Origin of the sequence: Methyloceanibacter stevinii (assembly GCF_001723355.1) — a bacterium.
Classification (GTDB): domain Bacteria; phylum Pseudomonadota; class Alphaproteobacteria; order Rhizobiales; family Methyloligellaceae; genus Methyloceanibacter; species Methyloceanibacter stevinii.
This window is the reverse complement of record NZ_LPWE01000010.1, coordinates 506,784-564,454: the sequence shown is the minus strand read 5'-3', so window position 1 is coordinate 564,454 and position 57,671 is coordinate 506,784. Positions and strand designations below refer to the sequence as shown.

Below are 57,671 nucleotides of genomic sequence, written 5' to 3'. Positions count from 1 at the left end.
GGTGTCCAACCAGGATGTGCCTTAGCTCGAGTGCATCGAGGATAGCGATGATCCCCGGCCCGATCCCGTCGCCGCAGATTTTGTCTCGCGGAAATCGCGCCCGGTCGATGAGGGCGACGCTCGACGCGCCTTCGAGCAAAAGCGCATTGGCGCACGCCGACCCCGCGGGTCCTGCTCCAATAATCGCAAAATCGTGCTGCACGGCTGACACTTGGGCGGAACCCAAACTGATACTCATGCTCCATGATTCTATCAGACCATAATTGGCTTTGCGGCAGGGCCCGGTCAAGTTTGGCCGCCTGTTACACGAGCGCTGTACTTGGGTGATGGCTCCCAACAGCCCTGGACTCAAAGAGGACTGTCCCTTCCGTGACGACCGCATAGGCGTCCACGACGGCCTTGGGAGCACGGGACGCCCCACGAAGCGACAGCTAAGGTCAATGTCGACCGGTGAACATCCGCGCTGTCTTTTCACCGTCTTGGCCCACACCGGTGGCATCACTCTGTGATTGAGCGGGACTCTCAGATGAATGCACAGCGGATTTCGTCTCTGGTTGACCCGCCCGATAAACGTTGACGGCGAGCGCCACATAGAGCGCGGCCAGCCCCGTCAGTGCCATCAACCATGCCTGCCACATGCCCCACGCAAAGGCGATGATCGCAAAGAATGCAGCCATGTGCGCCAGGGCGAAGCGCTGGGTCCCGCGCGACGCCGCCAAGGCTAATACAGCTATCGGCTGGGAGGAGATACTTTTCGGATCAGAACATCTCGTTATCGACGACATTCTTAAAGCCCATGCAAATCCATCAACGGAGCGCGAACTGCGGAGCGTCCAACAAGAACTTCAACGCACGTTGTCCAAACTCGCCGCGATCGAGCAAAGCACGGCCTTGGCGTTTCGGCCAAGCATGCAGTCAGATGGCATCGAGGATGCCCTTTGCGCGGGCCTTGGCCAAGGGATTTCGCCCTTGATTTAGAGTCGACAGAGACCTCACCCTCCTAAATGCCGAATTGGACCACCTCCCGCCCTGAACACATAATCTAGACCAGAACTCAGGTGGCTAGAGAGGGCCAAGCGGACTGCGCGACGTTGGGACGGTGCGGCGCCACTCGCACATGTTCCCCCATACGAGAGAATGGATGGCAGAGCTCTTTGAGCATCCCACGACACGAACCCGTAGCTGCCCAAGCTGCGGCCGTCCCATGCCGCCGAACTTCCTCCGCCACATGTCGGCGGCCAGATCCATCGTGCCGACCGTACGGCGCACTCCTCTATCCCGTCCGCAAGAAACACCTCAACCTCCTGCAACGGCCCCGAGCAATCCTCATCCGAATAGCCCTTGCGTGCCAACAAAACCTCCCTCACAGCTAACCCCATACTGGTCCACTTTTCGGGGGCCAAGACAGGAGCAAGTCAGTTATGCGACACCGTCAATGCGAAGCGCTGACGCCGTGCATTGACCTGTGAGGGCACGCGCCATGGTCATCTCCTACACCGGCTCTGGGGAAGTACTCGATATTGTCAGACGTCTCGGTCGGACTGAAGACGTTAAATTCTCGCCAAGTTATAGGCAGTTTGCAGTCGCGGGATTTTCTGAGAACAAGGTTGTATTGTTTGATATCTCGATCACATCCACATCGTCCGGCAAGAAGCTAGAGCTGCTGAGAGCAAACGAGATCTTCTCACCGAGCTTCAACCTTCCCCATGGGCTGGATTTTATCGATGACAGATCGCTCATTGTAGCCAATCGAAACGGTATGGCCTGCATATTGCGCCTGCCAGATCTTGCCGATGGTGTCAGCTACCACGAAATAGTGCCGAGCGCGACAATCGCCGACCAAGATCTCATCCACTCGCCAGGCTCGGTATCAGTCACAAGGTCTGCCGAGGACCTCTACGAGATCCTGATGTGCGACAATTTTGGACACACAATAACAAGACACATATTGAATGCAGACAGAGGCTTCTCCGTGGAAGAGAGTGGCCTGCTCCTACACAAGCATCTCGATATTCCGGACGGCATATGTGTCAGCAGCGACCGGAAGTGGGTTGGCGTTAGTAATCACAACCGGCACTGCGTTGCCATGTATTTCAATGACGGCTCATTGGATGTGTCTGCAGATCCTCGGGGCCTTTTAAGGGGTGTGTACTACCCTCATGGTGTCCGCTTTACCGCCGATGGCAAATTCGTTCTCGTGGCCGATGCGGGCGCTCCCTTTGTTCGTATCTACAAGAGCCACGACGGAAGCTGGCGGGGCATTCACTATCCCGTCTCGTCATATCGTGTGATGAGTGATGAGACCTTTCTGCAAGGGCGTCGCAATCCACAAGAAGGGGGTCCAAAAGGTATCGATATTCACGAGAGCGCACATGTCGCCGTGACAACGAGCGAATTACAGCCATTGGCATTTTTTGACCTGCCAGAGATGCTTAGCCCTACGGCGGGTAGGGGCCACTGTTACGAACAGCAAAGTGAGTTGGCGTTGACGTGCGAGCTAGATCTCGCTGACCAGGCCGCGACGCATATGCGGCAAGCGGAGGCGGGGGCCAAGCAAGCGGAGGCTCGCGCAAAGCAAGCGGAGACGCGGGCCAAGCAAGCGGAGTTGCGGGCAGGAAAGGCGGAGACGCGAGTCGCGGTTCACACCAAAAAAGCAGAGGGTCAGATGGCTGCAATGAAACGTAGTCGATCTTGGCGGATCACTGCGCCGCTTCGCTGGGCGTCGTCTTGCATCATCCGATCAAGTCGCAGCTAGGTGGTCCCAATTGCTCACTTCATCATGGGAAGCATCAAGTGGGTCGACTCGTCGCGCAGATGGGAGACAGTCGATCGTTGGGGCCTTCACTAGGTACGGTCGCTAGATGTTGCGTCGTTTGAGAAGATCGCGTCCCAAGATTCTGTTTGTTGTTCACGCTTGGGGCGGCGGCACGATCCGCTTTGCACGCGAGTTGGCGGACTTGGTGGGCGACAGCGTCGACGTAACCTGGGCATGGGGGGTCGAAAACAAGTCGCTTCATCTATCGGACCGTGGGCCCTACTTCGCCGAGCGAAGCTATGACTTGGCCGCCGGCCTCGCCGCCCCGTTACACGACCTTGAGGCAAGCGGATTTGACCGCCTAAACGTCATTCAAACGATCGGCTTGCAGCAGCACATCTCGGCGCTCGTGGACGGTCTCAATGTCCCCTACGACGTTACCTTTACCGACTACCACCATTTCTCTCCAACCCCGCATTTCGAGGACGCGCAAGGCTACTTTGTGGGGGACGAGGCCCTCGCCAAAATGCACGACGCCGGCCGTCTGAGTACGCCGCCTCTTGTCGCGAAGGCCGACAGGCGCATCGCAATATCTCGTGATCTCGCGTATCGGACGCAGCGATTAATGCCGACGTTACCGGTGATCGCGGCGCATGTTCAGGAGCCTCAGAGGCGTCAGGCTCCAATACGAGTTGCGCCGCTATACAAGGGTCAGCCCATGCGCGTTCTCGTCTTAGGCCGACCGCATTACTCCAAAGGACTCAGCATCATTCTAGATGTGGCAAATCGGGCTCATTGCGAGGCTCTTCCTATCGAGATCCTTTGCCTTGGCGAGACCAATGGAAAGGTGGAAGCCGCGCTGAATGCCACGCAAAACATCACGTATCTCGGTGCATACAAAGATTCGGATCTCTCTGACATTGTTGGCAGGATTGATCCCCACATGGCGTGGTTCCCATTCACGGTACCGGAAACACACAGCTACGCCCTTTCGGACGTGCTTTCCCTAGGCTTACCCGTTCTGGCGACAGCGATAGGCGCCGTCTCCGAGCGCGTTGCCGGGAGGCCATCAACTTGGCTCGTACCGTACGGCCCCGTCTGTGCTGACGACCACTTTGACTGGATCAAGAGGCTTTACGCTGGTGGCTTGGCCTACCCGGCATCGTGGCAAGCGGTTAGTCATCTTCCAGAGCCTGATGTTCACTTCTATCCAGATATTTACCTTGAACCGGTCCTTCCCCGACGAAAGTCCTCTATAGACTGGATGCGTCGGCAATTCGCGCGGTAGTTAAAAAGCAACCTGACCAGACTCGATGGACCTCTCAGAAAACAGACCGAGACAGACAACGACATGAAGATACTTGTAACCGGCGCCGCCGGATTCATCGGGTTCCATACAGCGCGCGCGCTGCTCGACCGCGGCGAAGAGGTCGTCGGTCTCGACAACATGAACCCTTATTACGACGTGAAGCTAAAAGAGGCCCGGCTTGCTGGGCTCACCGGCTATCCCGGCTTTTCATTTGTGCGGGGCGATCTCATCGAGAAGCCAACGGTTGATGAATTGTTCGCCGCTCACGAGCCTGAGCGGGTGATCCATCTGGCCGCGCAAGCGGGTGTGCGCTATTCGCTCAGCCACCCTGAGGATTACGTCCAATCTAACATTGTTGGCTTTCTAAACGTCCTTGAGGCCTGCCGCTACCATGCGACGAAGCACCTAGTATTTGCCTCGTCGAGCTCTGTTTACGGTGCCAACACGCGCGTGCCGTTCAGCATCCACGACAATGTTGACCATCCAGTCAGCCTTTATGCTGCGAGCAAGAAGTCGAACGAGCTCATGGCGCATGTCTATGCCCACCTCTATCGAGTGCCCACGACGGGACTGCGCTTTTTTACTGTCTACGGCCCCTGGGGTAGACCGGATATGGCTCTTTTCAAGTTTGTAAAGCGGATTCTCGCGGACGAGCCGATTGACGTCTACAATCAAGGCAACCACGCTCGCGACTTCACTTACATTGACGACATCGTCAAGTCAGTCGTGCGTATTACCGACCTTGTGCCACGACCAAACGTGGACTGGTCTGGTTATGCTCCAGACCCGGGAACGTCGGCAGCGCCTTACAGGCTGTACAACATCGGCAATCATAGCCCTGTGGAACTGATGGACTTTATCGCGGCGATTGAAAAAGCTTTAGGGCGCGAGGCTAAGAAAAACTTTCTTCCGCTTCAACCAGGCGACATCCCAAGGACCTATGCCGACGTAGATGAGCTAGTGCGCGACATTGGCTTTGAGCCCAGCACCCCTCTTGAAGCGGGTATAAAGAGCTTTATTGACTGGTACCGTGGGTATTACCGCGAGTAAAGTCTACGCTGTACGTTCTAGTTGCGCTATTTTCCGGCGTGTGGTTGAAATAATCGATGGCATCCACCGATATCGCTCGCGCGGCGACTCATTGGAATCGGATCACATCCGCAAGCCGTCCTCCCCGTACTCGTTGGTGGGAATCCGATGCGATTGTAAGCCACATCAACCGTCGCGTCTGCGGCGAAGCTATACCCGGGCTATCAGCAGGATTTCATAAACTCATTGCAGCTTATGCAACGTGCCATGGAGCAATACGAAGCGCCATTTCAGTCGGGTGCGGCGCCGGGCAAAAAGAGCTCTCTCTCTACTACAAGCCGGACTAGTCGAGCATTTCACCCTCATTGAGATCGCCGACGAACGCATAAATGCTGGTCGGGCTCGGGCCCAGCAGCTTGGCGTGAGTGAGCGCGCGACCTTCATTCCAACCTCAAAATACCTCTCGATTTCGGATCAGTATGGCCTCGTCTATTGGAATAACTCCCTTCACCATATGCCTGACTGTACAGCCGCCGTCGAATGGTCGGCGGAGCGCCTAGCTTGCAACGGCCTGTTCGCGATGGACGATTTCATCGGCCCCTCGCGTTTTCAGTGGACTGAGAGAATGCTCGACTACTGCAACACGTTTCGGCGCAACCTCCCATCAGAGGTACTCGCCGGCGCCAAACCCGTGACGCGACCGACGATTGAGCGCATGCTTGATGTTGACCCGTCCGAGGCGGCCGACAGCAGTTCGATCGTGCCCGCTTTGAAGTCTGTTTTCCCACGCGTAGATATTGCGTTCACGGGAGGGACGATCTACCACCTAGCTCTGAACGATATCCTCGCCAAAATTCAAGACGAGAGCCAGGAATTGAAGGCTGCGTTGATGATTGATGATGCACTGTCTTTGATGGGCGAAAACCACTATGCGGTCGCTTTATCCGTTCAGTAGGCCTCGACGGGAGTGGCCCACCTCTGTCCTCAGTGAGCCAACTGGACACAGTGGATCAACTTGGCTTTCAATAATTGCAGCATCTGCATCACGGCCGCCGCCATGTCACGGCAACGCTGCAGCTCTCGCGCACGACCAAACCTCAGTTGCAGAGCCTCAATTCGCTCTTACCGAACACAAAAACAGTAGAGCTATTGAGAGTGGTCCACTGATCGCTCGGTACGTTGGCTCTCCTCAGCGTCTCAGCATCAAAGCAACGATCGATCCGATGGCGCTCAAGATCACCCGGAAAGATCATTCCTAATGTTGCTTCAAGGTTGGACCGTCCAATTCTGCGTACATGATCGGACTGCCCAAACCGCGCGATAGCTTCGCGTTCGGACAGGTTGCCAAGGTCCTCCTCATAGAACCCCGATAGAATTGGCAGGCTAAAAATATGATGGCCTCCCGGCCTTAGGGCCCTGTGCAAAAAAAACAAGACGGCCGTATAGTTACAAGGGAGATGCTCAAGTACGTGACTATGCAGTATCAGGTCGTAGTGGCTGTGCGGTAGCGACTCGGCATCGCAACAAAGGTTTAGTGCCCTTACCTCGCAGAAAGGAAACAACTCGGGGTGGAGATCGGCGGCTTCGTAGCCTGCTCCAACCTTATCGTGGAGCAATTTTGCCAACGACCGCTCCGGTGCAATATGGAGGATCGAGTCCCCATTGTGGGGCAACCCCAGCTGATCTAGGTGAAGCTTCAGGATACGAGTCCGCTCGAGGGAACCGCAGCCGAGACATCGAACATTCTCTCGTGATCCTTGATTCCCCCAGCGCTTCTCGCCGCATATGTTGCAAGGTCCTATACTGGACTTAGTCATGAGTTCCTCAACGATATAGCACATAGGGATGTGCGCTACTGAACTTACCGCAAAAGGCTAGTACGGTTGCGTTGATCCTAGGTCGGTCACAAAGTCCGCTATTCCTTGTCTGAGCAACCTTGGCTTCCAGTTTGGCAACGCATCCCTGAGGTGCGCAGTGCACAGAACGTTTCGATGGAGCAACGGTGCAGGCGCCTCACGATGTGAGACTTTCAACACTCCGAAGTGATCCTGCAAGAGTTTGGCTACTTCATTCACCGTTGAGCCAATCCCGCTCCCAATGTTGTAAGTCTCTGGCTCTGTTGCGGGCCTTTCCGCGAGATCGACAACAGCCTTAACTACATCGTCGATGTAAATAAAATCCCGAATACATTCGCCATCGCCCCAGATTTCAAGCGGCTTGCCGCATAGTATCCGATGTACGAAATGATCGACGACTCCCTGTGCGTGGGCCGGAGGATTTTTGTTGCCATATGGATTGGAGATGCGGACAATAAGAGAGCCAATTCGCCTTTCCAGGCAGTAAAATTTGAGTGTTGTTTCTCCTAATACTTTTCCCAGTGCGTAGACGGAGCGAGGCTCCAAGGGATCCGTCTCCCTATGTAGAGTTTCGTCGGTATCCGAATCGCCATAGACTGTCCCTCCGGACGACGGAAAAACTATCTTGCGCACACCATGATCTGCAGCGCTATCCACTAACTTGACGATGTAGTGGGTGTTAGCCTTCAATTCATCTTGAAGGCTCTTCAGCCCACTGCTCGGTACGCTGGTGCCGATGAAGTTGTAGACGACGTCAACATCGTTCAGCGCATGGTGTAAGCAATCTGAGGACAGCGCGTCAGAATGAACATGGTCTGCAGATCCTGTTGGCACGACAGGACTAGTATCCATGGTTCTGACGTGCTGGTGGCGCCGCGACAGCTCCCTGGTCAGGGACCGTCCTAGAAATCCACACGCGCCGATGACAAGAGACCGCATCGTCATTATGCCTGTAAGGTGTAGGCGTAGCCACGATGTTTCGCTGTCCCCAGCCGAATCCGATCGTTCAAAAGACGCTCCATCCGAGGTTCAGTAGCCAACACTGTGAGCCCTAGGTTTCTCAAGTCCTGCGCCCACCTTGGGCCTTCATATATTGCCGCGCCCGTGGCGGAGCTAGCCGACGTCACAAAGAGCATACGGATTTTGCTAAGATAATTTCCGACAAGACTCCAATTGACCTTGCCAGTCCCGACCTCCATCAAAATACAGTCAAATTGATCAGTCCAAGGATCAATATCCTCGAGCCGATCGAAAGTCGCCATTCCGGGTCTAACAAAGCCTCTGTCTAATCCGGCTTCCGATATGAGGGCGCGCCGTTCACCCAGTCGGGTATCGGACGCAAGCAGCCAAAGTCGCCTCAGCGCGCTTGAACTCCCGCATCCACGGCACCTTTGGATCGCATCGTCGGAAAAGGAGTTTGTCTGACTACATATTGAACATTCCGTCACTACTTCGGACTCACGGGCGCGTTCGTATTCTTGTAGCTGCTCAAGCGACAAGGGGTGATAAATGGAAACGGAGGGATCAAACCCCTCCAAGGGCGGCCGGGTTGTCGAATGCAAGCTTCTCACGAACGGCATATCTCCTAGGTCCCAACCTTCGGCTTCAAGGAAATAGGATAGCTCGACGTCCATGTAATTGTGCGGAACTGCCGGATTGAACGCTTCCTCCAGATCTATGGCCTCAGCACGTAGGACATAGAATCCACCTTGGATGTGGTAGAAATTCTCGTTCAGGCGAGAGCGGACATAGTCCTGCCTACGAAATTTCGGGAACTTTTCCAGAGATCGGTAGCCATGGCCATCTAGGTAATGATTGCTCCGTATAACATGTCCTGCAATACCGACCTGCGGATGGGACTCCATGTAGTCAATGCATAACCGATCCCATCCCTTCGCCAATGGGTAGCACTCTCGAGCACAAACGTAGACAATGAATTCCTCATTGACCAACCGCATCCCCAAATTTGAACCGCCCCCACAGAACCTATTTTCGTTCAATTGGATATATGTTGTGTCTTGGAACTCAGCCAACTTGCTTCGGATTTTGGAGCGGGCATCCGCCGATGAGTTGTTATCAACAACGGTGAGCGCATGGGGAAGTTCACTCAATTGCTGCACCCGATCGATTACCGCGCAGGCTTCGTTGGGTTGTTCGTGCGTTACCAGCAGCACATGATATTTGTTGTGGTCACTCATTGGCCGCGCACCAGGTCTGAAGAAGCTTGTCGGCCACTATGTTAGGCATGAACTCTCGTTCCACCTTCTCGCGCGCTTGAAGCCGAATCGTACGCACATCTCCTTTTGGAAGAGCAACAAGCGCCGGAGTGCCATTGCAAAGGACTGGGGGTTTCCTGGCTCGCACAAGAAGCCCGTACGCCCGTCCTCAACCAAGTCAGGAATAGACGATATGTTCGAGCTGACCAAAACACATCCCCGCGCTGCCGCATCTATCAGCACCGACGGCAGCCCATCCATATCGCCATTCTCAGCTTGAACACATGGAAGGAGCAAGATTCCTGCCCTGTCATATAGGGGCAGAAGAGCGTCTGATTTTACCGGGCCAACGCGAAGCTGAAGGTTGGGTAGCGGCTCCGACAATCGCGTCACTTCCTCCTCGAGCGGGCCAAACCCATAAAGAGAAAACCGCAACGGCATCCCCGAACACTGGCGAGCAATCTCGACAAAGTCCCTTAGGCCCTTCTTCTCGACGAAGCGGGTGATTAACAAAATTTCTTCTACCGGTCGGTCTAAATCTGGCGTGCCCACATTGAGCCAGCCTGGGTCGATCGCCGTCCTATTTATGATAATGCGGTCGGCGGGGATCCCCTTTTTTAAGAAGTAGCCCTTGTGGAAACTCCCCGGAGCGAACACTGCCAGGCATTGTGGCGAACGCCCCATGGCACCCAGCTGCGATCGTTCTCGGTTGGCGACATGAAATATATCAACGCCGTGGGCGGAGAACGAGAACGGAATCCCCAAATACTCCGCAGCCGGCCACGTTAGTAATGTAGTATTAGGGTAGGCAAAGTGCCCATGAAGAATATTTCGTGAGTGCGCTGCCGATAAACCTGCGAGCTCCTCCCATGAATCTATTTTGAAACTGGGAACATCCGGAAAAGGCATAATAGCGGGCTCTGCCTGCGTCTTGTAGTAGACGCAAACATCTATCCCCTTCTCTCGGAGGTATGCGATCTCTCGATGTACAAACGCCTGGGACGGCGCAGGATAATCCCATTGAACATAACCAATTCTCAACTCTGAACGCTCGCGGGGATAATGATGTGGGCGCTCATCATCAATATCTCCGAGTTTACGCAAACCTCTTTCGATCAGGGCCTCGTCAAGCTGCACTAAGCTTCCGCGCTTCTTGAGACTCGACAATACATTCCTACCGATGCCTTGGCCTTCTAAACTGGGGGGCAACGCACTCTTGCGCAACAATACTCCCGTCATACTGTGAGGCTGGTCGTCTTTACTTAGGAATTTAGGCGCTACAGAACTCGGTTTCGGCGTCAGGGCTGCCCCGGTATCGCAACACCTCGCTGCGCAAAGTACTCCCGCGACAGATCGAGGCGATCGGCCTATTAGCTCCTTACAAGCCTCCAGGAATCGGGGACGGAGGTCCGTCATTTCATCAATGAAGATGGCCCACTCCCCGCGCACCATCCGAAGGCCCAAGCTAAACAGGTCGTTATCGCTTCTGGCGCTAAACACGGATACCGTCTGAATTCGGGAGTCGTTCTGGGCATCTGCAGTATGAGCGAGGGGGCACTCGCCCCCTTCCACCACTATGAGTTCCCAATCTTGATAAGTCTGACTCAATACGGAATTGACGGCCCGGATCCCGCGGCCTTTGTTCGTTGCACATAGTATTATCGAAAAATACGGCTGAGCTGCGACGTAACTGATCGCTCGCTTTTTGCTTGCGATTGCGCGCCACTCACGCAAAGTCTTTAGTAATCGCACAGCGCGCATAACTTTTATTCTGCGGCCTCTAAACTAATCCGTGCCTGGCTCGGCTATTCACAAGACGCTAGATAATCATCTAGCAGCGCCTGCCAGTTACACCCGTCGGATGGCTCACTTCTTCCAGTGGGATTCAATCGGCGATGGCGCGCGCGAATTATTTCCTGGACGTTTTCTAATTCCGCTCCTTGGTATTGAGTCAGCGTAATTCGTTCTCCCCCGTCGCCACAGTAGTAAATTACACCCATGAATGGGGCATAGGCCGTTCTATTCTTGGCCGTAAGCGACAATATGAAGTCCCAATCCACGAGCCTCTTAAGATCCTCATCAAAATAATCGTGCGCCCCGACGGCATCGGTGCGATGCCCGAAAGCGTTTAGGTCAATGTAGTTGCCCTCGAGGCACAGCAACCAGTCAAACTCCCTGCCTCTAATGAACCTTCGTTCGTCAGAATCGTCGCGAGCATCGAGCGCAGAGTAGGCACAAGACAGGTTACAAGCATTCATATATGTAATCATGGCATGAAGAAAATTCTCGTGCCACCTGTTGTCGCTATCGAGGTAAAATACATAGTCTCCGGTAGACATACTTAATCCACGATTGCGAGCCATGGAGACGCCGCCGTTATCTTGTCTCAAGTAGCGCACACGATCGTCGCATAAATATTTTGAAACAACGTTGGACGTATCATCTGTACTTCCATCATCAATTATCAGAAGTTCCCAATTTGAATGAGTCTGCTTGAGGACTGAATCAATTGCGCTTGTGCAACAAAACCCTCGATTGTACGTGGGCATGACAATGGAGGCTTTGAGCGCTTCAAAGTGGTCTGAAAGGGGTGCGTATATTTTCTCTAGCCTCCCGAGGAAGGCAGATTCGTCATTCGCGTTCCACCCTTGTCTTTTCGCGCGGCGCACTGCCTCTTGCTGCTTCTTGTTGCTTTTTAGCACTCCCTCCAATGGCGAGCGACTTAGTGCCTTGAAGAACTCACCGAGCCGGCGCACAGGCGATGTGACCTTCCACGATGTCGACGCGTAAAGTGACGTCAATTCGGCTTCGAGGCTATAAATCCGTGCTCGCTGGTTCTCTGGTCTCCCGAGGACGGCAAACTCGCCATTCACCTTCGAACTTGGTCCCATCGCAGGGCGCATTGCCGATTGGTGCTTCGTGTGATCTTTTACCACTTCATCCAATGCCGAGCGCTCGGCGCTTCGAAGAACACACCGAGCCGGCGCAAAGGCGATGTGACCTTCCATGATGTCGACGCGTAAACTGACCTTAATTCGGCTTCGAGGCTATAAATCCGTGCTCGTTGGGACTCGAGCGCTACGTGGTCTCTGATATCGGATCCCTCTTCATGCATGGAACAAGTGCCTCTCGTCTTTTCGGACCCAATACTATGGCTGCCGTTTGGTCTGCCAAAAGTGACCGCTGCATGCAAGACAATCGCTGACGCTTCGAACCCTCCGGGATTCAAATCGCCATTCCAACACGTCGTAAAGCACTTCTACGGGAAATTGCAACGTTGAGCTTATACTCCTGGCTAAAGCGCCGCACGCCGTCTGCGCTTAAGGCATTCATCCGTCAGATTATCCCCCTGCGCCCTAACCCAAAGATCCTGCCCAAGGGGGCGACCATCCAATCGCTAACTTTGGCCAAGACAATAGGTGAGTTGGAAAGCGTTGAGCAAGGACGCTGCAAGGGCTGGGCCGTCCATCCCTCTGACCCGAACAGGCCAGTCACCGTTGATATCGTCGTTTGCGGGATCATCGTGGCGACCCAGGCTGCCGAGAAAAAAAGGCCTGACATAGCGAAGATCTTAGGCAGCGACGGCCGGCATGGTTTCGCCGTCAAGCTTCCGCCGGGATTAGATAGCTCACCGACAAGCGATATCGTTGCCCGGTGCCACGAGACGGGCTTTCCCCTCGCCCTGACACACCATAATCCGCGCGAACTTACCTATAAGCTGACGGACGCATTTGATGATCGGATACCAGCAGGCTCGTCGCTCCATCTATATTCGCGGCGAAAGGCGCCGACCCCAACTGTCTGTATCATCATCATCAACCGAAATGGCGCCGACGACCTCGAACGGCTATTTGCTTCATTTTCATTGTACAACTCCTACCGGGCTTATGAGTTCGTGGTAGTGGACCACAACTCTCACGATTCCAGTATTGCCGTCTGCAGAAAGTGGAAACGCACACTCAATATACGTGTAGAAAAAAGAGACAAGAATTATTCATTTTCTGAAAGCAATAACTTTGCTGCGCGTGACTCCGCTGCTGACTTAATTCTATTTCTCAATAATGATATTGTTTTTTGCCAAGACATCCTGCCAAGCATGGCCTCTTACCTCGACGATCAACGAATTGGGGCTCTTGGCGTTCGACTTCTATCCCCTCCAGAGGAGTTGGGCGAATTCTATACAAAGCTAAACTGGGCGCAGTATACGCAGCATCTGGGAATCAAATTTTCATTTAACCGAGAAAATCGCCCGTTTTTCTATTACGAAGTGCCTCTCAATGAAATCAGCGCGCCGACGGCGCATAGCGCCTGCTGGGTGCCCGCTGTGACCGCAGCCTGCATGATGATGCGGCGCGATGATTTTGAACGCGCAGGTGGCTATCATGAGGGATACTTTTACGGTTGTGAGGACATCGATCTTTGCCTGTCAGTATTTGGGAAGACCGGGAAGAAGGCGGTCTGCGCCAATGACATCGTAGCTGTTCACCATAAGTCCACTACGCGCGGCAAAGCTTCAGCGAGCGAGCGAGCGCGAATAGCAGAGAATAAGGGCGAGCTAGAACGGCGATTCGGCAAGATCTTGCTGGGGGTACGGCACCACGAGTGGCTCGCCGACAACATCTTCTTTCAGAATGATCGGCCCAAAGTTGCATTTCTCGTGGCGCGGAGTTCCTCGACTCAGCAAGAGCGTATGCAATCCGCTACCCTGGAGCTTGGCCAAGCCCTCCTGTCAGCGGGTTGCAGGGAAGTGGCCTATCTCGAACCTTCCAACTGGGAGCGACACCGTGATGCCGACGTGGTGATCAGTCTTACGCCCGAATTCGATCCCCGACAGCGCTTTTCCGCCTCTCCTTATCAAATCATGATTGCCTGGCCAAATAGCGCCCCAGACAAGTGGTTGCAAATCCCGCGGAACGCCTTCGATGATGTCTGGTGCACCAACAACAGCATGGCCGATGCACTTTCGCACGAGTTATGGTGTAGGCCTCCCGTCTATCAAACTCTGGACATGGCTGGCCGCCTCAAGTCTCTCGGTCGCTGTCTTCGAATTGCAGTTAGCACGCCTTTGGTGCATGTGAAACCAGGTGCACCGGAAGCCTTGGCAGCCCTGCTAGGTCTGGAGATCGTTGATTTTGGCCACCGCGTTCGGCAACCGGCGGATGACGCCATAGAGGGATGCCTAAAGTACGGCGATGACGCGCTTATCGATATCGGCGCGCCGCAACTTTCAAACGAGCAGGCAAAACTATCAGCCGTCTTGCTTCATCTCTACGGCCCCCATGTCTGAAACGGAGATCAGTAACACCCTTCTTCGTTATGAGGCTTTGGTACTCATGCACCCACTAAATCAGTGCACCGCGGCGCTCACTGACCAGAATCTCAAATACCTATTTGACTCCGCCAAAGAGTTTGAGGCCGCTGTTGAGCGCAACTCGCCCCACGACTGGGCGCCTCGCGATCACATCAGATTTCGCGAGAAGCTCTCATTAGTTCTCCGTCCACTTATTGATAGTTGGCATACGGAACAATCAAAATGGGGGGCACAACTGCCTCCAAATCTGCGGACTGATACTTAGAGATAGAGCGTCGAGCGGGACCGATCGGTCAACAAAAAGGAGTCTGCTTGCGGGTTAGGGTGACAGAGTGCACTCCCTAGCAGACTTAATCGAACTGGCTTCCCAGTATGACCGCTAAGGCCGTCGTCGTATTGCTGCTCAGGTGCTGAACCCAGGCTGGCAGTTCAACGACAAGCGTATCGAGCGACTATGGCGGCAAGAAGAGGGGAAGAAGGGCCAGCCAGGATTGAATTATGGTCCCTGTGTGCGGCGCCTGGAGTACCGCAACCATGTCTGGACCGATGACTTAGTCCATTGCCGAGCCAATGGCGGTAAAGCGTTACAGAGTTTGAACATCGTCGACGAGTTCAGCCGGTATGGCATGGCTCTGGTGGCCTCTTAGTGCCAACGATAGTGGGTATGTCGACATCGAAGTGAATACTACCAGTGGAAAGTTTGCGGCTGATTATGCAACAGAGGCCGCTCTCGTATCAGTGCCTTTTGACAAATACAAAGGCGTAGTCTCGGGGACACTCAGCTGAATCCTGAAGATAGCGATGTTCATTGATGTAGCGAACCAGCTTTTGGCACTTGTCCAACATTGCGGGGTCGCAGGTAGCGCCTGAAAAGTGCTCCATGGCCAATACGGCTATCGAGAGAAATACATTGCCACTCGGATAGGTATGTAACTCCAGATCGTGAGCCGCGGCCAATTCTTCAAACAGGGGCATCGTGGGTGTGCCGCATTCGAGATGCTCCAAAATCCAGTTCCACGGGCCAAAGACTTCCAGCAAGAACTTTTGTCGCTGGACGGCTGTTCCGGTATCTGTTGGATTGCAAAGGACAATCCCGCGACGAGCGAGCTTTACCAGCGTGGCAAAAAAGGCATGCTTATCTTCATCCGGAATATGTTCGAACACGTGGATCGAGACGCAAACATCAAAAATGCGGCCTGAGGCGACGAGTTCGTGGGGCAGCATGTTGTTCACTGATGGCTCGCAGAGAAAATACTGCTTTTCTGGAATCATATGGGAGAAAATGCCGTCATTCCCGCCGACATCGACCACGCTAATTGGGTTGGCGCCAAAATGCGCTTCAATAAGGTCGACGACGCGCATATTACGTTGATAGGTCTGCGCCTGCCCCAGTAGCTGATCGGCTGTCAGCAAAGTTTCTGCAAGCTCCCCTCGAGATACGTCCGCTCCGAGTGTGCAGGCACAACGCAGCATCGTGTGGGCGAGAATCAATTGGCCCTGCTCACGCGCCTGCCTGGCTGCGGCGACATAAGACTCTGGGCTAAGGTTCTTGTCCTTCAGGATAGGCTGCTGTTCTGCGTTCATTGTGTTGGCTTGCGTCACGTCACTCACTTAGAGACCTTCGCGGTCGCGCCAGGCGCCAACTCTTTAGGAGCGTTCGAATCTATTAGAGATTCAAACTAGACGCACGCTCGGTATCGTAGAGCAAAACGCATTTCGGTTGGGGCCAGCCATATTATCGACGACCCAGATGGCACTGATCACCCTTCAACACCACAGCGCTAGTTTGCTTTCAAGAAGCGCTCAGTCACTGCGATAATCGCAAATCTCTTCGTCTCGGCACCATCTCCCAACTTGGGTTGGCCCTAGCCACATCAGTGAATCAATTATTGAAAGATCTGCAGTGAAGTCAAAGCCAGGAGTTGCGTACACGAGGGGCCGCGGCTCGTAGAACTCGAGTTCGATGCCTCGTGCACGATATTGGTTTGGATCGAATAGGTCTTTGCCCCCAGGTGCATTGCTGTACGCTGTTGCACCCAACGCTTCGCTGATGGCGAGGGCCCATTCACCAGGCCCGAGCTCGTCTGGCATGTTCAGCTTCAACTCTGAAAGACGCTCGATGGGCGTTTCTATTCCTATTGAGCTGCAGACCACGTTCAGCACTCGCGTGTTCAGATCTGCAATCGTATCTGACTCAGGCACGACACAAGAGCGGATGATTTCCATAGTTTCATCAAAGAACGCTGCGCTTCCCCTATATGGTTGGAGTTGGTCAAAGAGCTTATCTTGCCAACCGATCTGAGCAATCGAAGCCTCTCTGATCGCCCCAAGGCTGCTACCCTGCGCGACCGGCACGGAGATATATGCCCAATCCTTGTCCCTATTGGCTATGCGGTTTCTGTTTATCCATGATTTTCTGGTGTACTTGGCGGTGTCGAAAACAATCCATCGCTCGCATTGGTGAATGTGGCGAAACTGCTGGGCGTAAGGGAAGAAGTACGGTTGCATAATGCCTAGCTTCAAATCAGATACTCCCCTAGGCCAGCGGCAAGCGTTTCAGCCTCTATCGTGCGCAAGACATCGGCGGGAAAGTCATTTTGCCAGTCAAAGCGCAACTGCTCGCCCTTGAATATAGAATAGGGGCGTGGATCAAATTTTGACTGGCTGGTTCTAATGAAAGCTTCGGTCTCCACGCTCAGTGCAAGATTGCAGAAGGCAAATGTTTTCCTGGCGGTATCGATCGGGTCGCGTACAAGGTCTTCGTACCTAACAACCGTGTACCGGCCGGGGTTTGCGACCGCTTCGGCCCGATACTCCAGCCCGAGTGAGAGCCAGTCGTCGAACCCCAATAGTCCCCTGACCCCTCCTTCTTCCTGCATGCTCCTCCGCGCCACTCTGTCAGAAATTCCGCATCCGACGGGAACTCCTTGCAATTCTTCCAACTCCAAAGCGAGGCAGCAGGGTGACGGACAATATAGATAGTCCTGGCATTCGGCAGTACTGACATGCCGCGCCGATACAGCCGATGGAAACGGGTGTCCTTTATGGCCACTCGCGAGACGGCATCCAAAGCTTTGGAGAATACAGTTAATTCGCCCGTATCACGGCGCCAGTTTTGGGTGAGGAAAGGGTCGTCACTCGCAACTGCCCCGCGTAGCACGCGTCGCCAGTCCTGTGATGTCGAACGATCCGACAATTGTCCTCGGAACTCGTAGGAGTAGGGCGGAGAAAGGCGAACCATACATTCAGGCGAACTCTCGAATATCTGCGATAGCCAGGTCGTACCAGAGCGCGGCATGCCGAGCAGGAAGATCGGGCTGTCGATGTCGACTTTAGTCACTGACAATATTACTTCCGCTCAAAAAGGGCATCGATACGGTAGTGGGACGTATAGAAGCTGGACGGAAGGCACACAATGCGCGCCTTAAGCCCCGCGCGCTCAGCGCATTCGTGCAGTTCCTCGACGCTCCACCATCGCCCCATTTGCTCTCGGCCCTCGCGAGAATTTCTGAGATGGAGAGCCCATCGCTCATCTGTATCGTAAAATGTCCGTATACGTTCGATGTCTGGGATTCCGCTGGCAAGAAAGCGAAACGATAGAGTCGTCGTGTCCCGAAGCCAACTTAGAAGCGCCGTCAGCGCACGTGGATCGAGATTCTGGACGACCTCGATACTCCAAGCAACTTCGAACTTAACTTCGGGCAGGTCTAACGCTTCCATTTCCCTCAGGTCAGCTTGCAGATAATCGATGTTGTTGCCACCGAATGCGGAGCGAGCTGTCTGAATAAGGCATAGCGAATAGTCCAGCGCCGTTACGTGTCCAACGTGTTCGGACAGCGCTTTGGTGAGTAGCCCGTTCCCACAACCGAGATCCAGTGCGTTCGTATTGTGGTCGGGGGCAAGCGTTCTCACCACATGCTCGACGAGTATTGCAGCTGCGCTTTTGGGATAGGCTTTCCGAGACGGGTCTTGCCGACTTGGATAAGGGCCTCGTCCATTGCGCTTCCGTCAATCGGCGGCCGCGTTGCCCAATAGGTCTCCCAATCGAAGTTTATCAGTGTGCCTCCAGGACTTCGGTCAAAGTTCTTTCCAAGTCCTCCCGCGAGAGCTGAGAAACGCCTGGGTGGCTTGGAATGTTGATGATGCGGCTGTAGATATGTGCGCACGTTTCAGCCGCCGCCAAAGGCTTGTAGTATTTGCCAAGCACTAGCTTATTGTTGCGTAGAGCATCTGCGTCGATGGCATGAGGCGCGAGGAACGGCAGGCTCATCGCAGGCCCGCTTCCCGACAGTAGCGGAACAAGGCCCAGACCTTCCGCAATCACTTTTATGCGCGCGGCTTGTATTTCGTAGAGCGGTAGCCATTCCGGCGCACATTCAAGACGAGAGAGGTGGGCGGCGCAAGCCAACTCAGAAAGCTTTCCGTTATTGACCCAGTATGGTGTTTCGACCTGGTCGAGCGGTGTATATTCTAGTAGTCGTAGGAATGTCTCGAATTCATCTTCAGCTACCACAGCTAGCCCACCTTCGCCAAAACCGAAGGGTTTAGTGTGATGCAGGCTGAACGCCTGGTAGCTCAAATTCGGGATATTGTGGGAGATGCCTGCAGCATTATCGATCAATAGATGCTTTCCGTTCTCTTTTTGCCAGGAAACGAGCGGATCAAAGTCTTTCAAGATTCCGAAGGGATTGGTGACAATGATGCCGTCGAATGTGTCGGGGTCGGCCCGCTCCAATTCGGACCGCGAAAGAACGCCCTGCTCGTCACAATCCAATTTTAGGCTGTTTGCGAAATAGCCTCTGCCTGCATTGGCAAAGCTGAATGCGCTGACACACCAGCGCAGAGGCCGATTCTCACGCAGCTCGTGCAACTTTGCGAGAGCCTCCAAGGCTATGCCGCCGTTGGCGCACGGCACTACCTTTTTGCCGGAGAGGTTAGAAAAGTAGCGCTCGTAGGCACGCGATAAGGCGTACCAGACAGGCCCGCGATTGGACCAGCGATTGACGCTTTCGCTACTCCTGAGAAATTGCGTCCAACGTTCCGCGTAGGTTGGCTTCGCTTCAACAAACGAAACCATACCCGGCTTTTCAGTTGCTTGAAGCAAATCATATCCGGCTACAATATCAGCCAGGATATCGTCGACGTAGTCTAGCCTTGCGGGACTCGGCAAGGCTCCATCGGAAGGGCGTTCATTAGAAGTTGACAAGATTTCTGGGCTTTGCCCCACTTACTGCTGACGTATCCATTGAGCGTGCTTGGCGCACATCCCCCGCTCGGTACGTCTGTGGCGGTCACGTAGCTTCTCAGTATGGCGCGAGAGTTCCGGTCTGCAAAGGCAAAATGGATGCCGGACCGGCATTGCCTTGGACTGGCCTCGGCATCCGCATTCGTCTTCAGGGATCGGGCTAGCCCCAAAAGCAAGGACCATCCTGGGAACAAGTAGTTGTCCTCCATCGGCCCGCAATGGTGCAAGTGCCAAATCGCCTAGAGACGGTCCGCCGTGAACAGCCGAACTATGCGACGGAGAGAAGTCATAAGATAGCGCATCGGCGCCGTTAATCGCCAACTGGCACTGCTTCGCAGCGCCGAATTCGTTTGACGTAGGACCGCAGCTTGGCGAACTCGCTGACGCAGAGCGCTGTCAAGCCCTGCGATTTGTTTATCCTTTTGCACCAAATTCTTTTCTAATTTGGTTACAGTAGCTCGACAATGCCGAAGTGCTCAGACGAGAAAACATCGTTTCTTCCGCTAAGCGCAACAAAATCTCGGTAGTCGAACCCAACCCTTTCCGAGAGTTGCTTTGCACTCACCTCATTAGTCAAAATCTGAAATAAAATATCTTGCGCAAATAGCGAGCGAAATGAGGCCGGTTGCAGTTGCAGACACACCATTGCGAGTGCGTATGGCAAATCAAAGTTCTGGTCGTCGCAATAGGCAGACGATTCGGGGAAGATCTGGATAAAGTCCCGATATTCTTTGATATCTAGGTAATTCCATAGGATCCTATAATACTCATAGTTACAGCGAATTCTCGTATCCGGTCTGCTGGCACTTGCATTTGCCGCGGCGTCACGAATTCGAAATTTGACTAATTTTTCCGACAAGATATGGATTTCATATTTCAGACACAGGCGAACCCACATATCGAAGTCGCCTAATTGTGCAAAGCCGTACCGATAAGGCCCACAGTCACCGTAACAGACTTTACGGATTAGTACGGATGGGTGGCACAAACAATTTCCACTTAGAAAGAAAAACCGTAACCACTCGAACCTAGTTCTATTCGGCTGTTCAAATATAGTGAGATAGGCGTGATCACCACTGAATGGCATCCCGTCCTCGCCAATTGCAAGTGCGGTAGTAAAAACTGCTCCAACTCGCTTGTGCTCTCTGAGAAAAGCGACCTGCTTTTCCAGCTTCTGTGGTTCCCACACATCGTCGGAATGGTGGATGGCGATGAACTCCCCTAGCGCAATTTCAGAAATGGCCCTGTTGAGTCCGTAAATTCCACGGCGGCGCTCGTTATTGCGAAACGCCCGAATCCGAGGATCTCGGTAATTACAAATAAGCTTCCACGATTCATCTTGAGATGCGTCATCCCAGATTATGAGTTCGAAATCAGAGAAGGTTTGATTCAATACACTGTCGATAGACTCCTGAATGTATGCACCGTGATTAAACGATATCATGATAATGGATACTTGGGGCATATTGTCTATTTAAATCGCAGCCAACCAATATTTGATTGAGCGGGGTATAACTCTCAGTTCAGTCGCTTTGGCTATAGTGAGGTCGTCGAATGTCACGTGTAATAGTTCATGTACATATGGGCCAGAATGGGCATCTCGATCATAGCGGCCACCACCACTAACAAGAGTGCCAATCTAGCATCGCAGCAAACTCGGTCGCCTTGGGAGGCAGTGAAGCCTCCTGAAGTGGTTGCGTCTCAGTAGAGCACTATACTGACACTGACCAAGGGTGTCCTCGGTATGGGCACCCGATCCCCAAAACAATACTAGTGGAGCCACTCAAATGCGGTACAGCTTAAGCTGGTGAGGCAACCTCTCTGCAAAGTCCACTCAAATAATCGCCATAGCCGCTATTTTTATAGCCTGCCGCAAGTGCAGCAAGCTCGCTGAGACTAATCCACTTTCTCTGAAAAGCTATTTCTTCTGGCATCGCAATCTGCTGGCCTTGGCGCTTTTGGATTGCCTGTATGAACGAGGCGGCCTCGATTAGACTATCGTGGGTGCCTGTATCGAACCACGCGAACCCACGTCCGAGCTGCTCAACATGAAGATCGCCGCGCTCGAGGTAACGCCGATTGACGTCGGTGATCTCCAGCTCTCCGCGCGCGCTCGGCTTAACCTCTGAAGCGATGCTCACGACATCATTGTCGTAGAAATATAGACCAGTCACTGCCCATTGCGACTTTGGCATCGCTGGCTTTTCCTCAATGGAAGTGGCGCGGCATTGGTCATCGAAAGCAACGACGCCGTAGCGCTCCGGGTCTGGTACATGATAGGCGAAAACCGTGGCGCCGCTGTCGCGGGAAGCAGCGCGCAGCACCGTGTCGGCCAGGCCGTGTCCAAAGAAAATATTGTCGCCAAGAGCGAGCGCGCACGGATTCTGACCGATAAAATCCTTGCCAAGGATGAACGCTTGAGCCAAGCCGTCCGGGCTCGGTTGAACCGTATAGCTCAGCGAAATTCCCCACTGGCTACCGTCGCCGAGAAGCCGCTGGAAGCTGCTGGCGTCCTCAGGCGTCGTGATGAGGAGAATATCCCGAATGTTGGCCAACATCAGCGTGGTCAAGGGATAGTAGATCATCGGCTTGTCGAAGATGGGCAGGAGCTGCTTGGAGATTGCCCTCGTGACGGGATAGAGACGCGTCCCGGAACCGCCAGCCAGTATGATGCCCTTCATGACTTTCCCTCTCAACTCTACGTGGGCTTCCTTACCGCCTCGCAGGCAGTAGGCCAAGGGTTGTCTCCAGCATTTCTGCGAGCCCTTGTTCCCAAGGCCGCAAGGCCAGACCGTGGGTTTCGGCCAACCGGCCGCAGTCCAGAACCGAATAGGGCGGCCTCTTTGCAGGCGTGGGATACTCGGCCGTCGTAATCGCCCTAATCTCCGGCACGCGTTCCAGCTTCGGTCTGGCCTCCTCGAAAATGGCGCGCGCAAAGCCACACCACGTCGTCACCCCCTCGCCGGCAAGATGGAACGTGCCAAACCCCTGCGCCGGCCACGCGCCGGACTGCCACTGCCGAACCAGGGCCAGGATGGCCCTCGCAAGGTCTCCTGCAAAGGTCGGGTTGCCGAACTGATCATCGACGACTTTGATTTGTTCGCGTTCGCGCGCGATCCGCAACATGGTCTTGACAAAATTCTGGCCATGGATGCCGTACACCCATGCTGTCCGCAGGATCACATGTGTTGGACAGCGCTCGCGCACGGCCTGTTCGCCGGCCAATTTGCTGGCCCCATAGATGCCGAGCGGCGACACGGGATCGTCCTCGGTATAGGGTGTCCTCTGGGTTCCATCGAACACATAGTCTGTCGAGAGATGGACCAGCGGTATGTCGGCGGCGGCACAGGCTTCAGCCAAATGAGCTGCCCCGTCGCGATTGACCGAGAACGCGGTCTCCGCATCGCTTTCAGCCTTATCGACATTTGTGTAGGCAGCGGCGTTGATCGCGATGGACGGTTTCAAACGTGCGATCGCACTGGACACGGCGTCGGCCGCTGTAATGTTGAGCTGGGTTCGATCCATAGCATGGCAAGGCAACCCTGCGATGCGGGCCTGCCGCACGATTTCCCAGCCGACCTGACCGTTGGCACCGATAATGAGCATGCCGGACATCAGAGTGCGGCCGAGGCGCCCCTCAAGCCGAGCCGCTCGCCCGCATAGCGCCCACTCCGAATGTCCTCCCACCACTTAGTATTCTCAAGATACCAGCTCACCGTTTTTCGCAGGGCCGTGTCGAAGGTCTCCTGTGGCGTCCAGCCCAGCTCCCGTCTGATCTTGTTGATATCCATAGCATAACGCGCGTCGTGCCCTGGACGGTCGGTAACGAAGGTGACCAACTCGTGCCTCGATGCGGGCCCGGGAGCCAGCTCGTCCAGCAGATCACAGATCTGTCGCACCACATCGATATTCCGCAACTCTGCCTCGCCGCCGATGTTGTACGTCTCGCCCACTTTGCCTTTGGTCGCTGCAATCCAGAGGGCCTGCGCGTGATCGTCTACATAGAGCCAGTCGCGCACGTTCTCGCCGGCGCCATACACCGGTAGAGGCTTACCCTCTCGACCGTTGAGAATCATGAGTGGAATGAGTTTTTCGGGAAATTGATAAGGGCCGTAATTGTTGGAGCAATTGGTGATGATGACAGGCAGTCCAAAAGTGTGGTGCCAGGCGCGGACGAGATGGTCCGACGACGCCTTGCTTGCAGAGTACGGGCTATTGGGCGCATACGGCGACGCTTCGCTAAAGAGCCCATCCCGGCCGAGCGACCCAAATACCTCATCCGTCGAGATGTGATGGAAGCGGAACCCCTCCTTACGGCCGAACGGAAGTTCTGACCAATAGGATCGCGCCACGTCGAGCAAAGCGTAGGTGCCGACGATGTTCGTCTCGATGAAGGCGGCGGGTCCATCAATCGACCGGTCGACGTGACTCTCGGCAGCAAGGTGCATGACGATGTCAGGCTTCGCTGCGCCGAACAAATCGGCCATGGCCACACCATCACAAATGTCCGCTCTAATGAAGTGATATCTCGGATGATCAGAAACTGGGCTCAGAGAGGCCAAGTTTCCGGCGTAGGTTAACTTGTCAACGTTGAGACCTCACACTCAGTTTCTTTAATCAGATAGCGAACCAATGCCGATCCAATAAAGCCGGCGCCGCCTGTCACCAATACTCTCAAGACTTACTCCGTGAGCGTTCGTAATGAAAATAGTCTGGTAACTGTGAGAGCATCGGCAGCCCTTTGTCCTTGTCCGATAAGACTGCCTCCGCCTCACTCACAGGCCAATCAATACCTATATCGGGGTCGTTCCACAACAAGCCTTTATCGTGCTCTGGCGAGTAGCGGCTGCTAACCTTGTAGATGACCTCTGTTTGCGGCTCCAGCGTTACAAATCCATGAGCAAAGCCGGTTGGAACAAAGATTTGGTTCCATGCATCGGCGCTGATAAGCTTGGATACATAGCGACCGAATGTCGGTGAACCTACCCGAATATCGACCGCAACATCAAAGATGGCGCCTCTCACAACGCGGACCAGCTTGGCTTGAGCAAACGGTGATGACTGGAAATGGAGCCCTCTCAGAGTCCCCTTGCTGATCGAGAACGAATGGTTGTCCTGAACGAAGTCGATGCCAACGCCTAATTCAGCCATGTGGGGCTTGCTGTAGGTTTCTGAGAGGAAACCACGTTGATCGTCGTGTTTGTCCGGAGACACGATCAGAACTTCTGGTATCGCCAGAGGCTGAACGCCAACAGTCACTTTTTCCCCCTCGTATGCAAAGTCCGTTACGGATGTCGCGTAGCGGTGCGGAACTTACTCACCTTGTATTCTTCAGCGAGCTCTATGAGCGGCTTCAGCGATACCTTTCCGTCGAATCCTGTCGCGAAGCGACGCTTAAATAGATCTCTGTCTTCCAAGTCGGCACGTTTTGCTTCCTTGTCAGGATCGTACTCCACAAGCACGCAGTCCGCGTCGTATAGGTATGCGTCCAACGCTCGGGCGATCACTGTCAGTTCTGTGTCGGCAAAATGCGACTTGTATGCCGGGCAGAAAACAGGTCCACCATAAATGTGTCTGGCCCAATCGACTCTAACCATACCAAATGCGGCGATTCGGCCCTTCCACTTGCCGTCATTGAATCCGAGCAACCCCTTGTTCGTCTTCTCAAGGGCGTCATAGGCATCACGCAACCAACGCCGGCCGGGGTAGGCATCCTGGGCCACATATACAAGGTAACGTGATGAAATGCGCTCTGCTGTCTGATTTAGCGTTTTTACAAATCCCTGGCGATCTCCATCCATAACAACAATGATTCTACACGCTACACCCGCGCGGCTTGCCAGCAGTTTTGCGGTATCGCCGCCGGCCTTGGCATCGATGCAAGGCATAATTACCGTTATGTCGCTGGCATCTTCGCTTCCAATCCGGCCAACCTCCGAAGCATCGACCAGTTCGATGCTCGTCTCCTCCTCTCTCGCCTCCGGTTGCTCTGTTTTGACTCCCGCCAGGGGCGGGCTCGACCGCCAGCCTGCCCGGAACAGCCGTTGTAGGTAAGGCTTAGTCGCGGAGAATGCCCGGTGGAACTGGCCTGTGATCAGCCAGGACAGCAATTTTGGAACGCGTTGCAGGTTGCGCAGAAGCCATTCTGCGGTAATCGCACTTAACTCAGTGCGTTTCCCAGGAGCCATGACGCGCTTTCAACATAGTTGCCGAAATACTCAGTGTTTTGATCGTGAAAGGCTGCGCGTCCAGGTGCGCAGCGGCGTCACGACCACCATTTTGGAGCTTGTCGTTGCTCGTATCTTGTTTGGCACCGCCAGGCTTTTTAGTCCTTGCCTGATTGTTCTGCATAAGCCTATCCGCTTCTTCCTGAACCCTATCGGCAGACGCCTTCGCAGCAAACTCGGGATTACCATGAATCGGTCGAATGATCCTTCAACAACACGGGGTACCACAAATAGAATTCAATAAGGCTATCAGAAGCCCCTCGGGCGGGAGACGAAGAAGAATATGATTGCCTATGCAATCAGGAGATGCAATTCAACCTCCGTGGATTATGACATACCTCGCTAAGGATATCGGGTTTACGCCGCGAGCACCGATTGACGATGGCATTCGACATTTCGTGGCGAAATACCGCGACCTCGACCACATTTGGCGGCGAGCAAGCCCAACATATCGCCCTTCACAAAACCGAATATACCGAACAATGGCGCGTAGCGCCTCGGCACCAGTTAGGGTTCTCCATCGGACGCCAAACCTGCCAATGCTGGACACCGCACAGCTGAGGCGCTATCGAGCACCGGCCACTCCCAATAGGATACAAAAGCGGCGCACGTGGGGATTGCATAGACCTTGCCTAGGAAGCTTGTCATACAAATTCCATGTCTCAATGAGGCGGAGACGCTCCCGGTCACCCTCAAGGATCTACCGCGGGAAGTCGACGGGTTCGATGTCGTGGAGTGGCTTGTGATCGACGATGGCAGCAGCGACGATACCGCCAAGGTTGCACGGGAACACGGCGCAAATCACGTCTTGCAGCTTGAGCACAATCAGGGCCTCGCGCGCGCGTTCATGGCTGGGCTGGAATGCGCGCTTAAGCTTGGTGCGGATGTGATCGTCAATACGGACGCCGACAACCAATATTCCGCTAAGTACATTCCGGACCTAGTTCGCCCAATCGTAGCCAAGGAAGCACTAATCGTCGTTGGCACGCGGCCGGTCAGCGAGATAGAGCATTTTTCTCCCGCCAAGAAAGTCCTGCAGAAGCTGGGCAGTTGGGTGGTCAAGATCGTCAGCGGTACAAAGGTTGAAGATGCGCCGAGCGGATTTCGAGCAATCCACCGCGACGCCGCGATCCGCCTCAACGTCTTTAACGGATACACCTACACCTTAGAGACGATCATCCAGGCCGGACGCAAGGGCATTCCAATTGTGTCGGTACCGGTCGACGTCAATCCGTATTTGCGGCCTTCACGGCTGATCTCGAGCATCCCTGTTTATATTCAGCGGTCCGTCCTTACGATGCTCCGCATCTTCGTCATCTACAAGCCGCTGCGCTTCTTCATGATGTTGGCGCTCGTTCTTGCCGTTCCTGCCATATTCTTCATTGGCCGCTTCCTCATTTTCTACGCCATGGGAAACGGTCAAGGTCACATTCAGTCGCTCGTGATCGCCGTCGGCCTCCTGGCCATCTCATTTATCTTGGCCGTTGGCGGGATTTTGGCTGATCTTGTAGCCACGAATCGGCTTCTACTTGAAGATATCCGTATGCGGACCCTACGAGCCGAGATTGATGCGGCATCACGTTCGGACCCCAATTGGCAGGCGGAGCGACCGAATGGATAGACGTTCACCGGTGGCCCAGATTGATTACGACAATGTCGCCGGCAACTACTACGACAAGTACGAGTCCCAGAATCCAATTGCCAGGGCGCTGATGGATGGATTTCTGCGCGCCTTCGACGAACTGTCTGCCCAAAGCGGCGCAAAGACAGCTTATGAAGTGGGATGCGGTGAAGGCAACCTATCAATGCGCCTGCGCGCTCGCGGTTTGGAGGTTGGGGGCTCTGACTTAGAGCCGTCAATCGTGGACGAGGCAAACAAGCGCGCTGAAGCATTGAACTCTGGCGCGCTATTTGCCGTTCGTAATCTCTACGAACTCGATAGGTCGGAAGTGGATGCGGATCTCATTGTGTGCTGCGAAGTTCTTGAGCATATCCCGCAGCCGAGTGACGCTATCGACCAGCTCGCTACGATAACGCGCTCGCATCTCTTGGTCAGCGTCCCGCGTGAGCCCCTATGGCGCATACTCAATATGGCTCGCGGCAAATATTTGTCCGCTCTTGGTAACACACCGGGACACCTCAATCACTGGTCTCCCCTCGGATTTCTAGCCGATATTAGTCGTCGCTTTGAGATTGTGGACGTGCGGAAACCACTCCCATGGACGATGGCCTTGTGCCGTCCACGAGTGACCTAAAGTCTGATCGATTTCTCCCGTTCAAGCGGTTGTGCGGGGCGCAGAGTGGGGCGAGCCCGTGACTTCGGTGGCGCATAAAAGCATTGGCAGATTCATGCGCGCCATTGGCATTCTACTTATGGCAACCGCGGTCGTGTTTGTGGGTCTCAAAATTCGTGATTCCTATAGCCTGCTCGCATCCGATTTTGGCAACTCACGCTTCCTCGGCACGATCGCCATAGGTATGTGCGTGTACGCGGCACTAGCAGGGCTCATTGGCACAGCTTGGGTTGTGCTGGTTTCAGGTGCCGGACACACGCTCGGTTTGCGCGACGGTCTCATCATCTTCGGCCGATCGCAAATCCTGAAGTACCTGCCATCGAATGTCCTTCACCTCGCCGGGCGCTATACCATGGCGCGGGCAGCTGGCGCTTCCCATGCGTCCCTCATTTTCTCGACCGGCGCTGAGGCAGCTATATTGATCATGGCTGCATCGACGGTGGCTGTCGTTTTCGCTTTGCCACTTTTTCTCAGCTACGTCGTCGGTGCCTTCGGAACGTCCTATGGGCCAATTGCGATCCTTGTCGCACTGGGCGTCCTGCTGCTTGGTTCGCTGTGGTGGCTGCGGCGAGAAGGCATGCTGACGCATCGTCTCGGTGCGATGACCTTTGCCGCCTATTGTCTCTATCTTTGCTTTTTTGTGGTGAATGGCCTTCTGCTGTGGTTGCTGCTGGCTGCCGTCGATAGCGGGGCACGGCACGATCCATTCTCCGTTTTAGGGGTCGCGGCCGCCGCCTGGATTGGTGGATTTGTCGTGCCTGGGGCACCAGCGGGACTCGGTATACGCGAAGTGATCCTCACAAGCGGCCTAGACATGGCCGGATACGGTACGTCGGCTCTCGCTGCCGCACTAGGCTACCGCATCGCTACCTTTGGCGGTGACATCATCCTGGCCTCTGTCAGCCTCGTCCTGCGGCGTCGGTGAGACCCCGTTTGTGTGGCGCCTAGCCGCCGCGCTACGGGTCAACGACGGTCCTAATGGTGCCTCCGCCTTTGCTCGGTAGCCACAGGCCCAGCGCCACAAGATGACCACCACGTAGCTGAGAGCAACCAGAAAGATCGGCACCAACATCGCGTTGTAGCGCGGGATGTAATGGGTAAACGCAACATACATGCCGTAATGATAGAGGGACGGCAGGAAGGCGACGAAGACTGGCCAGTCGCACCTCCATGCCGCCAAAGCAGCCCCTGCCAAAAAGACTGGAACGAAGGCCCACCGCAAGATGTGGAAGATGTCCCTGGAGAACCGTGCCCAGAATTCCAACAACGCGTTTCGGGATTTCCATTCGCGGACAGCGATATTGCTCGCCCTGATCGATAGAGGCAGCACCATGGCGACCTGCACCGGCAGGCTTTTCAGGTAGATTATGGCGGCGGCAGTAGTGCGCGAATAACCCGCCTGTCGAAGCACGTCCATCTCGGCCTCGATGGTCCCTAGATTCCGGAAAGTTGGATATTCGACCTTTCTTCCGTCAGAATATTTGTTGATCAACCGGCGCATGTCGTCCCGCTTTGCGAATGGATGATCCACCGGCGTGGCACCGATGCCCGAAAAACGCGAATAAAATTCGATTGAGGCCAGATATTCAGGAAAAGTGATGGTTGAGTAAGTAGCTCGGTGTTCGAGGATCGACCCGCCCCTTGTTGAGATCGTGAATTTGCCGAACTCGACGTGGTTCCGCGCAGCCCACGGAAGAATGAACGCATAGGCCACGAGGGCGATCACGAGCGCATCGAGATACTTCACCTCCAACCGGCGCCTCCAGAGGAGCGTCCAGGCCAGCAGAGCCAAGCAACCCACAACGAAAAGCAGGGGAAGATACTCATAAAGGCCCTTGGTCAGCGCCAGGAGGCCGAGCGCTACGCCGGCGCCGATCCAGAACAACAAGCGACGTGTATGCGTCCGGGCAACCATGCCGGCCCACAACGCAAGGGCAAGCACGATCGAGAGGAACGCGGCAAGCGTCTCGACTCGCAGGAACCGAACCCAGAGCGTGTCGCAGCCGGCAAACAAAAAGGCTAGCAGGTAGGCCAGGATCCAACTGCCACTGATGCAGCGGATTGCTATGAGCGTGGCAACAGCCGTTAAGGCGAATAGAATGGATTGAATGAGTTTCAGCTTTGCGATGACGTCGGGGTAGACTCTCTCTCCCTTCCAGACGAGATCCCGCACGTTGATCTTGTCCAAATCAAAAACAGAGGCCTTGAACACGAGCGAGAGCAGGAACGGATAGAGCGGCTCACGAGCCCCGTATAAGGGTGGCGGTTGATTGGTGACAGTGGGGATGGCAGGCCTCGGACGGATCGCCAAATCGCGCACCATTGAGAACGTATCAAATCGCGCGAGGTTGTAACCAAGCGCCACATAGTGCTTCTGGTCGAAAGACGCATGCAGGCGGGCATCTGTCACCGTCATGAGTTGTGTCAGCGCAATGAGCGCGAGAACGCCGATAGTATGGCTTGTGATCCGCCACGCCCGTAGGTTGATCACAGGCAACGTCACAGGCAACGCCCCCCCCATACGACCGACTGTTCGCGCACGCTCCTGGGCGCCCAACTCAGAGCGGTAAGTTGCAGAGGGATCGGATGATATCAAGCTGAAACTTCGCTGCTTGCTCACATCATTGATGGCATGAAAGCACAAGAGGTTTGGTCTCCGGATCGCCGTAAGCAACGCCATGACAGCTCATTCCGGATCATGCAACTCGCGATAACATGCTCGTCGATGAGCCGGGCTCTCGTTGGGGAACTGTGCCAGGCCGATGAGCCTACTCTGACGTACGATCGCACGCGTGGCTTCTGCCATTCGAAAAGCTCCCGTCTGGGAGCAGTTGCGGGCGATGGCGGCGAGCCTAGATTGAATTCCCCCGGCACTCCGGACAGCACCCCTGCAGCCAAAAGCCACTCTGCCGAGTGCTTGACGGTGCGCGCTTTCCGCCCGTTCTCAACTCTCGTCGTTCTGATGCGCTGGTGCGGCTCCAGACTTCGTTTGGGGCAAATCCAAGCGTTAACGTGGCCAAGCCTTCGCGGAGCCTATACACCCGATAAGCGCTTTATGAGATGGATTCGATCAAAAGACGGTCCTGTCTTTATGTCACGTTGCTCTCCGGCGCGAAAATAGATCATTGAAGCGTCGTTTGGCCCAAATTGATAGGCGTCCATGTTCCATCTCGGCTGACATCAAGCGTTGTTGTTTTTCTTCTAGTTTGGCGATTTTCGTCATCGCACGCTTGGCAGCAAGTGCTGTTAAAGCTTGCAGTTCGTCAGGCTTAACTTCGACGATGTCTGACATCTGCACTTGACCATTGTGGGGCTCAAGCAGCTTTTCTCCTGCATGCGCAGAGTAATCTAAGCCATCAAACCGGATCCCCTCTTCAGCTTCGAGCCAGGTCAAATCTTCCAAGTGACTTGATAGGATCGTCGCGGCAACTCGGGGCTTGACTTGGGGCTTGCCAATAATCCCGGCTTCTATCGCAATACGATTCAGCAACCGATTGAGCTTAGTAGCCTCATCGCGAAATTCACGCGGTTCCCCTGGGTAGCATAGACGGAAATACGCCTGCATCAGACAAGAGACCTCGACGGGATCGGAGCGATTGGAGCTCTGGTTGTCCAACTCGAGCCCAGAATTCGCGAAATCGGGAAGCAGTCGGCGGAAGAGATTTGTCACAAGCCCTTCTGGGAAAGCTGACCCCTGAAAAGGAATAATTGTGAGGCGATCCCCATACTGCTCTCGCCAGTCCTCTACCAACTGACGGTACCCAAATCTCCAAACGGCCGGATCGACAATTTTGTCAGTCGCTTTAAGCGCCTGCTGGCAGGAAGAAACGTAGAATCCTACTGGCTCCCTTAAATAGAGCACCGCTTCCAACTCGTTCGTCCATGGGGTCAAGAAATCACGCAGCGCGGTGGCGTTGGCTGGGTTGTTGCCCCCATAGCAAAGGTATTCGCTCGACAGAAAAAGGGCTTGAGGCTTGTGTAACGCGATATCATTCTCGATGGTCGAACGAATCTGATTCGTTACCATCTGGCTTGCTTGTCCTGTTATGGCATCTGCCAAATCCCTGTGAGGGAGAATGGAGCCCCGCAGCTGTGGAATAAGTATTCCATGTTCTAGGAGTGCCGCTCGATTGGCGAAGGTGCTTTTCTGAATTGTCGTCGAGCCCGCTTTGCCGGTTCCGATGTGGGTTATTGCCTTCATTGCGGTCCCCCGATCTCAACAAAATGGCGTCCGCCCGAGCGGCTGGGCAAGCCAAGTTCGCTGCACGACCGTTGCTAGCAAACGATGTCGGCCCCCTACTGGGCGCTGCTATCACGCTCTGTGCCACGGCCGATTCCGGAGTAGGAGAAACCGGCGTCCTGTGCATGTCGGGGTGAATAGACGTTTCGCATATCGACCAGAACGTCACCGGACATCGCCGAGCGCAATTGCTTGAGATCAAGAGCGCGGAACTCGTTCCATTCGGTCAGAACCAGCAGCACATCCGCGCCTTGCGCGGCCTCGATCGGGTCCACGAACCACTCCACGTCAGGCAATAGCTGCTCCGCTTGTGGACGCCCTTGTGGATCGCACGCACGGACTGTCGCCCCACGAGACTGCAACATCGGGAGGATCACAAGGCTTGGCGCGTCGCGCATGTCGTCGGTATTGGGTTTGAACGTAACGCCCAGGACAGCAATGGTTTTACCATGGACCGAACCGCCCGACGCGCGTTCCACGCGCGCGCCCATAGCGATTTTCCGCTCCATGTTCACCTTCTCGACTTGCTCTACAAGCGTGACAGGTGCCCTGGCCTCACGAGCCGTACGCGCCAGCGCACTCACATCCTTCGGGAAGCAAGACCCGCCATAGCCTGGCCCCGGATTGAGGAATTTCGGTCCAATCCGGCCATCCGCACCGATCGCCGTCGCCACCTCGCTCACATCTGCTCCGACCTCTTCGCATAGATCCGCGATCTCATTGATGAAGGTGATCTTCATCGCGAGGAACGAGTTCGCCGCATATTTAGCAAGTTCGGCGGACTCGCGGCTGACAAACATCACTGGCGCGCTGCGCAGCGATAGCGGTTCGTAAATCCGCGCCATGATATCGCGCCCGCGGCCCTCGTCGCATCCAACAAGCACGCGATCGGGGTGCGTGAAGTCGCGGATGGCCGACCCTTCCCGCAAAAACTCGGGGTTTGAACAAACAGCAAACTCCGCGTCCGGCCGGAGCGCCTTTAAGCGGCGCTCGATCTCACGGCCAGTACCGACTGGCACAGTCGACTTCGTGGTAATCACGATCCCATCCCGGATATGCGGAGCCAACTCCTCGACAGCCTCGAAGACGTAGGTAAGATCAGCATAGCCATCGCCGCGGCGCACGGGAGTACCGACGGCCAGAAACACTACGTCCGCATCCCGGACCGCTTCAGGCAGAGACCCCGAAAACTGGATCCGGCCTGCCGCGACATTTCGAGCCACGAGATCGTCGAGCCCCGGTTCGTAAATCGGGATCTCACCGCGATTGAGCAGCGCAAGACGGCCCTCGTCCTTGTCAATGCAGGTGACGTTCCAGCCAAAGTCGGAGAAACACGCAGCCGACACCAGCCCCACGTAGCCAGCCCCAATCATGCAAATTTTCACTCAAGCAACTCCCTCATCCAAGCGATGCTTGTTACTAGAATTACGGATGGATAAAAACAATACCGGAACGTGAGGTCGCACGACGTTACACTCATAGGCGAAGTGGGTGCCTAGCCTCGGAGACAAACGCTTTGGACTAGTACTAGAAATCATCATAAACCACTAGTATTGCGTGATAATCCAGGAAGCGCTTGATCCTCGCGCCCGATGCAACCAGGAGACTTATACGGATGTGGCGGACCTCGCCCAGCACGCCGATCGTATCCAACGCTTCGCAGACTGATAGCGCGAATTAGCGAATGTTGTGAATGCGACCTGATTGGCTTTAGGGATGGCATAGCTGACGACCCGGTCGAGGGCCGATCAAGGGTCGGTCACTGGCGCCGGACATCTCATTCGGCAGCGAGGTCATTCAGGTTGTCAATGCCAGCTCGGATCGGCTAAACCACGAAATGCCTCGCAAAATCAGGCGCAACACCGTCTTCTTGAAGAGCTAAACATGAAAATTCTGGTACTTGGCGGCGATGGCTTTTGCGGCTGGCCCACGGCGCTGCACTTGTCGAATTTGGGACATGACGTCATCATCGTTGATAACCTGTCCCGCCGGCACATCGATATCGAACTCGAGGCGGAATCGCTGACGCCTGTCCGGCCGATCAACGAGCGCATCCGGGCTTGGAAGGAAGTCTCCGGCCGCAATATCGGCCTCCACACATTCACAGTTGGCAAGCACTATCATCGCCTGCTTTCGTTGATCGAGGAGCAGAAGCCCGACAGCATTGTGCACTTCGCCGAACAGCGCGCGGCGCCTTACTCTATGAAGTCGTCGGCGCATAAGCGCTACACTGTGAACAATAACCTCAACGCCACCAACGATGTCTGCGCCGCCATCGTGGAGTCGGGCCTCGACGTTCACCTCGTGCATCTTGGCACTATGGGCGTGTACGGATACGGCACGGCCGGAATGCAAATCCCAGAAGGCTATTTATCCATCCGCATGGAGACGCCGGAGGGTGAATTAATTGATCAGGAGATCCTGTATCCAGCGAATCCCGGCTCGATCTATCACATGACAAAGACGCAGGATCAGCTGTTCTTCCACTTCTACAACAAGAACGACAAGCTGAAGATCACCGACCTCCACCAGGGCATTGTATGGGGTACGCAAACGGCCGAGACGAAGCTGGATGAACGCCTCATCAATCGCTTCGACTATGACGGAGACTATGGAACCGTTCTCAACCGCTTCCTAGCGCAGGCGGCGGTAAAGCACCCTTTGACGGTGCACGGCACAGGCGGACAAACACGAGCCTTCATTCACATCCAGGACACCGTCCGCTGCATCCAACTCGCCATCGAGAACCCGCCTCAGACGGGAGAGCGAGTCAACATCCTCAATCAGATGACCGAAACTCACCGCGTGCGGGATCTCGCCAAGATGGTTGGCGATCTCTCCGGGGCGCAGATCGAGTTCGTTCCCAATCCGCGCAACGAGGCGGACGAGAACGATTTGTTTGTAGCCAACGCTCGTTTTCTTGCCATGGGGTTGCAGCCCATCACGTTGGCGGCAGGCCTCATGGAAGAGGTGCACAACATTGCACAGAGATATGCTCACCGATGCGATCTGGCGAAAATCCCTTGTGTTTCTGCCTGGAACGCGGACGCGCAGGACCGGCTCGGAGGTCCCGCCTGAGACCTCACGGCACACTTTCGCTGCGCCGCCTTAGTTAGCGGCTCGAGGGCGTCGCTCACTCTATCTCGATGGAATTGAGAAAGGACTTCTTCGGGAGGCCGCAGTCATGCTCTGCTACGCCGTTCAGAAAGAAAGAGCTAGAAAGCCGCAGCGTTCGCGCTGGCGACTCTGGGCACAATAAGGACGATGGCAAGAGACAACGCGCAAGCTGGAAAGAAGCTCGTCTACCTCGCCGGATACGGACGAAGCGGCTCGACAGTGCTCGGACGCATTATGTCATTGCAAAAGGGCGTGCTTGATCTCGGTGAGGTCGTCATGGCACCCCGCTTCCTCGACCGGCCTAAGCACTACTGCGCATGCGGTGAACAGCTCATGGCCTGTCGAATCTGGAGCACCTTGCCCGAGCCGCTGAAGCACCTGCCCCACACCGACGCCAGCCTCAAGAGCCATCTAGCGATGCTGGAGTCGATTGCGACGCTGACTGATCATGAATTCATCATCGATTCGTCCAAGACGGCCCGCCACAACGCCTTCCGGCCGTTCTATCTGAGGCGCCATCTGTCGTATCCGCTCCAGCTTGTTCACCTAGTGCGCGATCCCCGCGCTTGCGTCTGGTCCGTTATACGCTGGCGCCTACGGGGCGATCACGTTCATCGCCACGCCTATCAGCTTGGAGTTGCCGCGTTGACAGCCTTCAGTTGGATTGGCGCGAACCTCGCGGCAGAGCTCTATCGTTTCTGCCATCACGAAGCCTCGGTCCGGGTGAACTACGATGAGCTACTCCAGCGGGGCTTTCCGGACTCTCTGAAGTCATTGGGCCCCGTCGGCCGGCTCGAGGACGTCGTCATCGAACGCAATGAGAATTGCCATTCCATGGGCGGCAACGAGATACGCAACCGGGCGCGAGTCATCGTGGAACAAGACACGACATGGAAAGCCCAGATTCCCAAAAGCGTTCGCATTCTTGTGACTGCGTTAACGTGGCCCCTAATGCTTCGCTATGGGTTCCTGCAAGTCCGTCGATAAAGAACCCACTGGATAGACCCCGGCGGGCAAAGAAGCGGGCGCTACCCATGTTGTCGCGACTTGGTCTATCGACGCGGTCCCAAGAATTCTCGCATCTCGTGGAAAACAGATTGCGTTATTCGCGGCGGGCACAGGACTTGTCCGCAAGCCCACCTGGTCGGCTGCAGTTCCACTCAAGCCAAAATTTCTGTCGTCGGGAGTACGAGGACTCGCCTCTAGCGTGCATTCGGCGCGCGTTTGTAACCTTCTGGGAGGCTGTTTGCGATGGCGGATAAATCCTGGTCCAGGCCGGTGTCCGCTCTGCAGCCCAGCCGACAAACGCTCGTGGAGAGGCGCATGCGGCACGAGCACCCAATTTTTCAATTCTTTGGCACGGCAGAGGCTGTTAGCGCTGGCCAGCACAAATATAACTTCGTAGGAACCACAACGCGCATTCGATTAGGAGGGAGTGAGCGTCTCATCTTTCGGTTCCAGCCAAGCAAATGCGGCCAGGCGGACCCCGAAAAATGACCACTATTTGCACAGGATCGCAGTTCCTACTGCCGCAGGCGCGCAACCTGGATCCTTCGGATGGGAGAATTGCGCGCTGGTTGCGCATGTTGGCTCTCATGCGGGCGGCCCTGGGCAACCAGCAACGCGCAGGCTGGGGGCATCAAATTGGCCGCAGTTGAAACCGATCCCGCCCCAGACTTATGGACGCGCCGCTGAAAACCATTTGATGCCGCTGAACACCATTTGATATTGCGGACTTCGAGCGAAATCGGACTGAAGGCATGGACATAATCACGGCACCCCCGAGTGAGGCTTATGACTGGCAGTGGCCGGCGATCACGGAGCGCTATGCGACGGACCAAATTCGTCATTCCGCCGTAAGCAATAGCGATTTTGTCTATATCGGATTTCCTTGGGCCACGCTCATAGACCTTCTCGGTAAAAAGCAGGGCGACCCGCGCCTCAAGCCCATGATTGCGGATCTCTTCAACATAAGACGAGAGGTCAAGCGCTGGATACAGCGCGCAACCGTGTGTCAGCATATAAACATGATGCACTGGCTAAAAACTTTCGGGTATTTAGGAATTACTGACATATTCTGGTCGCACAAAGTGAAAGGCGTGGACTCTTTGGTATGTGGCGACCACACGATACGACTACACCCCTTCCCCCTTTTCCCTGTGCAATACGCTCGGGGCGGACTCGATCAGCAGGGTCAAAGGCCGCTTCTTTTTTCTTTTGTCGGACTTGGAGAGCACCCGAAGTATCTAACCGACGTTCGGGCAATAATCCTCCGAATATTGTCTGAAGACAGTCGAGGCTTGGTCGTTGGACGTGACAGCTGGCACTATCAAAAAGTTGTTTATGAGTATCAAGTCGGCATGAGAGCCAAGAACCCGGACGGGTTGATTGATGATGCGGCAAGCGAACAGCATATTTCTGCGCTCCGCGACAGCGTCTTTTGCTTATGCCCCTCAGGAACAGGCCCAAATACAATCCGCCTTTGGGAGGCGATTGGGTCCGGCTGTATTCCCGTTATCATGTCCGAGACTTACGATCCGCCAGGAGTTGGGGCCCTATGGGAGGCAGCTGCCATATTCTGTCCGGAGACCGTCGATGCGGTAAAGGGCCTGCCAGATCGCCTTGAGGCGATGGCGCAGGATAGCTCCTTAATGGCCCTTAAGCGGCAGGCTCTAAAGCAGCTTTGGTCGACTTATGGGCCGGATTCGTTTGTACGTGATGTCGAATTGCTGTGTGCTGGTGAGAGTTGGCCACAGCGAGCACTTTGGCCCCGAGTGTAGGGTGAAATCTACGCCTGACGTGGTGGCACGGGGCACATGATCATGTGCCTGCGCAAGCCTCACTGTAGCAGGCCAGAGCGTCGTCGAGCGGGCCATGAAATAGGCATATGCCCTTCCTAAGCACCAACCCATGGGTGCAGAGACTTTTCATTAACTCTTCGTTGTGCGTAGCATTATTAGGCCACGGCTTTTTTCCACCAAAGCGTTCATGCGGTCCTTGACCTTTCCTCCGAACCGCGCGTCGCCTGCCCCCAGCCATTCATCCAAAAGGAGAATGTCGGGTTCGACCATAGTCGAGATGCTAACCGCGAGCCTTAGCCGCATGCCGCTCGAGTATGTGTTGAAGGGCTTCTCGATCGCGTCTCCAAGCTCTGTGAACTCGACGATGCCAGGAACTAGGTCTCTGATTTCGCGAAAGCTGAGCCCCATCTGAAGCCCCCGCATATAGATGTTCTCAAGCCCCGTCGCGTCCTGCAGCATACCGAGCGAGACATCAAACAGGCCTTTGGCCGTGCCGCGAACAATCAATTCGCCACTGCTTGGCGTGTAGATTCCCGCCAGAACCCGAAGCAAAGTACTTTTGCCGGCGCCATTCGCTCCGATGATTCCAAGCCGCTCTCCGTGACGCACCCTGAAGGAGACATCATCAAGAAGTGTCGTGACAGCTCGCTTAGTGCGCCGAAAATAGAGATCCGTAAGGAGCCGCGATGGACTGATCCTGACGGATCGGTCGCCGGCTTTGAAGACGGGAATCCTCAAAGCCAGGTTCTTAGCTTCCACCAGCGGCTGTGCTTCATGGGTCTCGGGCGCACTTTCGGAGACAGGTTTGCGTGCGAGTTCGGTCACGGCCGTATCTCCACTCTCACACCCACAACGGCACGAGCCGCGCATAGCGTCTGTGCATCTGGTTCGCCAGGACAAACCCGCCAATCGTCACGGAGAGGACAAAGATCCAAGTCGTTATCGAGATCGGCATCCCGAGGAGTGGCGCGCGAACGATCTCCAGGAAGTGATAAAATGGGTTGAATAGCAGGTAAATTCCAAGCGCTTGTCCGCGACCTGATGTCGCCATCCAAATAATCGGCGTAGCCAGGAAGGCGACGCGCATAATCGCGGATATGACCTGATGAAGATCGCGATAGCGGGCGCCAATGATGCCGAAGACTATCGACAACCAAATGCCATTGGCCACGAGAATCCCAATTCCTATCAAGCTAACGAATGCATATATAGATAGCTGGTGACTGTAAACAAGGAAAACAACAACAACTATAAGAAGCTGGTGAAGGAACTGCAATAATATTGAGATCACATCTACTACTGTAATCTCTATCAGAGTCATAGAGCCTTGAAGGATCTGTGCGCGATTACGCTGATATACTGTTGTGCTTTTCGTTACGAAGCCACCGATAAGCGTCCATAGGATGACACCAACTGCCAAGTACGGGATGAAGACATTCGGGTCGACGGTATTTACATGCGAATAAAGGCCGCCGAGGACAACAACAAACAACGCTGGCCCGGCAAGAAGCCAGAACGGGCCCAGCGTCGTATTCCGGTAGGTAACGACGAAGTTGAACCAGGCGACATATAGCCACCGGTGCCAGCGGTTCAAATCCAAAGCCGAACTGAAACTCACGGAAAGGCCTCTAGTCCCAAAATTCGCGGGCCGTTCGAAGCGATGCGCCTGCCGGTCAAGCGAATACGGGGCTTAGGCCACCAGGTCAAGCTGACAGAATGCGCCCGGCAGGACCCATCCAAAGGTCCATTCAATTGACACTGAGCGGCATTGAAAGCACGTTAACGCTCTGCTAGTCAGCCTAGCTTAGCGAGATGCACCACCTAGAGCGCAGCTGACGCATTAGAACGCGCTTTTGGTCCCTGTAACCAACTTTGGCGAAACGACGATGGCTTCGGTCCTGCCAGACTTCGATTCCATTCGTCCAACGCTGAGCCGAGTTTCGGGCACCTCGACGCTCGTAGAGGACCGGTGGCTTTACAATGCAGTCGCTCAGCTGCCTGAGGATGCGACCATCGTTGTCGCGGGGCGTCCGCAACCGCAGATAACTGTAACGGCGGCCCTCGCCTGCCGAGGAACAGCTCGCCGCATCCATCTAGTCGACTGCGCGTCGGATGCATCGGATCAAGCGACTAGTCCATATGCTGAAGAACTTCGAGAGGCCCTCGAGGCAAACGAACTTCAGGGCTATGTTGTTGCTGGCGTACCTATCTATCGCGGCAACGAGCGTTCCTGGTCAAAGCAGATCGACTTTTTGCTGATCGATCAGGCCCCTCGGGGCGATGGCAACTTCGAGATTTACGAGGATTTGGCCGATCTGATCTGGGGATGGGGTCTCGTTGCCGTCCTGGGCGTGGAAGCACGTCAGCCAGAGAGGCTTCGGGCATGGAGCCGACAACTGAGCAAAGCTCTCGATCGACCCTCTCACTTTTTTTCCATCGCATACGGGCGTCAACCTCACCAGTTCTCAGGTGGAAGGTCAAAAGTCCACGTCATCATTCCGGTATTCAATCGGAAAGAGGAAACGCGAACCTGCCTTCTGTCGGTCTTGGATCAATCGGTCGCCGACCGGATGACCATTACGGTCGTCGAGACGGTAGCACCGACGGCACTGAACAGATGCTTGAGACGGAGTTTCCCTCGGTCAACATCATCAAGGGTGACGGCAATCTCTGGTGGACCGGTGCGGTTGCAAAGGCGTTGGACACATTGCGATCGAGTTTCAAGCCAGGCGACTTTTTTCTGTTAGTCAACAATGACTCGATCTTGCAACCGGAGACCGTTGCCATTCTTGTTCGCGAGTCGGTCCACAATGGCCGCTGTGGCGTGGCGCCGCTTGCGCTGGACTATGAAAGTGGCGATCCGCTGACCACCGGCTTTGCACTCAGGCAACACCACGTCTTACTCGACTTCGAACATCAATACGCTGCAATCATCGAGCCGAGCATGCTGTTTGAGGCCGAGTCCCTATATGGTCGATGCTCGCTCTTTCCGGCAGAGGTTCTTGATTTCGTCGACAACTATGACGCCGAGACGTTCCCGCAATATTACGGCGACGTCGATTTCTGCCTTCGCGCCCGGGAGCAAGAGTTCCGCTTCTTTGTAACCGGCGCCACCTGCATCCGGGTCCAGCACGGAGCCGACAACACCGGTTCGCATTTTGCGTTTCGCCAAGGCGCTCAGACACTGGCAGAGGTCAAAGCAAACTTGTTTTCAATACGATCGCTCGATAACGTGGTAATTACTTGGCGTTATACATCCCGACACCACCCGCATCGAGCTGTGACAGCCACGCTGAAAACAGCATGGCGCAGTCTTCGTTATTGGCGACCGATCTATGCCGTCGTTGGCCCACACACACCGCAAAAGGCCGCCACGCGCGCAGCTCCAGCGTCACAAGGTGCATCCTTAGTCGGCAAGGCGCTGGGGTTTTTGACTCGGACGTTGAACGTATGCGTTGTTCGATTTTACAATGCCTCACTGAGGCTCCAGCGCCGCGCTTTCCCTAGATAGGTGAGCCCAGCCCAAGGCTCGGGCGGACGGAAAGAAGATTCAACCAACCGTCCTTTCAACGCCTCATCCGAGGACGCTGCAATCCGTCTTGGAACTGACTGCTTGAACGGAACCCCTGGCCCGACGACATGCGGGATAGGCCAATTGCGGAGCAAACCAATACTGCCGTATCGGCCTGAGATCGACGGCTTGCGCGCGCTTGCGGTCGCCGCGGTCGTCATCTTCCACGCGAACTTCTCATTTCGCGGCCAGCCGATGCTCACGGGTGGATTTCTCGGGGTCGACATCTTTTTCGTGATCTCCGGTTACCTGATAACCTCGATCATCCTTCGCCAGCTCTCGGCGAAGGACTTCTCGATCCTGAGGTTCTATCACCGACGTGCGCGTCGCATTCTGCCCGCACTTTTTCTCGTCCTCGCCGTATGCATCCCCTTCGCCTGGCGCCTGATGCGCCCGATCAACTGAAGGAGTTCTCCGGCTCGGCGATCTCCACGCTTCTTTTCGCCTCCAATTTCTGGTTCTGGTCGGAGGACAGCTACTGGGCCGGACCAAGCGAACTGAAGCCTCTACTACACACTTGGACGCTGGCGCTGGAGGAGCAGTTCTACATTCTGTGTCCGCTGCTGCTCATGGCCTTGTGGCGGGGCGCACGCGATCGGATTTTGCCGATCCTGATCGTCTTGTTCGTGGCTTCGTTAGCGCTGTCGCAATACGGATCGACCGCCTTTTCCGATGCGAACTTTTTCCTGCTGCCGACGCGGGCATGGGAGCTCTTGGCCGGGGCCATCCTGGCGCGGATCGAACTCTCTTACGGGAGAAATGCAAGCGGCACGTGGGCGGAAATTTTGCCGATTCTAGCGTCGTGATGATCGTCGGGCCGCTTTTTGCGTTCGACAGCAGCACGCCTCATCCCTCGCTCTTGACGCTCATTCCGGTGATCGGCGTGTGTCTTATAATCTGGTTCGCGCGGGAAGGGGACGCGGTCACCTCCTTTCTCAGCATCCGGCTATTCGTGGCGGTCGGGTTGACTTCCTATTCCCTTTATCTCTGGCACTACCCTGTGTTCGCGTTTTGGAACCTCTCGCATCCCGATACCTCGAATCTCGGCGCACTCGGTTTGATCGCGGTCTCGGTCGTTCTATCTGTCGTGTCGTATTTCCTGGTGGAGCGGCCGGCGCGGAACATGGGGTCGGTACCGACGCCAGCCTTTGTCCCCGCCATTCTGGTTTCATTCCTACTGCTGGGCGGCCTTGGGACCATGTCCTACGCGTCGAATGGCTTCGCGGACCGATATGGAAGCCTCGCAGCCGTCTTCAACGAGACGGGTGCGGACGCGATTGGGTTCATCCAAAGCACGCCGCCGAACGCACGGGGAACGATCTTTCTTGCCGGCGATAGCCATGCCGCCGTTCTGACCAAGGCCGTCTTGGACCTTGCGGAAAAGAACGGCTATGCTATCGCACGGCGCGTGGCAGGTAGCTGTCCACCGGTCGATGTGAAGGCGCTGAAGTTCGAGAAGTGCGACCCTTACCGCAAGAGGACCCTCCGCATCATCGATGACGCGCCACCTGCGATCATCATCTATGCAGTCCACTGGCGGAAATATCAGGATGGATCGGGGCGAAAGAAGTATCGCGGGACCGTCACCCCGCACCAAGCGACACGCTGCGTGAAGCCTATGAACGGACGTTCCAGCGCTGGGTCGATGCGGGCCATCGCATGGTCCTTGTCTTACCGGGCATGGAGACCGACCGAAACATTAAGGAGCAGCTTAAGGAGGTAATCGATCCGATCCCGCAGGCGGAGCGGGATACGTTCCTAGCGGGCCTGAAGCTCGAGGTGAATTATGGCGAGCAACTCGGTCGCGCCGATTGGGAGCGGGATATGATCGAAACGCTGGCCAAGAGGGAGGGGATCGAGGCGGTTGATCCATTGCGTCTCTTTTGCCGGCCGTCCCGTGACAGCTGCGCGGTGAACGAAGGCACGTCCTTCTTCATCACGGATCAGTCGCACTATTCGCGCGCGGCAGCCTACAGAATCGTGCATGCCATCGAACAGAAACTCGAGACTGCCCAATGGCTTGGGGTAGCCACGTCCGCCCAGTGAGCTGGATCCTTGCGCGGCATCTCCATTGAACGGACCCCCCGGCTCTGCTAGGCAGCGCAAGCTCGCCTGGCGCCAGCCTGAAGACAATGCGCGGCGTACCGGCACCGGTTGAAAGGCCCTTGGGGCCTGCACCTTTGCCGAGGCGCCGAATTCGCCGTCAAACCACCATCTGGGTGTCCGATCTCTGTGCCGAAGGTCCACGTCATCATTCCGACCCATAACCGAAAGGCGCTCGCGGAGATGTGCCTGGAGCACGTCTTCGCGCAAACGGCGATAGACTCCATGTCCATCACCATCGTGGATGATGGCAGCACCGACGGAACCGCGTTGATTCTGGCGGAAAAGTTTTCGGCTGCCCGCGTTATCGAAGGCGACGGCAATCTGTGGTGGACTGGCGCTGTCGCCAAAGCCCTGGACACGCTATGGCCGGAATTCGCGCCGGGAGACTTCTTTTTGCTCGTTAATGACGACACGTTACTACACCCAGACACCGTCGAGGCGCTTGTCGAGACCTCCGAACGGTGCCAGCGTGCAGGCGTCGCCCCGATCGCCCTTGATGCCGCCAGCGGCCAGGCGATCTCCACCGGCTGGGCGCCGGGGTCGGGTCCCATTTTGAACGATCTTGACAAGCTCGATGCCGCCATGGCGGAGCACGACGGCCTATACCAGGTGCAGGCACTCTTCGGGCGCTGCTCACTGTTCCCTGTCGAGATCCTCCACAGTGTCCGGAACTACGACGCGGCCGCCTTCCCGCACTATTACGGCGACGTAGACTTCTGCTTGCGTGCCGGCAAGGAAGGTTTCCGCTTCTTCGCAACCAATGCCACCTCGATCGAAGTGGTAGAATTGCAAGCGGCAACGGGCGTCCATTTCACCTTCCGCCAGGGTCCGCAGGACTTCCCGGCCGTCCTCGAGAACATGACCTCGATCCGGTCGATCGAGAACGTGCCCCTCACCTGGCACTACATGCGGCGGCATTTTCCGGGCCGCGCCGGGCCAACACCGCGTCCATCGCCTGGCGCAGCCTCCGCCAGTGGCGTCCCATCTACACGCCCTCGGCCTCAAACCCCTGCCGCAACGGGGCACGCCGGCACAGATCCAGAACGGAACCGCAGCAGCGGCGCGGGACGCGTCGCTGCTGAGACGCATTCTCCGGCTCGTACGGAAACTTTTGGCGCCAGTGTTCGAAGTCGTGTTCTTCCTCTGCTATTACATCGCCCGCGCCGCCTACCGCCTCGTACGGTGGGTGCGGCGGCTATGACGTCATTCCACCACAGTAGACAGGTGTCGATCGCAGCATGAAACGGGTTCTAGTCACAGGCGGGCTTGGCTTTATAGGAACGAGCCTGGTGCCAAAGCTGCAAGAACGGTTCGGCGCCGAAATTCGCATCTTCGACAACATGTCGAACCCCAGTGGCGACCTCACCATCACGGACGGCATCCACGTCGTAGAAGGCGATGTGCGAGACGACGCTGCGGTGCGCAAGGCGATCAAGGGCATGGACGCCGTCGTTCATCTCGCTGCGCATACACGCGTGATCGACTCCATCGAGGATCCGCAGATCAACTTCAACATCAATACGACCGGCACTTTCAACATATTGGAAGCGATGCGCCAGGAAGACGTGCCGTCCCTGGTGAACGCATCCACTGGCGGCGCGATTCTGGGTGAGGTCCCTCCACCCATCAACGAGGACATCGCCGCCAAGCCTGCGTCCCCTTACGGCGCCTCGAAGCTCGCCGGCGAAGGCTATTGCTGGGCCTACGCGCAGTCCTACGGGCTGAAGGCCGCGAGCTTGCGCTTCTCGAACATTTACGGGCCGAACTCCCGCCGCAAGAGCTCAGTCGTCGCCGCCTTCATCAAAAATATCCGCGAGACCGGCGCGGTGACTGTCTATGGCGACGGAACGCAGACCCGCGACTATCTCTTCGTCGAGGATCTCACTGACGGGATCGTCCGCGCGATCGAGGCCAGCGCTGCCGGGACCTATCAGCTCGGCTTCGGCAAGCCGACATCGGTGACGCCCTGATCGAAATCATTCGCGAGACAACGGGTATGGATTTCAGCGTGACGTACGAGCCGGTGCGCGCGGGCGAGATCCTTCATACCTACTGCGATATCTCAAAAGCCCGCAGCGCCATCGGGTATAATCCCATCACAGAACTCGATGAGGGCGTCCGACGCACCTGGGACTGGTTTGAGACATCGGGACATGCCTGAGAACGCCGAGACAGACAGACCGTTGCGGGTCGTCCACCTCTGCTATTCCGACAGCATGGGCGGCGCGGCCATCGGGGCGCGGCGTTCTCATCAGGCCATGCTCTCGCAAGGGATCGAGTCCCGTCTCGTGGTCGTGCACAAGGAAACCGACGATCCGCTCGTCATTGCGCTGCCAAGGAAGCAGCTTCGGTGCCTGCTCGCCCGCCGCGGCGCCTGGCTGATCAACAAGCTCCGCCGCTCCGACAACCCGATAATCCGGACATTCAATGTCGTACCCATGGGTACCGCCGAATTTCTGAACAGGATGGATGTCGATATCATCCAGATGCATTGGATCGGCGAGGACACGATCTCAATCGGCGAACTGGCTAAGCTCAACAAGCCTGTGGTGTGGAAGCTACCCGACATCTGGGGCTTCGCTGGCACAGAGCACTATCTACTCCCGGACGATCCCGAGCGCTACCGGGAAGGCTACCGCGCGGACAATCGCCCGGCACATGAGTCAGGGCTCGATTTTGATCGACTTGTCTGGAACTACAAGCGCCGGTGCTGGCGCGACACCGAACTCAACATCGTCGGGCCGAGCAAGTGGATCAGCGATTGCGCCAAGGCGAGCCTGCTCTTCGGGCGCTATCGCGTCCGCCATATTCTCAATCCGGTCGATACGGAACTCTACGCGCCGAAGGACAAGAAGGCCTCGCGCGACGCCTTCGGCCTTCCCCAAGACAAATGTGTGATCATGTTCGGGGCCTTGAGCTCGACCAGAGACCCCCGCAAAGGCTTTCACCATCTCAAGGCCGCGCTCGGTCATCTCTCCGAGTATCTCGATCCGGCCAACACGGTGTTTGCAATCCTTGGGGCGAGGGGACCCGCCGGCCAGACCATCGCCGGGTTCGAATGCCGCTATCTCGGCACGGTCAAGGACGAGGAGAAGCTGGCGACGGCCTATAGCGCCGCGGACGTGTTCGTGCTGCCGACCGAGGCGGACAACCTGCCAAACACGATCAAGGAGGCGTGTTGCTGCGGGGTCGCCTGCGTCGGATTCGATGTGGGCGGCCTGCCGGATATGATCGATCATCTGGAAACCGGCTACCTGGCCCAGCCCTTCGATGTGGAGGATCTCGCCAAGGGGATCACCTGGGCCGCGAACCAGGCCGGGCCGGATATGAGCGCGAGATCGGAGCGCGCGGTCACCCGCCACGCCCAGGCCACGGCCGTGCAGCACTATGTGGACTTCTACCGTGAGATCTTGGCGGCGCGGGAGCAAAGCGCCAAGCCGTAGGCGGGATGCCAAAACCCGCCAATTCCACCCTGGCGAAGCGCGAAGAGACCTGCGAAAAACGGGGCATTGCCACCGAAAGAGAGCTGTCGATGAACCAGGCTACGGCCCATACGTCCGAGACGGCCCCCGTCGCGCTCTTCGTCTACAACCGGGCAGACCACGCGCAGGCGACGCTCAACGCGTTGCGCGGCAACGCCCTCGCGTCCGAGACCGATCTCTACGTGTTCAGCGACGGCCCGAAAACGGACGCGGATCGCGCCGGCGTGGACGCGGTTCGCACGCTGCTGGGCGGCATCGAAGGCTTCCGCTCGGTCACCGTGAAGGCGCGGCCTGAGAATATCGGACTGGCCCAATCCATCATTGGCGGCGTCACTGAGATCGTCGAGCGCCACGGCCGGGTGATCGTCATCGAGGACGATCTCGTGACGATCGGGCCACGCTAACCTATTTCAACCGTATGCTCGACCGCTTCGAGAACCATGCGGGCGTCTTCTCCATCAGCGCCTACTCGCATCCCGCCTCGGTCATGCCCGTCCCGGCGGACTACGATTTCGACGTCTACGCAATCCCGCGCATGCAGTGCTGGGGCTGGGCCACGTGGCGCGACCGTTGGTCCAAGGCCGATTTCTCCGTTCCCAACTTCGACGCGTTCAATGCCTCCCCTAGCGCGACGGCGGCGTATGCGCATTGGATCGGTGCCGACAGCCTCGCGACGCTGCGGGCCTGCATGCGGGGCGAAAAGGACGTCTGGGCCTGCCGCTGGGTCTACACCCACTTCAAGCATCACGCGGTCTGCATTTGCCCGACACAGTCCCTCGTGGACAACATCGGCCTCGACGGATCGGGCAGCAATTGCGGCGTGCGGCCCGAATTCAAGCACACGCTGGAGACCTTGAAGATCGAGGATTGGCGCACGCCGGAACTTGCCTTCGTCGATCCGCGCCTGTTCGAGGCCTTCATGGCCGTCATGGATCCGAGACGGAAGCGCGACCGGCCATCCGGACCGGCGGCCCCTCATGGGCTCGATCCCGCGCCACGGCCGAGCGTGGCGGCTCGTGCGGCCTATTGGGCCCGCCGGCCACGACAGCTTATCCGCCGCGTCCGGGAGCGGGCGGGCCTCGCCGGAAGCGCAAGCCTGTCACAGGTGGAAGCGCGGCATAAGGCGCTCAGAGCACCGCCGAGCGCACCGCTCATCCGGCTGGGCACGGATTACGGCGGCTGGTGGCTGCCCGAGGCGGGATTCGGCGCCGACGATGTGGTCGTCTCGGCCGGGGCCGGAGAAGACATCTCATTCGACGTCGAAGTAGCGAAGCGGTTCGGCTGCAAAATCCTGGTGCTGGATCCCACGCCGCGGGCCGTCGCCCACTTCGAAGCGACGAAGAACGCCGTCGCGGCCGGGGAACCCGCACCGATCAACAACGCAGTGGCGGATTTCTACGAGGCTGACAGCGAAACGCTCGAACGCATCGCGTTTCGGCCCTGGGGCCTATGGAACGAGACCGAAACGCTGACCTTCCACGCGCCGGCGAATGCCGATAGCGTCTCCCATTCGGCCGTGAATATCCAGAATACGGAGGGCGGATTCGACGCGGAATGCGTCACTCTCGACGAGCTCATGCGGCGCGAGGACATCGATACCATCAGTGTACTGAAGATGGATATCGAGGGAGCCGAGTTTGCCGTGCTCGACCGTCTTGCGGAGAGTGCCTTACGCCCGAAGATCCTGCTCGTCGAATTTCACCCGGGTGACAGCAACGCGGAGCGCCTGGGAAAAGTCCGGAACGCTGGCCACGCTCGAGAAGCTCCATGACGAAGGTTATCGGCTCATCCGCTATCGCGGCTGGGACTACGCTCTGGAATATCGGGATAGGGACTAGATCACCCGCCCGCCTAGGTCCGGTTGTAGATATCCTCGAACCGGATGATGTCGTCCTCCCCGAGATAGCTCCCGGTTTGGACCTCGATGAGTTCCAGCTCGATCTTGCCGGGGTTGGCAAGCCGGTGCGTGCAGCCGATCGGCAGGTAGATCGACTCGTTCTCGTGCACGAGGATAACTTCGTTGTCCCGCGTCACTTCAGCGGTGCCTTTGACCACTATCCAATGTTCGGCGCGGTGGAAATGTTTCTGCAACGACAAGCTTGCGCCGGGCTTCACTAGGATCCGCTTGACCTGGTGGCGCGCACCCTGATCGACGCCCTGGTAGTAGCCCCAAGGCCGATAGACGCGTTTGTGTTCGACCAACTCGCGGCGCCCCCGCTTTCGCAAATCATCGACCAGCAACTTCACCTTGTCGGCTTCCTTGCTATTGAGTACCAAGACGGCATCAGCGGTCGTCACGACCACGACATCATCGAGCCCCACAACGGCGGTCAACATCTCCGGCGAGCGCACATGCACGTTGGTGCAATTGAGCACGATGCCGTCGCCGCGAACGGAATTCCCGGCGGCATCGGCCTCAGTAAAACTCAAAGCAGAGCTCCAAGTGCCAAGGTCGTTCCAACCCATGTCGGCCTCGAGGACGGCGGAGCGGTCTGTCCGCTCCATCACGGCGTAGTCGATGGATTTCTTAGTGGCCCGTCCGAAGCTTTTCTCGCCCAACACCAGGAAATCTAGATCCGTCTCGGCTGTTGCCACGGCTTCGGCCACCGCGACGGCCATCTCCGGTTCGAAGCGCTCAATCTCGGCACGCATCATCTCAGCCGGAAAGACAAAATTACCGGAATTCCACAGGTAGCCTTCGGCGATATAGCGCTCGGCCGTTTCGGCGTCCGGCTTCTCGACGAAAGCCTCGATCTTGCGCGCCGCGGTCCCCTCGATGGGAGCGCCGGGCCGGATATATCCGAAATTGGTGGCAGGATGTGTGGGCTTGATACCGAAGCTAACGATATTGCCCTTAACGGCGGTCTGAATGGCCGCCTTGCAATTGCCTATGAACTCGGCGGGCTTCTCGTAGATGTGGTCCGCCGCAAACATGGCGACGACGGTGTCGGGGCCGGCCTTGGCGGCGAGTTCCGCAGCAGCCGCGACCGCAGGGCCGGAATCGCGCCGCTCCGGTTCAAGCACGATGGTAGCCGCCACACCGAGCTCCGCCAGCTGCTCGGCAACGAAGAACCGGTAGTCGCGATTGGTGATCACAACTGGCTGGTCGAACACGGCCGGGTCGGAGATCATCGAGATGATCCGCTGGAAGGTGGATTGGTCACCCACCAGCGTGATGAACTGCTTAGGCAAAGTCTCGCGCGATTCGGGCCAGACACGGGTTCCGGCCCCGCCACACATGATCACCGGAATGCAGTGCGATCCCATCGTTCGAAAGCCTCTCTTCGTCTGGCTCCCCGGCTGGCACCGAGAGCAAGCGCATTAACCATCTGCCGCATAACGGCGTCTCGTTCCGTCCACGAGCTCCGGCGATAGAACCTCAGTCATCCCCGCACACATCTCGGTTGTCAATGTCGGTGTTGCGCTAACCCTGACGCTGCAAGGTAAGCAAGCGGCCATCGCGGACTTGGCGCCCGCGCGCTCTACGACGGGTTGGCCCTGCGAAAAAAGAGGTGCTATGGAAGCCGCGCATGAGACGAGGGGTTCGATGGCTTCGCAGTTCGACATTTCAGGCAAACGCATCTTCGTCGCCGGCCACAAAGGGCTGGTGGGCCAAGCCCTTGTACGGCGCCTCGCCCGCGAGCCCGTCACTATCCTGACCACCAGCCGCTCCGAAGTCGATCTACGCGACCAGAGCGCCACGAAGGCCTATCTCAAGCAAGTGGTCCCCGACATCGTGATCGTGGCGGCGGCCAGGGTAGGCGGGATCCTGGCCAACGCCACCTATCCCGTGGATTTTCTCAACGACAACCTGCTGATAGAGTCGAACCTGATCGCCGGATCTCATGAGGCGGATATCAATCGGCTGCTGTTCCTCGGCTCGTCCTGCATCTATCCGCGCGAGGCTCCGCAGCCGATGCGCGAGGACGCGCTTCTGACCGGCCCCCTCGAGCCCACCAACAAGTGGTATGCGATCGCCAAGATCGCCGGAATCATGCTGTGCCAAGCTTACCGGGAGCAGTATGGCCGGGCCTATATCTCCGCCATGCCCACGAACCTCTACGGCCCCGGCGATAATTTCGACCTCAACAACAGCCACGTCATCCCGGCGCTTATGCGCAAAATTGACGCCGCCGCCCGCGATGGCGCCGAGAGCGTCGAGATTTGGGGCACGGGCATGCCGTTGCGCGAGTTCATGCACGTGGACGACCTTGCTGACGCGCTCGTGTTCCTACTCAAGGAATACGACGAAGTGGAGCACATCAATGTGGGCACCGGCGAGGAAGTGACCATCGCCGAGCTCGCCAGGCGCATGATGGCTGCGATGGGCTATCAGGGCGAACTTCGCTTCGACACCTCGAAACCGGACGGTCCGCCGCGCAAGGTAATGGACTGCTCGCGCCTCGCAGCGCTCGGGTGGCGGCCGCAATACGACCTCGCCGCCGGCCTCAAGCAGACCTACGATTGGTACCACCGCGAAATCGGTAAAGGCGACTTGCGGCTCGGCGCGGCGTAGCGTGTTTTACTCGCCTATGGCCCGCCGCTGGAACGTGTTGCTACCCCGGAAGCTGCGCATGTCGGTATCGACCATCTCGGCCACGAGCTGGCGGAATGGCGTCGAGTGCTCCCAGCCGAGAACGCGCTTGGCCTTGCTCGGGTCGCCGAGCAGCAGATCGACCTCAGTCGGCCGGAAATAGCGCGTATCGATACGCACTAGGACCCGCCCGTTGCGGGGATCGAAACCCTCCTCGTCCACACCCTCGCCGCGCCATTCGATCGGCACGCCAAGCTGCTCGAACGCCAGCTCCACGAACTCTCGGACAGAATGCGTCTCGCCTGTGGCGAGCACGTAGTCGTCGGGCGTGTCCTGCTGGAGGATTCGCCACATGCCTTCGACGTAGTCGCGTGCATGGCCCCAATCCCGCTGGGCATCGAGATTGCCGAGCCACAAGCAGTCTTCAGCCCCGGCTTCGATAGCGGCGACGGCGCGGGTGATCTTGCGGGTCACGAAGGTCTCGCCGCGAATTGGGCTCTCGTGGTTGAAAAGAATGCCGTTCGAGGCATGCATCCCATAGGCCTCTCGGTAATTCACCGTGATCCAATAAGCGTAGAGCTTAGCGACACCCATAGGGCGATCGCGGATAAAACGGCGTCGTCTCGCGCTGCGGCACTTCCTGCACCTTGCCGTAGAGCTCGGACGCGAGGCTTGGTAGAAGCGGGTGCGATCCCCCAACCCAAGGATGCGGATCGCTTCGAGGAAGCGCAGGGTGCCGACGGCATCGGCGTTGGCGGTGTATTCCGGCGTATCGAAGCTCACCTGAACATGGCTCTGCGCCGCCAAATTGTAGATCTCGTCCGGTTGAACCTCCTGCACCAGTCGGATCAGGTTGGTCGCATCCGTCAGGTCGCCGTAATGCATGCGGAAGCGAGGGTCGTTCTTGTGTGGGTCCTCGTAGAGATGATCGACGCGCTCACTGTTGAAGGAGGAGGATCGGCGCTTGATACCGTCGACGCGGTACCCCTTCGACAGCAACAACTCGGCGAGGTAAGCACCATCCTGGCCGGTGACACCGCTGATCAATGCGACTTTCTCGGACAATTCCAATCTCCTGACGGCTCGGCACATGGACGGTGGACCACGGCGACTTCTAGCGTACTGGCTCTGTCCTACCCGGAACATCCCCCAAAATGCAATGTCTTAGAAGAGCATGCGCCCCGCTACGGTTTCCGCAAGAATCTTCGAAACCGCCGCCCGAGAATGACACGGAATGGCCAGTTCCCGGCCGGCACAATCTGCAAGGAGCGCAAGAGCTCCCGCCCCGTTTTATACCACCGCCGCTGCCCGGCGAAGATGGCCGCCCGGTTGAAGGCTATGCCTGAGCTCAGCGCCCGAGACAATTCGGGGGTTCGTGCGTGCAGCGCGCCACCGTGCTTTGTCAGCATGCGATCGAGGCTCTCATGCCATTCCGGACGGCTGACGTTAGAGCCAATGTGAATGGACGCAAGTGGTTCGTTCAGGTAACCGACTTCTCCGGGAAACGCGGTCACCAGACGCAGCATCAGATCCCAGTCCTCGAACCGCACGAAGTCCGGGTCATACCCGCCGCAGTCCCAGAGCGCCTCCCGATGCGCGATGAGCGTCGAGCCGGGGCTCGTGTAGCAGCCCCAAGCCACGTCCCGCTCCGAAAGCATCTGCCCGTAGGGGCGCCAGGCCTCTTGCGCCGCGCCGAAGGAAATCGTCTCGAAGCCCGTGCAACTGGCGACCAGTCCGAGGCGATCCATGAAAGTGAGTTGCTTCTCCTGCTTCTTCGCGTGCCAGACATCATCGCTGTCGAGAAACGCCACCAGATCCCCGGTAGCCGCTTGGAGTCCGGTGTTACGCGCCGCGGCGGGCCCCCGATTGGTATCATGCCGGATCAGCCGCACGCGCTCCCCGAACGGCGCAAGCGCACGCGAAAGATCGTCAGTCGACGCATCGTCGACCACCAGGATTTCCTGTGGCGGACTGGTCTGCGAAAGGATGCTCTCCATCGCCCGGCCGATGCAATGACTGCGATTGTAAGCGGGGATGATCGCGGTGACTTGGGACGCGCTAGACACCTCTATACTCCTGAGTGCCAGATGCGCCGGGCCGCCCAGGCGCCGAGCGCGCCAACCGCATTGATGGGCCAGGTTCCGTTCAGCTTGGTCCCGCGCCGCAGGCACTCGCGCAGCGAACCAAAATCACCGCGCCGCGCACCGTCGGCCATGCAGATCAGCATGCATTGAGCATGCAGCCGCTTGAGGCTGCGGGCGGCCGATGCAGGCACTGGAGGCGTCCGGCTGAGCCAACTCTCGGTCAGCGCGATGGTTTCTTCGGCGATGCGGCGGCGCGCGTCGATCCCGCCAATCGTCAGCGAGCCGCAATGGGATCCATACTCATAGACGACCTCCGGAATAGTGGCGGCCGTCTCGCCGGCGAGGGCTGCGCGCAGCAGAAAATCCCGGTCCGCAACGATCCTATAGCGCGTCTCAAACCTTCCGATCGCATCGAACAGCGCGCGGCGGTAGAACCTCGCGTTGACGATGGGAACGCCGAGCAAGAGATCTCTCGGTTCAAGGCTCCGATTCTCAGCGCCATCATAGTGCCGGATAACGGTGCCTGGCTCTCCATCGCGGTCAACGACCGTTGCCCCACCGCACGCCATCGACACGAAAGGCTGGTCCTGAAGTACGGCGACGGCGGCGCGAACTGCAACCGGCCGATAGGTATCGTCAGAATTGAGTAGCCCGATGATCGACCCTTGTGCCCGCGCGATGCCCTTGTTGAGCGCATCATAAAGGCCACCATCTGGTTCAGAGATCACCGTGACTTGCGGGTAATGCGCCAGGACATCGAGCGTCCCATCCCTGGAGCCGCCATCCATCACGAGATGCTGGATACCGCCACCATAGTCCTGATCGCGCACGCTTTGGACTGCGGTTGCGATCATGCCGGCGCGGTTGAGACAAGGCGTGATGATCGTTACAAGAGGCTGCGCAGTCATTGCGGCGCCCCGACGCTGTGGGGCTGAGCGCGCCGCCAGGCTTCGAACATCAGCACATTCCAGAGGAAATGCTGCCAGTTGCGCCGCCCCGAGAGGTGTTCGGCCCATTTGGCTCTAATTGGCCCCGGATCTAGATATCCTGCCTGCGCCATCGCTGTCGGGTCCAGAAGATCCTCGGCCCAGTCTCTGAGTGGCCCCCGGAGCCAGGCATCGATCGGAACCCCGAAACCCATCTTGGGCCGGTCGACCAGTGCCTTTGGAACATACTTATAGAGCAACTGGCGCAGGAGCCATTTGCCCTGGCCGTTCCTGATCTTGAGGTCGTCGGGCAGTTGCCATGCGAATGCGACGACGCGGTGATCCAGGAGTGGCACGCGCGCTTCGAGCGACGCCGCCATCGAGGCGCGGTCCACCTTGGTGAGAACGTCGTCGGGCAGATAGGTCACCATGTCGGCATACTGCATCCACGCCAACTCGTTCTTGAAGCGGCTCCGCACGTCCATGGCGAAGGGGGCGGGCTGGGGCCGATCCGCACCCCGGACCAGTGACCAAGCCTCTGCCCAGGGCGAGACCAGGACCCGATAGTAGTCGCCCGGATCCGCGCCCAACACGGCGGCGAGCTTATGCAGTTTGTCGCCCGGCTGCCGCGGCCTCAGGCGCGCTGGCACGACGGAAAATAGTGTTTCCCATGTTTGCGGCGACGCCAGCGACAGGAGCTGTGAGAGGGCGCCCGGCAAAGGTCTAGGCAAATGCCTAAGCGCCCGGACCGCCCGCAAGCCCTGAGCGTAGCGGTTGTAGCCCGCAAACATTTCATCGCCCCCGTCGCCCGACAGCGCCACCGTGACGTGCTTCCGCGTCATTTCCGACACGAGATAGGTCGGGATTTGCGAAACATCGGCAAACGGCTCGTCGTAGATCTGTGGCAGCTTCGGCACGACGCCCTGGGCTTCCGCGGCGCTCACATACAGTTCCGTGTGATCGGTGCCGAGATGGCCCGCCACCGCCTTCGCGGCGTCGGCCTCGTTGTAGGCCGCATTGTCGAAGCCGATCGAGAAACTCCTAACGGGCGCTTGTGCGTTCGCCTGCATGAGGGCCGCCACGGTCGACGAGTCGATGCCGCCCGACAGAAACACCCCGAGGGGCACGTCCGCGACCATGCGCCGTGTCACCGCGTCGGTGAGGAGCGCTTCTAGCTTAGCGACCGCCTCGGCCTCGCCGGCCCTCATGGGCAAGGATTGCCCCCGCTCCGCAACGTCGAGCGCGGACCAGTAGGTGTGGCTCCGAACGACGCCGTCCGTCCGGACTTCGAGCATGGTGCCGGGTTCCAGCTTGGAGACGGCCCGATAGATGGACGCCGGCGCGGCACGTAACCGGTACAAAGATACGACGCGAGCGCATCGCGATCGATCTCGGGTGGGAAGCCCGGCAGGGGGCCAAAAGCCTTCAACTCAGAAGCGAATGCGATGCGGCCATCGATCCGCCCCCAATAGAGCGGTTTGATGCCGAGCCGATCGCGCACGAGCGCCAAGATCCGCTCCTTCCGGTCGAAGACGGCGAAGGCGAACATACCGATCAGCCGCTCGACGTCTCCGGAACGCCCCATGCCGAGAAGCCCTCGACGATCACTTCCGTGTCGGAGTGGCCGCGAAACCGGTGCCCCTCCTGCTCCAACTCGGCGCGAAGCTCACCGGCGTTGTAGACCTCACCATTATAGGCCAGCACGTAGCGCCCCGACGACGACGCCATGGGCTGCGCCCCTGCCGCGGTCAGATCGATGATGGACAGCCGCGCGTGGCCCAGGGCGATGCCAGCCTCCGGCTCCGTCCAGACCCCATGCGCGTCGGGCCCTCGATGGTGCAGCACACGCACCATGTCCCGAGCGAACGTATCCAGCACCTCGCCGGTGGAACGCCATTCAGGGTCCAGCAGCCCAACAATGCCGCACATCTAGGACATCCGCGCTGCGGAACGTGGATACGGAGGGTTCATAGGTTCGAGAGACGGCATCGGGCCGGGCCACTTGTCAAGTCGAAGAAGCCTGACCCGACCCTGGGGCCCCGCCTGCCCCCGCTGCGACTTGAGAACCTCAGCGATATCACCGTCGATTGGCACCATTCCAACCGCGAGCTAGGGCGCGGTACTCAGGAGCGGCGCCACAAAGCACAGAGCTTTCGGGCTGGCCAAGTCGCTAGCTTTATCGTGGCGCTCCTAGCAGCATAAAGGCCCAGTCTCTGCACATTTTGGGGGTCAACTGAAACAACTTCTGACCACGAAACTCTATCGAGCTGAGGCCGCGAGTACGGTACTTCGCTCGTGGCCTCTGCATCAACGCCATCAAAGACAATCCCCTCCTCCGCAGCAAGCCATGCTAGGTCCTCCGAGTGGTTGCGGGCAATAACTTCTCTAGCCTCGGGTCGTAGCGTTGGCCTTTCGCCTAACCCCATCTCCAATGCGGTCTCAGCCAAGTGACTTCGGAGCAGATCGACGTCCCGGCGTGATTTGCGTATCGCGTTAGGATAGAAGACCTTGAAATATGCCTCTAACAGACGCGTGGCCTCCGTCGGGTCGGACTGATTAGCTATTCGA

54 protein-coding genes and 2 pseudogenes (2 of these 56 cut by a window edge) are annotated in these 57,671 nt (G+C 57.0%); 23 read left to right on the top strand and 33 right to left on the bottom strand.

The genetic code is table 11. The features are described 5' to 3' along the window. Both AUC70_RS06600 and AUC70_RS17095 read right to left on the bottom strand, forming a co-directional pair. A protein-coding gene (locus tag AUC70_RS06600; RefSeq protein WP_158007387.1) for an NAD(P)/FAD-dependent oxidoreductase crosses the window boundary here: on the bottom strand, positions 1 to 238 show its start. Its footprint begins 1,010 nt before the window's first position; only the first 238 of its 1,248 coding nucleotides appear in the window; the start codon lies at positions 236 to 238; its stop codon lies beyond the left edge, outside the window. A gap of 199 nt (positions 239 to 437) precedes the next feature. Continuing rightward, positions 438 to 677 (bottom strand): hypothetical protein, encoded by a 240-nt coding sequence (locus tag AUC70_RS17095; RefSeq protein ID WP_158007386.1) that lies wholly within the window; start codon positions 675 to 677, stop codon positions 438 to 440. Here AUC70_RS17095 and AUC70_RS06595 point away from each other — a divergent pair. The 5 genes from AUC70_RS06595 (at position 655) to AUC70_RS06575 (ending at position 6,048) form a co-directional block, all read left to right on the top strand. Next, positions 655 to 978 carry a hypothetical protein gene (locus AUC70_RS06595; RefSeq protein WP_141701992.1) on the top strand — a complete coding sequence of 108 codons (324 nt, stop codon included), beginning with the start codon at positions 655 to 657 and terminating at the stop codon, positions 976 to 978. The genes AUC70_RS17095 and AUC70_RS06595 overlap by 23 nt on opposite strands. 502 nt (positions 979 to 1,480) lie before the next feature. Beyond that, positions 1,481 to 2,755 carry a hypothetical protein gene (locus tag AUC70_RS17370; protein ID WP_069444097.1) on the top strand — a complete coding sequence of 425 codons (1,275 nt, stop codon included), beginning with the start codon at positions 1,481 to 1,483 and terminating at the stop codon, positions 2,753 to 2,755. 106 nt (positions 2,756 to 2,861) lie between these two features. Then, complete coding sequence (locus AUC70_RS06585; protein ID WP_069444096.1) at positions 2,862 to 4,043, top strand: glycosyltransferase family protein; 1,182 nt, start codon at positions 2,862 to 2,864, stop codon at positions 4,041 to 4,043. Positions 4,044 to 4,106: 63 nt separating this feature from the next. Then, on the top strand, positions 4,107 to 5,114 hold the full coding sequence (locus AUC70_RS06580) for an NAD-dependent epimerase (protein WP_069444095.1): 1,008 nt from the start codon (positions 4,107 to 4,109) through the stop codon (positions 5,112 to 5,114). 400 nt (positions 5,115 to 5,514) lie between these two features. After that, positions 5,515 to 6,048, top strand: coding sequence for a hypothetical protein (locus AUC70_RS06575; RefSeq protein ID WP_141701991.1), 534 nt, complete (start codon positions 5,515 to 5,517; stop codon positions 6,046 to 6,048). A gap of 142 nt (positions 6,049 to 6,190) precedes the next feature. Here AUC70_RS06575 and AUC70_RS18795 read toward each other — a convergent pair whose 3' ends face one another. The 5 genes from AUC70_RS18795 to AUC70_RS16185 form a co-directional block, all read right to left on the bottom strand. Beyond that, positions 6,191 to 6,910 (bottom strand): class I SAM-dependent methyltransferase, encoded by a 720-nt coding sequence (locus AUC70_RS18795; RefSeq protein WP_425283583.1) that lies wholly within the window; start codon positions 6,908 to 6,910, stop codon positions 6,191 to 6,193. 57 nt (positions 6,911 to 6,967) lie between these two features. Next, entirely contained in the window at positions 6,968 to 7,888 is a 921-nt protein-coding gene (locus AUC70_RS16190; RefSeq protein WP_158007384.1) for an NAD-dependent epimerase/dehydratase family protein, read from the bottom strand. A gap of 5 nt (positions 7,889 to 7,893) precedes the next feature. Then, complete coding sequence (locus AUC70_RS06565) at positions 7,894 to 9,147, bottom strand: glycosyltransferase (protein ID WP_069444092.1); 1,254 nt, start codon at positions 9,145 to 9,147, stop codon at positions 7,894 to 7,896. Between the two features lie 36 nt (positions 9,148 to 9,183). Then, a complete protein-coding gene (locus AUC70_RS06560) occupies positions 9,184 to 10,404 on the bottom strand; it encodes a glycosyltransferase (RefSeq protein WP_158007383.1) in 1,221 nt (406 codons plus the stop codon). A 566-nt stretch (positions 10,405 to 10,970) separates the two neighbouring features. Next, the gene (locus tag AUC70_RS16185; protein ID WP_083241327.1) at positions 10,971 to 12,173 is read right to left on the bottom strand and encodes a glycosyltransferase family 2 protein; all 1,203 of its coding nucleotides are present in this window, start codon (positions 12,171 to 12,173) and stop codon (positions 10,971 to 10,973) included. Between the two features lie 269 nt (positions 12,174 to 12,442). Here AUC70_RS16185 and AUC70_RS06550 point away from each other — a divergent pair, with 269 nt between their 5' ends. Beyond that, positions 12,443 to 14,452: a glycosyltransferase family 2 protein gene (locus tag AUC70_RS06550; RefSeq protein ID WP_069444089.1), complete on the top strand. Its 2,010-nt coding sequence runs from the start codon at positions 12,443 to 12,445 to the stop codon at positions 14,450 to 14,452. A 759-nt stretch (positions 14,453 to 15,211) separates the two neighbouring features. Here AUC70_RS06550 and AUC70_RS06545 read toward each other — a convergent pair. The 13 genes and pseudogenes from AUC70_RS06545 to AUC70_RS17090 form a co-directional block, all read right to left on the bottom strand. Then, positions 15,212 to 16,087 (bottom strand): methyltransferase domain-containing protein, encoded by an 876-nt coding sequence (locus AUC70_RS06545; RefSeq protein ID WP_069444088.1) that lies wholly within the window; start codon positions 16,085 to 16,087, stop codon positions 15,212 to 15,214. Between the two features lie 192 nt (positions 16,088 to 16,279). After that, positions 16,280 to 16,999 (bottom strand): WbqC family protein, encoded by a 720-nt coding sequence (locus tag AUC70_RS06540; RefSeq protein WP_141701990.1) that lies wholly within the window; start codon positions 16,997 to 16,999, stop codon positions 16,280 to 16,282. Further along, positions 16,996 to 17,355 carry a sulfotransferase family protein gene (locus tag AUC70_RS18340; protein ID WP_069444086.1) on the bottom strand — a complete coding sequence of 120 codons (360 nt, stop codon included), beginning with the start codon at positions 17,353 to 17,355 and terminating at the stop codon, positions 16,996 to 16,998. The genes AUC70_RS06540 and AUC70_RS18340 overlap by 4 nt, the downstream gene beginning before the upstream one ends. 65 nt (positions 17,356 to 17,420) lie before the next feature. Beyond that, positions 17,421 to 17,816: pseudogene (locus tag AUC70_RS18790) on the bottom strand (sulfotransferase); the annotation flags it as partial. Between the two features lie 8 nt (positions 17,817 to 17,824). Continuing rightward, entirely contained in the window at positions 17,825 to 18,406 is a 582-nt protein-coding gene (locus AUC70_RS06530; protein WP_083241324.1) for a class I SAM-dependent methyltransferase, read from the bottom strand. Positions 18,407 to 18,530: 124 nt separating this feature from the next. After that, on the bottom strand, positions 18,531 to 19,646 hold the full coding sequence (locus AUC70_RS06525; protein ID WP_069444084.1) for a DegT/DnrJ/EryC1/StrS family aminotransferase: 1,116 nt from the start codon (positions 19,644 to 19,646) through the stop codon (positions 18,531 to 18,533). A 523-nt stretch (positions 19,647 to 20,169) separates the two neighbouring features. Then, positions 20,170 to 21,186 (bottom strand): glycosyltransferase, encoded by a 1,017-nt coding sequence (locus AUC70_RS06520; protein ID WP_069444083.1) that lies wholly within the window; start codon positions 21,184 to 21,186, stop codon positions 20,170 to 20,172. Between the two features lie 334 nt (positions 21,187 to 21,520). After that, complete coding sequence (gene rfbA, locus AUC70_RS06515) at positions 21,521 to 22,402, bottom strand: glucose-1-phosphate thymidylyltransferase RfbA (protein WP_069444082.1); 882 nt, start codon at positions 22,400 to 22,402, stop codon at positions 21,521 to 21,523. Positions 22,403 to 22,433: 31 nt separating this feature from the next. Continuing rightward, positions 22,434 to 23,336, bottom strand: coding sequence for a dTDP-4-dehydrorhamnose reductase (rfbD, locus tag AUC70_RS06510; RefSeq protein WP_069444081.1), 903 nt, complete (start codon positions 23,334 to 23,336; stop codon positions 22,434 to 22,436). Further along, positions 23,336 to 24,399 (bottom strand): annotated as a pseudogene (gene rfbB, locus AUC70_RS06505) (dTDP-glucose 4,6-dehydratase). The gene rfbD and the pseudogene rfbB overlap by 1 nt, the downstream one beginning before the upstream one ends. Further along, complete coding sequence (rfbC, locus tag AUC70_RS06500) at positions 24,396 to 24,980, bottom strand: dTDP-4-dehydrorhamnose 3,5-epimerase (protein WP_069444080.1); 585 nt, start codon at positions 24,978 to 24,980, stop codon at positions 24,396 to 24,398. Before rfbC ends, rfbB begins: the two are co-directional and overlap by 4 nt. A gap of 26 nt (positions 24,981 to 25,006) precedes the next feature. Then, positions 25,007 to 25,909 (bottom strand): hypothetical protein, encoded by a 903-nt coding sequence (locus tag AUC70_RS06495; protein WP_069444079.1) that lies wholly within the window; start codon positions 25,907 to 25,909, stop codon positions 25,007 to 25,009. Next, positions 25,887 to 26,072 (bottom strand): hypothetical protein, encoded by a 186-nt coding sequence (locus tag AUC70_RS17090; RefSeq protein ID WP_158007380.1) that lies wholly within the window; start codon positions 26,070 to 26,072, stop codon positions 25,887 to 25,889. The genes AUC70_RS06495 and AUC70_RS17090 overlap by 23 nt, the downstream gene beginning before the upstream one ends. 504 nt (positions 26,073 to 26,576) lie before the next feature. On the opposite strand from AUC70_RS17090, the gene AUC70_RS06490 reads away from it, so the two are divergent. Genes AUC70_RS06490 through AUC70_RS16720 form a run of 3 tightly spaced genes read left to right on the top strand, consistent with a single transcriptional unit; the run spans position 26,577 to position 29,167 of the window. Continuing rightward, positions 26,577 to 27,569, top strand: coding sequence for a glycosyltransferase family 2 protein (locus AUC70_RS06490; RefSeq protein WP_069444078.1), 993 nt, complete (start codon positions 26,577 to 26,579; stop codon positions 27,567 to 27,569). A gap of 10 nt (positions 27,570 to 27,579) precedes the next feature. Beyond that, positions 27,580 to 28,203: a class I SAM-dependent methyltransferase gene (locus AUC70_RS06485; protein WP_206599319.1), complete on the top strand. Its 624-nt coding sequence runs from the start codon at positions 27,580 to 27,582 to the stop codon at positions 28,201 to 28,203. 58 nt (positions 28,204 to 28,261) lie between these two features. Next, the gene (locus AUC70_RS16720; protein WP_141701988.1) at positions 28,262 to 29,167 is read left to right on the top strand and encodes a hypothetical protein; all 906 of its coding nucleotides are present in this window, start codon (positions 28,262 to 28,264) and stop codon (positions 29,165 to 29,167) included. On the opposite strand, the gene AUC70_RS06475 is transcribed toward AUC70_RS16720, so the two are convergent. From AUC70_RS06475 to AUC70_RS06465, 3 genes are all read right to left on the bottom strand, one after another. Then, entirely contained in the window at positions 29,093 to 30,922 is a 1,830-nt protein-coding gene (locus AUC70_RS06475; RefSeq protein WP_141701987.1) for a hypothetical protein, read from the bottom strand. The two genes, AUC70_RS16720 and AUC70_RS06475, sit on opposite strands and share 75 nt — an antisense overlap. A 414-nt stretch (positions 30,923 to 31,336) precedes the next feature. Continuing rightward, positions 31,337 to 32,443: a hypothetical protein gene (locus tag AUC70_RS06470; RefSeq protein ID WP_069444074.1), complete on the bottom strand. Its 1,107-nt coding sequence runs from the start codon at positions 32,441 to 32,443 to the stop codon at positions 31,337 to 31,339. A gap of 95 nt (positions 32,444 to 32,538) precedes the next feature. Then, positions 32,539 to 33,867, bottom strand: coding sequence for a UDP-glucose dehydrogenase family protein (locus AUC70_RS06465; protein ID WP_069444073.1), 1,329 nt, complete (start codon positions 33,865 to 33,867; stop codon positions 32,539 to 32,541). Positions 33,868 to 34,366: 499 nt separating this feature from the next. Between AUC70_RS06465 and AUC70_RS06460 the strand changes: the two genes are divergently transcribed. From AUC70_RS06460 to AUC70_RS06450, 3 genes are all read left to right on the top strand, one after another. Beyond that, positions 34,367 to 35,560, top strand: coding sequence for an NAD-dependent epimerase/dehydratase family protein (locus AUC70_RS06460; RefSeq protein ID WP_069444072.1), 1,194 nt, complete (start codon positions 34,367 to 34,369; stop codon positions 35,558 to 35,560). Between the two features lie 186 nt (positions 35,561 to 35,746). Next, positions 35,747 to 36,586, top strand: a complete 840-nt coding sequence (locus AUC70_RS06455) for a hypothetical protein (RefSeq protein WP_069444071.1) — start codon at positions 35,747 to 35,749, stop codon at positions 36,584 to 36,586. Positions 36,587 to 37,359: 773 nt separating this feature from the next. Continuing rightward, entirely contained in the window at positions 37,360 to 38,379 is a 1,020-nt protein-coding gene (locus AUC70_RS06450; protein ID WP_069444070.1) for an exostosin domain-containing protein, read from the top strand. 150 nt (positions 38,380 to 38,529) lie between these two features. Here AUC70_RS06450 and AUC70_RS06445 read toward each other — a convergent pair whose 3' ends face one another. Together AUC70_RS06445 and AUC70_RS06440 are read right to left on the bottom strand one after the other, a co-directional pair. Beyond that, a complete protein-coding gene (locus tag AUC70_RS06445; RefSeq protein ID WP_158007379.1) occupies positions 38,530 to 39,225 on the bottom strand; it encodes an ABC transporter ATP-binding protein in 696 nt (231 codons plus the stop codon). 16 nt (positions 39,226 to 39,241) lie between these two features. Next, a complete protein-coding gene (locus tag AUC70_RS06440) occupies positions 39,242 to 40,018 on the bottom strand; it encodes an ABC transporter permease (protein ID WP_083241322.1) in 777 nt (258 codons plus the stop codon). Positions 40,019 to 41,017: 999 nt separating this feature from the next. On the opposite strand from AUC70_RS06440, the gene AUC70_RS06430 reads away from it, so the two are divergent. The 10 genes from AUC70_RS06430 to AUC70_RS06385 all read left to right on the top strand — a co-directional run bounded on the left by AUC70_RS06430 (position 41,018) and on the right by AUC70_RS06385 (position 49,330). After that, positions 41,018 to 41,911 carry a glycosyltransferase family 2 protein gene (locus tag AUC70_RS06430; RefSeq protein ID WP_069444067.1) on the top strand — a complete coding sequence of 298 codons (894 nt, stop codon included), beginning with the start codon at positions 41,018 to 41,020 and terminating at the stop codon, positions 41,909 to 41,911. A gap of 144 nt (positions 41,912 to 42,055) precedes the next feature. Then, positions 42,056 to 42,376, top strand: coding sequence for an acyltransferase family protein (locus tag AUC70_RS16175; protein ID WP_158007378.1), 321 nt, complete (start codon positions 42,056 to 42,058; stop codon positions 42,374 to 42,376). Next, a complete protein-coding gene (locus AUC70_RS06420) occupies positions 42,334 to 42,777 on the top strand; it encodes an acyltransferase family protein (protein WP_069444065.1) in 444 nt (147 codons plus the stop codon). Before AUC70_RS16175 ends, AUC70_RS06420 begins: the two co-directional genes overlap by 43 nt. Next, positions 42,744 to 43,694 carry an acyltransferase family protein gene (locus AUC70_RS18335; RefSeq protein WP_158007377.1) on the top strand — a complete coding sequence of 317 codons (951 nt, stop codon included), beginning with the start codon at positions 42,744 to 42,746 and terminating at the stop codon, positions 43,692 to 43,694. Before AUC70_RS06420 ends, AUC70_RS18335 begins: the two co-directional genes overlap by 34 nt. Next, positions 43,577 to 44,017, top strand: coding sequence for an SGNH hydrolase domain-containing protein (locus tag AUC70_RS18330; RefSeq protein ID WP_280138232.1), 441 nt, complete (start codon positions 43,577 to 43,579; stop codon positions 44,015 to 44,017). The genes AUC70_RS18335 and AUC70_RS18330 overlap by 118 nt, the downstream gene beginning before the upstream one ends. Positions 44,018 to 44,203: 186 nt before the next feature. Then, on the top strand, positions 44,204 to 45,319 hold the full coding sequence (locus AUC70_RS06405; RefSeq protein ID WP_069444062.1) for a glycosyltransferase family 2 protein: 1,116 nt from the start codon (positions 44,204 to 44,206) through the stop codon (positions 45,317 to 45,319). 47 nt (positions 45,320 to 45,366) lie between these two features. Next, the gene (locus AUC70_RS06400; protein ID WP_206599318.1) at positions 45,367 to 46,047 is read left to right on the top strand and encodes an NAD-dependent epimerase/dehydratase family protein; all 681 of its coding nucleotides are present in this window, start codon (positions 45,367 to 45,369) and stop codon (positions 46,045 to 46,047) included. Positions 46,048 to 46,230: 183 nt separating this feature from the next. Beyond that, entirely contained in the window at positions 46,231 to 47,520 is a 1,290-nt protein-coding gene (locus tag AUC70_RS06395; protein ID WP_069444061.1) for a glycosyltransferase, read from the top strand. Between the two features lie 89 nt (positions 47,521 to 47,609). Next, the gene (locus tag AUC70_RS06390; RefSeq protein ID WP_141701984.1) at positions 47,610 to 47,963 is read left to right on the top strand and encodes a hypothetical protein; all 354 of its coding nucleotides are present in this window, start codon (positions 47,610 to 47,612) and stop codon (positions 47,961 to 47,963) included. 14 nt (positions 47,964 to 47,977) lie between these two features. Then, a complete protein-coding gene (locus AUC70_RS06385) occupies positions 47,978 to 49,330 on the top strand; it encodes an FkbM family methyltransferase (RefSeq protein WP_069444059.1) in 1,353 nt (450 codons plus the stop codon). 80 nt (positions 49,331 to 49,410) lie between these two features. Here AUC70_RS06385 and AUC70_RS06380 read toward each other — a convergent pair whose 3' ends face one another. Next, on the bottom strand, positions 49,411 to 50,826 hold the full coding sequence (locus AUC70_RS06380; protein ID WP_069444058.1) for a mannose-1-phosphate guanylyltransferase/mannose-6-phosphate isomerase: 1,416 nt from the start codon (positions 50,824 to 50,826) through the stop codon (positions 49,411 to 49,413). Positions 50,827 to 51,106: 280 nt separating this feature from the next. On the opposite strand from AUC70_RS06380, the gene AUC70_RS06375 reads away from it, so the two are divergent. Further along, the gene (locus AUC70_RS06375; protein ID WP_069444172.1) at positions 51,107 to 52,075 is read left to right on the top strand and encodes a GDP-L-fucose synthase family protein; all 969 of its coding nucleotides are present in this window, start codon (positions 51,107 to 51,109) and stop codon (positions 52,073 to 52,075) included. Between the two features lie 6 nt (positions 52,076 to 52,081). Here the strand turns inward: AUC70_RS06375 and gmd are convergent, their stop codons facing one another. The 7 genes from gmd to AUC70_RS06350 form a co-directional block, all read right to left on the bottom strand. After that, a complete protein-coding gene (gene gmd / locus AUC70_RS06370; protein WP_244505515.1) occupies positions 52,082 to 53,158 on the bottom strand; it encodes a GDP-mannose 4,6-dehydratase in 1,077 nt (358 codons plus the stop codon). Positions 53,159 to 53,277: 119 nt separating this feature from the next. Further along, positions 53,278 to 54,159, bottom strand: a complete 882-nt coding sequence (locus tag AUC70_RS06365) for a glycosyltransferase family 2 protein (RefSeq protein WP_158007376.1) — start codon at positions 54,157 to 54,159, stop codon at positions 53,278 to 53,280. Between the two features lie 2 nt (positions 54,160 to 54,161). Further along, positions 54,162 to 55,085: a glycosyltransferase family 2 protein gene (locus AUC70_RS06360; RefSeq protein ID WP_069444056.1), complete on the bottom strand. Its 924-nt coding sequence runs from the start codon at positions 55,083 to 55,085 to the stop codon at positions 54,162 to 54,164. Beyond that, the gene (locus AUC70_RS06355; RefSeq protein ID WP_342021988.1) at positions 55,082 to 56,398 is read right to left on the bottom strand and encodes an asparagine synthetase B family protein; all 1,317 of its coding nucleotides are present in this window, start codon (positions 56,396 to 56,398) and stop codon (positions 55,082 to 55,084) included. Before AUC70_RS06355 ends, AUC70_RS06360 begins: the two co-directional genes overlap by 4 nt. Continuing rightward, positions 56,308 to 56,688 carry a hypothetical protein gene (locus tag AUC70_RS18785; RefSeq protein WP_425283582.1) on the bottom strand — a complete coding sequence of 127 codons (381 nt, stop codon included), beginning with the start codon at positions 56,686 to 56,688 and terminating at the stop codon, positions 56,308 to 56,310. The genes AUC70_RS06355 and AUC70_RS18785 overlap by 91 nt, the downstream gene beginning before the upstream one ends. After that, on the bottom strand, positions 56,658 to 57,032 hold the full coding sequence (locus AUC70_RS18780) for an asparagine synthetase B family protein (protein ID WP_425283581.1): 375 nt from the start codon (positions 57,030 to 57,032) through the stop codon (positions 56,658 to 56,660). The genes AUC70_RS18785 and AUC70_RS18780 overlap by 31 nt, the downstream gene beginning before the upstream one ends. Positions 57,033 to 57,226: 194 nt before the next feature. Beyond that, positions 57,227 to 57,671: the end of a hypothetical protein gene (locus AUC70_RS06350; protein ID WP_141701983.1), read on the bottom strand. 584 nt of this gene lie beyond the right edge of the window; the window shows 445 of its 1,029 coding nt (coding positions 585-1,029); the start codon falls outside the window, past its right edge; its stop codon occupies positions 57,227 to 57,229.

Excerpts from the sequence above, each read along its gene's own strand:
- AUC70_RS06430 (WP_069444067.1), top strand. The coding sequence starts at position 41,018 with ATGCTTGAGACGGAGTTTCCCTCGGTCAACATCATCAAGGGTGACGGC.
- rfbA (WP_069444082.1), bottom strand. The coding sequence starts at position 22,402 with ATGAAGGGCATCATACTGGCTGGCGGTTCCGGGACGCGTCTCTATCCC.
- AUC70_RS17095 (WP_158007386.1), bottom strand. The coding sequence starts at position 677 with ATGGCTGCATTCTTTGCGATCATCGCCTTTGCGTGGGGCATGTGGCAG.
- AUC70_RS06395 (WP_069444061.1), top strand. The coding sequence starts at position 46,231 with ATGCCTGAGAACGCCGAGACAGACAGACCGTTGCGGGTCGTCCACCTC.
- AUC70_RS06565 (WP_069444092.1), bottom strand. The coding sequence starts at position 9,147 with ATGAGTGACCACAACAAATATCATGTGCTGCTGGTAACGCACGAACAA.
- AUC70_RS06455 (WP_069444071.1), top strand. The coding sequence starts at position 35,747 with ATGGCAAGAGACAACGCGCAAGCTGGAAAGAAGCTCGTCTACCTCGCC.
- AUC70_RS06520 (WP_069444083.1), bottom strand. The coding sequence starts at position 21,186 with ATGCCCCAAGTATCCATTATCATGATATCGTTTAATCACGGTGCATAC.
- AUC70_RS06355 (WP_342021988.1), bottom strand. The coding sequence starts at position 56,398 with ATGCTCGAAGTCCGGACGGACGGCGTCGTTCGGAGCCACACCTACTGG.
- AUC70_RS06475 (WP_141701987.1), bottom strand. The coding sequence starts at position 30,922 with ATGGCGTTGCTTACGGCGATCCGGAGACCAAACCTCTTGTGCTTTCAT.
- AUC70_RS06420 (WP_069444065.1), top strand. The coding sequence starts at position 42,334 with ATGCATCCCCTTCGCCTGGCGCCTGATGCGCCCGATCAACTGAAGGAG.
- AUC70_RS17370 (WP_069444097.1), top strand. The coding sequence starts at position 1,481 with ATGGTCATCTCCTACACCGGCTCTGGGGAAGTACTCGATATTGTCAGA.
- AUC70_RS06390 (WP_141701984.1), top strand. The coding sequence starts at position 47,610 with ATGAACCAGGCTACGGCCCATACGTCCGAGACGGCCCCCGTCGCGCTC.
- AUC70_RS16185 (WP_083241327.1), bottom strand. The coding sequence starts at position 12,173 with ATGGAAGGTCACATCGCCTTTGCGCCGGCTCGGTGTGTTCTTCGAAGC.
- AUC70_RS06580 (WP_069444095.1), top strand. The coding sequence starts at position 4,107 with ATGAAGATACTTGTAACCGGCGCCGCCGGATTCATCGGGTTCCATACA.
- AUC70_RS06450 (WP_069444070.1), top strand. The coding sequence starts at position 37,360 with ATGGACATAATCACGGCACCCCCGAGTGAGGCTTATGACTGGCAGTGG.
- AUC70_RS18795 (WP_425283583.1), bottom strand. The coding sequence starts at position 6,910 with ATGACTAAGTCCAGTATAGGACCTTGCAACATATGCGGCGAGAAGCGC.
- AUC70_RS06360 (WP_069444056.1), bottom strand. The coding sequence starts at position 55,085 with ATGACTGCGCAGCCTCTTGTAACGATCATCACGCCTTGTCTCAACCGC.
- AUC70_RS06460 (WP_069444072.1), top strand. The coding sequence starts at position 34,367 with ATGAAAATTCTGGTACTTGGCGGCGATGGCTTTTGCGGCTGGCCCACG.
- AUC70_RS18780 (WP_425283581.1), bottom strand. The coding sequence starts at position 57,032 with ATGTGCGGCATTGTTGGGCTGCTGGACCCTGAATGGCGTTCCACCGGC.
- AUC70_RS06385 (WP_069444059.1), top strand. The coding sequence starts at position 47,978 with ATGCTCGACCGCTTCGAGAACCATGCGGGCGTCTTCTCCATCAGCGCC.
- AUC70_RS06380 (WP_069444058.1), bottom strand. The coding sequence starts at position 50,826 with ATGGGATCGCACTGCATTCCGGTGATCATGTGTGGCGGGGCCGGAACC.
- rfbD (WP_069444081.1), bottom strand. The coding sequence starts at position 23,336 with ATGTCCGGCATGCTCATTATCGGTGCCAACGGTCAGGTCGGCTGGGAA.
- AUC70_RS06560 (WP_158007383.1), bottom strand. The coding sequence starts at position 10,404 with ATGACGGGAGTATTGTTGCGCAAGAGTGCGTTGCCCCCCAGTTTAGAA.
- AUC70_RS18340 (WP_069444086.1), bottom strand. The coding sequence starts at position 17,355 with ATGCAGGAAGAAGGAGGGGTCAGGGGACTATTGGGGTTCGACGACTGG.
- AUC70_RS06375 (WP_069444172.1), top strand. The coding sequence starts at position 51,107 with ATGGCTTCGCAGTTCGACATTTCAGGCAAACGCATCTTCGTCGCCGGC.
- AUC70_RS06585 (WP_069444096.1), top strand. The coding sequence starts at position 2,862 with ATGTTGCGTCGTTTGAGAAGATCGCGTCCCAAGATTCTGTTTGTTGTT.
- AUC70_RS18785 (WP_425283582.1), bottom strand. The coding sequence starts at position 56,688 with ATGGGGCGTTCCGGAGACGTCGAGCGGCTGATCGGTATGTTCGCCTTC.
- AUC70_RS17090 (WP_158007380.1), bottom strand. The coding sequence starts at position 26,072 with ATGCAGAACAATCAGGCAAGGACTAAAAAGCCTGGCGGTGCCAAACAA.
- AUC70_RS06595 (WP_141701992.1), top strand. The coding sequence starts at position 655 with ATGATCGCAAAGAATGCAGCCATGTGCGCCAGGGCGAAGCGCTGGGTC.
- AUC70_RS06495 (WP_069444079.1), bottom strand. The coding sequence starts at position 25,909 with ATGGCTCCTGGGAAACGCACTGAGTTAAGTGCGATTACCGCAGAATGG.
- AUC70_RS06470 (WP_069444074.1), bottom strand. The coding sequence starts at position 32,443 with ATGAAGGCAATAACCCACATCGGAACCGGCAAAGCGGGCTCGACGACA.
- AUC70_RS16190 (WP_158007384.1), bottom strand. The coding sequence starts at position 7,888 with ATGCGGTCTCTTGTCATCGGCGCGTGTGGATTTCTAGGACGGTCCCTG.